Below are 56,616 nucleotides of genomic sequence, written 5' to 3'. Positions count from 1 at the left end.
ATCGATGATGTCGAGGTTTCGATCGAGGGTGGATTCCTGCACGTCAAGGTTGGGGAGTCGGCCGAGGTGCAGGTTGTTTCGGCGCCCGCGGTGGCTCTGGTCACTCACCGCCCAGAAGCCTGAGGGTCGTCAACCCAAGCCCGGCCCGGTTTACCGGACCGGGCTCCCGTCATATCGATATACCCTGACCCGGTACTCGCTTGACAATGTACCCTAGGGGGGTATGGTAGAGCCCAGTTCGACGGGACGGCCCGCCGAATGATCCGAACGGAGCCTCCTGATGAACGCAGCAAGCAAGTTCACCGGCTTCACCCTCGGTCTCGCGGCGGTCTTCGGGATCGCACTGGCCGTCGGTGCGGCGCTCGGCCCGCAACCCTCCGAGTCCGCACACGACTCGAAGGGACATGAGGCCATGGGTGAAGAGTTGCCCGCGGGGCTCATGGCCAGCGAAAACGGCTACACCCTGCGCTTGGACACCCCGCAGACCACCGCTGCGCCGAATGTCGCGCTACGGTTTCGCATCCTGTATCGCGACGGCGCATCCGTCACCAGCTACGTCCGCAGCCACGACAAGGATCTGCACCTCATCGTGGTCCGCCGCGATATGGCCGCCTTCCAGCACGTGCATCCGGTGCTCGACCAGGCCGGAACCTGGAGCGTTCCGCTGGACCTCACCCGGGCCGGTGATTACCGCGTTTTCGCCGACTTCACACCCGATGGCGGTAAGAACCTGACGCTGGGTGCCGATCTGCGGGTCGCGGGCAACTACGACGCGCAGGCACTGCCCGCGCCATCGACAACCGCGCAGGTCGGTGCGTACACCGTTGCGCTGAACGGCACGGTCACGCCGGGCCAGGCTTCGAAGGTCGTGCTCTCGGTCAGCCGCGATGGCAAACCGGTCACCGATCTGCAGCCCTACCTCGGCGCCTACGGTCACCTCGTGGCACTGCGCGCCGCCGACCTCGCTTACCTACACGTCCATCCGGAGGGCAGCCCCGGCGATGGTGTGACCCCAGCCGGACCAGGCATTACCTTCTACGTCGACGCCCCGAGCGCGGGCGATTACCGACTCTTCCTCGATTTCCAGCACGAAGGCGTGGTTCGCACCGCCGAATTCACCCTATCGGCCGCCGGTTCCGCACCCGTCCCAGCGGCGGAACCTGCCGGACACGGCCACTGATCACTACCCCGAGTCGCAGAGAACGGAGCACACGATGACCACCGCGACACAACCATCAGCCGGACAGGTCGAATTGGTGATCGGTGGCATGACCTGCGCATCCTGCGCCAATCGCATCGAGAAGAAGCTGAACAAGCTCGACGGCGTCACCGCGACGGTCAACTATGCGACGGAGAAGGCGCGGGTCGATTTCAGCGGTGATATCTCACCGGAGCAGCTGATCGCCACCGTCGAACAGGCCGGTTACACCGCCACGCTGCCGAAGATCGAGGCACCCGCGGAAACCGCCGCCGATGACGATCCGACGGCGGCATTGCGAACCCGATTGCTGGTCTCGCTGGTGCTGACGGTTCCGGTCATCGCGCTGGCCATGGCGCCCGCCCTGCAGTTCGACAACTGGCAGTGGCTTTCGCTGACGCTGGCCGCGCCGGTCGTGGTGTGGGGGGCACTGCCCTTCCACCGGGCCGCGTTGGCCAACCTGCGCCACGGCACCGCGACCATGGACACCCTGGTATCGATGGGCACGCTCGCGGCATTCGGCTGGTCGCTGTACGCGCTGTTCTGGGGCACGGCCGGTATGCCGGGCATGAAGCATCCGTTCGAGTTGACCATTGCGCGAATGGACGGCACCGGCAGCATCTACCTGGAAGCCGCGGCGGGCGTCACGACCTTCATCCTGGCTGGACGCTATTTCGAGGCCCGCTCCAAGCGGCGGGCCGGGGCGGCGCTGCGGGCGCTGCTCGAGCTCGGCGCGAAGGAAGTCTCGGTACTGCGCGCTGGCGTTGAACAGCGGATTCCGGTCGAGCAGTTGCGGGTTGGCGATACCTTCGTGGTGCGGCCCGGCGAGAAGATCGCGACCGACGGTGTGGTCGTCGAGGGTTCCTCGGCCGTCGACGCCTCGATGCTCACCGGCGAATCGGTGCCGGTGGAGGTCGGTCCCGAGGATGCGGTGGTCGGCGCGACGGTCAACGTCGGCGGTCGGATCGTAGTGCGTGCCAATCGAATCGGTGCTGATACCCAGCTGGCTCAGATGGCGAAACTGGTCGAGGACGCGCAGACCGGTAAGGCGCAAGCACAGCGTTTGGCCGACCGAATCTCCGGGATCTTCGTGCCGATCGTGATCGCACTGTCGGTCGCGACGCTCGGATTCTGGTTGGGCAGCGGCGGCTCGGTCGCCGCGGCCTTCACCGCCGCGGTCGCGGTGCTCATCATCGCCTGCCCATGCGCCCTCGGGCTGGCCACGCCGACCGCACTGCTGGTCGGCACCGGCCGCGGTGCGCAGCTCGGCATTCTGATCAAGGGACCGGAAGTGCTGGAGTCGACCCGGCGGGTGGATACCGTGGTGCTCGATAAGACCGGCACCGTCACCACCGGCAAGATGACACTGCTCGATGTCATTGCGGCCGAGGGCGAGGACACCGCCGAGGTGCTGGCACTGGCCGGTGCGCTGGAAGATTCATCGGAACACCCGATCGCCCAGGCAATCGCCAAGGGGGCCCGGGATAAGGTCGCCACGCTGCGGCAGGTCGAGGATTTCGCGAATATCGAGGGCCTGGGCGTGCAGGGGGTGGTGGACGGCCACGCGGTAATCGTCGGGCGGGCAAGGCTGCTCGCGGACTGGTCACAGCGGCTGGACGCCGAGCTCGAGCGGGCCATGCGGACAGCGGAAAACGATGGCAAGACCGCCGTCGCGGTGGGTTGGGACGGTAAAGCCCGCGGCGTGCTCGTCGTCGCGGATGCGGTGAAACCCACTTCTGCCGAAGCGATCTCGCAGCTGAAGGCGCTCGGACTCACTCCGATCATGCTGACCGGGGATAACACCGCCGCCGCGAAAGCCATTGCGGCACAAGTTGGTATCGATGAGGTGATCGCGGAAGTGCTGCCCGCCGACAAGGTCGACACCGTCAAGCGGCTGCAGGCCGAAGGCAAGGTGGTGGCGATGGTCGGCGACGGCGTCAACGATGCCGCGGCGCTGGCCCAAGCCGACCTCGGTCTGGCGATGGGCACCGGCACCGATGTCGCCATCGAGGCCAGCGACCTCACCCTGGTCCGCGGTGACCTGCGGGCGGCCGCCGATGCGATCCGGCTGTCCCGCAGGACCCTCGGCACCATCAAGGGCAATCTGTTCTGGGCCTTCGCCTATAACGTCGCGGCGATTCCGTTGGCTATGGCCGGACTGCTGAACCCGATGCTCGCAGGCGCCGCCATGGCGTTCTCCTCGGTCTTCGTGGTCAGCAACAGCCTGCGCCTGCGCGGCTTCCGCTCCACCGCGCAATAGGAATCGGGCGGGGCGGCGTCCGTGCCGTCCCGCCCGGTCCCTCGGCTTACTGCAGAATGCCGCTATTACCCACACCCATCGCGGCACTTCCGGTAGCCCATGCGGCGGCAGCACTTCCGGTCGCGGCCAAGAGGGAGAGCAGAATCATCGGTTCGACCTTTCGTAGAGCAACGTTCAGCAAACGAAAGCTACTGCCACCCAAAGGCGCCCACAATCAGCTGCGCGATACTCTCGGCAACCTCTCGCGACATTGCCAGTCAATTCCCAGCAAGAAATTTCGCGTTTATACGCGACGAAGGCCATCCACCCCACGAACTGAATCACCGACTCGGACACCACTACGACTGCGCGAACCGCGCTGCGTCGGCACCGGTGAGTTTGTCCCATGCGTGCTGGCGACCGGTTGTGATCAGGAGCAGGGCGGCGACCGGGCCGGTGATGGGAGATCCGACGCCGGCGGACCAGTCGGTGTCGGTTGCGACGAGGCGATAGCCGTTGAACTTCTTGCGGGCGTGGAATGGTGCGTCCATTGTCCAGATTCGGTTGATTGCCACTCGTGCGACGGCTACCGGCATGTCATGGGTGATGCCGAGTGGGACGGCTATGTCTTGGCCGTGCACCAGGAGGTCCATCAGGCGGTCGGCCGGTGTCGTGCCGATCGCCGTGATCCGTGCGTCGATGCTGTCGCGCAACTCGCCGAGCAGTTGCTGGGTCGTGAGGCGCTCTGCGTGGCGAATGGCGGTATCGCGAATCGCCCGGTCCAGGCTGCCGCGGGCGCGGATCACATTGATCAGGATCCAACCAATGGAGGCGCGGGCCGACAGCACCACATGTGCGACGACATCGCGCACGCGCCAGCCATCGCACAGTGAAGTCTGGTCCCAGTCGGCTTCCGACAGCGGCTCCAATAGCTGGACCAGACCGGCTCGCTCGGCGGCGACAGCCCACCAGATCTGGTCGGCACTCATCATCGTGTCCTGGGCCATCGCGTATCTCCTTGTCCCGGTTGGTGTTCCAGTAGGGTAGGAACTCCACCGAGGTGGAGGTTCCAGCGAATGTGACCGAGAACACACACCGTGACGGCCTCGTGAGTATCGGAGAGCTGTCGCGAGTCACCCGCGTACCAGTCCGCACACTCCGCTTCTACTGCGACAACGGCGTTCTGGAATCGCGGCGCAGCGGCGGCGGGCATCGGCTGTTCGATCCGGCGACCGCGGTCGATCAGGTGCTGCTGGTGCGTCGGCTACGCATGTTCGGCCTGGGCTTGTCGGCGATCATCGAAGTTCTCGCCGCAACCCTGACAATTGACGATGCGATCGCCGCGGAACGCGCAGCACTCGACACCGAACTCGGCCTGCTGTCCTGGCGGCGGGCATCGCTGCGCGCCGTCGAGGAAGCGCCACCCGCCGAACGCGCCCGACGATTGGAGCTGCTTGCGTCCGTGCAAGATCGGTACCGCGCACACGACACTCTGGTGACGTTCTGGCGGACACTACTCGCCCCGATCCCACCGGCACTGTTCGACGGATTCGTCGCGATGAACATCCCGCACCTACCCGAGAATCCGACCCCGCAGCACATGGTCGCCTTCGCCGAACTCATCACCCACGTCGCCGATCCCGCGTGCACCGCCGCGATGTCACGGCAACTCTGGCGGACGAATCCGAGCCGAATCCAGGACAAACTCGCACTGGTCACCGGGGTCGCCGAAGCGTGCTCGGCCGTTGACTCGCTCACCCGCCCGCACCCTGGCCCCGAGCTCGATCGGTTCATCGACGCGCACGCCACCGCGCGTCGCGACCGGGATACCCCACACCTGCGACATCGACTCCTCGACAACGCATCCGACAATGACCCGCGCATCCATCGCTACTGGAGACTCAGCACCGAGATAATCGGAACCACCACCGCGGGAACCGCTCTCGACTGGCTGTATCAGGCACTCGCCCAGTGGGCCGACGATGTCCACCAGCGGTAGCTGTTCGAGCTGCGGCGATAGCCACTCGGCGACTGCTTCAGCGGTCAGTGAGCACTCGAGTTCGGCCATTGAATCCGCGCGGTCACGCCTAACTGATTGCACAATGAGATCAGTCTAGGTAAATTCCCAACCGATTGCACATTGCAATCAGGAGGGATGCCAATGACACAACTGGTCCGAGTTCAGAACTTCAATGTCTCCAGCGATGGATACGGCGCAGGCGAGGGGCAGAGCCGCGAGCGCCCATTCGGCCACGCCGATCCGACCGCGCTCTTCTCCTGGGCGGGCGCCACCGCCCACTGGCCCAACCGAACCGATCCCGGCGGCACCTACGGTCTCGACGACTATTGCACCCGCGACTTCACCAACAACATCGGCGCGGAGATCATGGGGCGCAATAAATTCGGTCCACAGCGTGGACCATGGGAGAACTACGACTGGCAAGGCTGGTGGGGCGACGAACCCCCGTTCCGTACACCTGTTTTCGTCCTCACCCACCATGTGCGCCCCTCGATCACTCTCGGCGATACCACCTTCCACTTCCTCGACGCGTCTCCGAAAGAGGCACTGGAGCAGGCATTCGACGCGGCCGATGGCAAGGATGTGCGCATCGGCGGCGGTGTTGCCACGGTCCGGGAGTTCCTCGCCGCCGATCTCATCGACAACATGCACATCGCCGTCGCCTCAACCGAACTCGGCCGCGGCGAACGATTGTGGACCAGCCCCGACGAACTCACCGACCGTTTTCATCTCGAGCACATCCCGAGCCCCAGCGGTGTGGTGCATCACTTCTTCTGGCGAAGGTGATGCCACTCTCGGCCGCAACGCTCAGCGACCCCCAGGACTGGGGGCTTCCCGCCGCATCCAGCGTCCGATTCGATCTACGGTAGTAACGATTGCCCGTTTGGTGGATCAGCCAAACAGGTTCGAACGTTGCGCGGATGCGATATTCAGGAGTGACGCGGTATGCGATTCAGAGATCTCGTTGCGGCGGCCGCCGCTGTGACGGTCGTCGGCACGGGAGTGAGCCTGATGGCGCCTGCCGCCTCGGCCGCACCGATCAACAGCGCGGCCAAGGCACCGGACGGTTCCTACATCGAGAAAGTAGAGACCCGCGGCGACCGCAAACTGCAGCTCGAGATTCACTCCACGGCCATGGATCGAACCTTCCCGGTCCTGGTTGATCTGCCCGCGGACAACTCGGTCCCGCGCCCGACGCTGTATCTGGTCAACGGAGGAGGCGGTGGCGTCGACGGTAACGCTTCCTGGGATCAGAAGACCGACGCCAAGGAATTCCTCGGCGACAAGAACATCAATGTCGTCGAGCTGATCGGCGGCCGGTGGAGCTACTTCGCCGACTGGCGCGCGACCGATCCGGTGCTCGGCGTCAACAAATGGCAGACCTTCTACACCGAGGAGCTGCCGCCGATCATCGACGCGGCACTGGGCACCAACGGCAAGAACTCGATCGCGGGCTACTCGATGGCAGGGACATCGGTGCTGATGCTGGCCATTACCAAGCCCGGCCTGTTCCAAAATGTCGCCGCCTACAGCGGCTGTGCGCAGACCAGCGATCCGGTCGGCCAGAAGTTCGTGCAGACCACGGTCGAAACCTGGGGCGGCGGTAACCCGGACAATATGTGGGGACCCGCCGACAACCCGCTGTGGCAAGCCAACGATCCGGTCCTGCACGCCGACAAACTGCGCGGCACGAACCTGTGGGTCGCAGCAGGCGGCGGTCTCCCCGGCGAGCACGACGCTCCAGGCAACCCGTTCATCATGGGTGATGACAAGTACAACCCGATCAGCGTGGCCAACCACGTCGTCGTCGGTGGCATCATCGAGGCCGCGATGAGCGCGTGCTCGCACAACCTCCAGAACCGGTTGAACGAGTTGGGAATTCCGGCGACCTTCGACCTGCCCCCGACCGGCACCCACACCTGGGGCTACTGGCAGGACGACCTCAAGAATTCCTGGCCGGTGCTGTCCAAAGACCTCTACTGACCCAACCGCATTTCGGGCCCCGACCTGTGCCAGCCACGGGCCGGGGCCCGTCGCTATCGACACCGCACTACAGCGGCCGCTCGAAACGCCGGTATCGACGCGTCGCGGGCGGTCGGCTCGCAGCTACCCGATTGGCACGGTCACGCCCGCAGACGACGGCGCACCATGTAGGACCAGCTGGCTCGCGGCGTCGTTCTTCTTGTCGTTTTTCTTTCCGTTCTTGTCCTTTCCAGGGAGATCGAAGGCCAACCGGATCGTGCTGGTACTGCCGGGAGCGATCTGGTCGACGGCGTTGCTCAGTTCGGTAGTCGCGGTCGCGTCGGGGGCAAGGGTGCGGCCCGCAGCGGTGATCAGGCGCTGATCGGCGATGCGGAAGACTTGGCCGTGTTGGGAGACATTGGTGACCGTCAGCGTCACGATGGTGTAGGAACCGCCTGGGGGCGCCGACCCGGTGCGGCTCGCGTTGGATACCACCCCGGTGATGGTGAAAGCGAAGTTCCCGTCGCGCACCGCACCGGCCGGGACCGGGAATTGTCCACCGGTCGAGGGCGGCAGCGAATTGGTCGAGGCAACAGCGGACGTCGTGGGGGCTGGAACGGAGTCGGAGCCGAAGACGCCGCTCAGCAGCCACAGGGCCGCCGCGGCGACGAGTGCCAGCCCGGCCGCGATCGGTAACCACCGGCGCGCCAGCGGCTTTCGCCGAGGAACCTCGGCCGTAGATGAGACTGCCCGGGCCTCGTGCGTTCGCGGCGCCTGCCGATGCTCGGCCAAGGTCGGGGGCGGGCCGACGGCGGTCATGACGCGGGTCGGGTGACCGTCCGATGTCACAGTGGCCGGCGGGGGTGGGAGCGCCGATGCGGACCCATCCACGGCCGCACTCGCCGCGGCGGCGAATTCCCCCGCGCTGGCGTAGCGTGCCCCCGGTTCTTTGGCCATACCACGGGCTATAACAGCATCCAGTGCTGGCGGGACACCTTCGACCGCCCGCGACGCACGCGGAGGCTCGGCCATCAAATGCGCATGCATCTGCTGTGCCGGATCGCCGTCACCATATGGCAGTTTCCCGGTGAGGGTTTCATACAGCACACAGGCCAGCGAATAGACATCCGAGCGGACATCGGCCGTACCGGTGAACCGCTCCGGCGCCATATAGCCCAACGTCCCCACCACCAAGCCGGTGGCCGTGAGAGCGCTGCCGTCGGCGGCGCGGGCGATACCGAAGTCGATCAGATACACGAAACCGCTGGTGTCTTCGAGGATATTGCCCGGCTTGACATCCCGATGAACAAGCCCGGCCGCATGTGCGGCATCCAGCGCCTGCGCGGCCTGGGCAATGACCTCGACCGCCCGAGCAGGCACCAGCGCACCCGACCGCAGCCGCGTGGCCAGATCGATGCCCTCGATGTAGACCATCTCCAAAAACAGATGACCATCGACCTCACCGAAGGCACGGATCGGCACGATGTGCGGGTTGCGCACCTGGGCGCCCAGCCGGGCCTCCCGCTCGAAACGGCGTCGATAGGCAGGATCGGCGGAATACGCGGCGGACAACACCTTCAACGCGACAATGCCGCCGGTGCGGTCGCGCGCCAACCACACCTCACCCATACCGCCACGACCCACCAAGCGTTCGAGGCGGTAGTTCCCGAACGAGCCGCCAGCGCTCTGCACCGACACACCCTGACCGTAGCGCTGCGTAGCGCTGCCCCGGCGACCGGGGAGACCCGGTGCACTCGTGGCCTCAGGGTGGGGATCCGCCGGATCCTCACCCTGAGCCGCTCGGCCGACGGTTTTACCAGGCAGTCCAAGTGACCGGCAGTTCGTGGACACCATAGATATTCATGTCGGTCCTGAGTTTCACCTCGTCGGCGGGAATCGCGAGGGCCAGGGTCGGGAAGCGACGCAGCAGTCCCGCGAAACCGGCACGCATTTCGATGCGGGCCAGTTGCTGGCCGAGGCACTGGTGCACGCCGTGGCCGAAGGACACGAGACCGCGAGGCTTACGGTGCACGTCCAGGGTGTCGGGATTGTCGAAGCGCTGGGGGTCGCGATTGGCGGCCAGCAGCGAGACGACGACGGTCGATCCCTTGCCGATTGTTTCGCCACCGAGTTCGATGTCGTCGGTGGCGTAGCGATAGAAGATGTCGGCGACGGACAGGTAGCGCATGAGTTCCTCGACGGCGTCAGGGACCAGATCCGGGTCGGCGCGCAGTTCAGCCAGCTGCTCCGGATGCTCCAGGAGCGCGAAGGTGCCGAGCGCCAACATGTTCGCGGTGGTCTCGTGGCCGGCGAGCAGCAGCAGGAAGGCGATGCCCACCAGTTCCTCGATGCTGAGGTCGTCGTCGCGGGCCAGATCGGACAGTAGGTCGTCGCCGGGTTCGCCGCGCTTGCCCGTGACCAGTTCGGCAAGGTAGGTGTTCATCGCGCCGAACGCGGCCATCTTCTCCTCCAGCGTCTGGTCCTTGACCAAGAACTGGGCGGAGTTGACCTGGAAAGTCGCCCGGTCCGCGTAGGGCACACCCAGCAGTTCACAGATCACCAGCGAGGGCACCGGCAGAGCGAAGGCCTTGACCAGGTCGACCGGCGGGGTCAGCCGCGCCATCTCGTCCAGTTGCCGCTCGGTGATGTCGACAATGTGCTCTTCGAGCTGCTTCATCCGTTTGACGGTGAAGGCGCCGGTGAGCTCGCGCCGCAGGCGGGTGTGGTCCGGCGGATCCATGGCGATGAACAAGCCCGGTATCTGCGGGGACGGTTCGGTGGCGGCGGGCATGCCCGGGGTTTCGTATGGCACGTGGACGATGCCGATGTCCTGGCGGGAACTGAACCGGGTGTCGGCCATGAGCTTGCGGACCGCGTCGTAACCGGTGACGAGCCAGCCCTCGTGCCCGTCGGGGAAGAGCATGGGGCTGACCGGGCGAGCCTCGCGCAGCCGGGTGATTTCGCGGGGCGGGGCGAAGGGGCCCGCATTGCGTTCCATGGGGAGGCCGTGCGGGACGGGAACCGTTTGAGTCATGGGGTTTTCCTGATCAGGTAATAGGGATGAGTTGGCAGGGTCTAGTCGCCGGAGACGATGGTGATCGCGCCGGACGGGCAGATCTGGGCGGCCTCGCGGACGGCCGACTCCCACTCGGGCGCGGGTGTGGTGTCCAGTGGCACCACTCGGCCGTCCTCGTCGTTCTGGTCGAATACTCTGGGCGCGGTCAGTACGCACATGCCGGCGCCGATGCAGCGTTCCCGGTCCACCCTGAGTTCCATCAGTTACCCCTTCTTCGAAATGACCGGGCCGCTGCTGAGCGTGTACGCGCGCAGCTCGATGCCGTCGAGGATCGTCTTGTCGCCGTATGCCTTCCGCAGCCCGGAAGCGGAAATCGCTGAACTATTCACGTGAACACTGTCGCCAGGCCGCCTGATATCGAGCTGACACCGGCCTGACACGGTGTTGGACCTGGTCACACCGAACATCGCGCGACCGTTCGCCGTGATGACGGTCGCGCGCTCGTGTGATGGCGGTGCGACGCGCTTGGCGCTGGCTGTGCGAGGCGCGATGCCCGTGGATGGTGTGCCATTTGATGCGGGCGCACCGTGGGGCCATGGGCGCACCACCCTCCGGCTGTTCACCGCGCTGAGATCATCTCGGGCAGGGAATTGCTGTCACCGAGGCGACCGGGAAGTTCACACGCGAGCTGGCGTGCACTGGCCGCGACTCCACCTTCGACCGCAGGAAAGCCGACCGATCCCGGCGCACGACGCCGATGTGGCATCGTGGCGCCGGTCGAGTCTCGACAGAGCCGGGTGCATTACGCCGCGATGGCGTGCCGAATGATGATGTTGCCGTAGGAGTTACGCGCGTAGACCTGCACGGTGTCCGCATTGTGCGCATGCCGGTCGACCGGTTGCATCTGGTTCTGCACGGTGCCGTGCTTGGCATTGGTCTCCACCAGGACGGCGCTGCTCGGGCTGATACCTACCTCCAATTCGCCCATGGACGTCTCCAGCCGCACCACGCCGCGCGACGCTTCACCGATGCGGATATTGCCCTTGGCGGCTTTCGCGGTCACCGAATCGCGCGGACGCTCGATGATGATGTCGCCGGCGGCGATCTCGAGGTCGCACTGTCCGAGTTCACCGGTGCCCAGCAATCGGCCGACACCGGCGGTGCCCTCGAGCCGGGAGCCGGTGGGCACCTCGATGATCACCTCGATCGTCGGGTTGCCGCCGAATGGAGTGTAGGTGCGCCAGTCTTTCGGCGTCTTGACGGTCAGGGTGCCATCACTGAAATCGACCTGGGTTTGTTCGGCGGCGCGCACGTCGCCCTTTTTGGACGCATCGGCCGGTCGGACCTCGACGACGGTGTCGGTACGGTCGGCGGCGATGACCGTGACATTGCCGGACAGCACGTCGACGGTGACGGCGATCGGTTCGGGGGTCTGGAATACGTACATGGCTGTTCTCCTTCAGCGTGTGAATCGGTTGGTGTGTGAACTGCTGCTGTGCTGTTCACGAGCACTACTTTCGCCAGCACGGCTGATACCGAACTGACGCCGACCTGACACGTCCGCTGACACGGTATTCGGCCTGTTCAGGGCAGTAAAATGCTCGATCGGCAATGTGTTCCGCAGGTGCGCTACCGCTGATCGCCCGCCGTAGAACCGGTGGAAATTCGTTGGCGCCTACTCTGGCGGTCGCAGCGGCGGCAATCCGAGGTCGAGGGGCCGACTTGCGGCCCACGGCAGAATGGTCCGAGTGCAGATCGGGATGCTTGGACCGCTCGAGATTCGGGTAGATGACGGGGGATTGCTAGAGGTACCAGGTGCTCGGTTGCGCGCACTGTTGATCGCCCTCGCGCTCGAACCCGGTCGTGCGGTCCCCAAAGCCAAACTGGTCGACTGGATTTGGGGTGAGCAGCCGCCGTCCGACGCGGCGAATGCCTTACAAGCACTGGTTTCCCGACTGCGACGCGTGCTGCCGGAAGGGACGCTCGACGTGCAGGCGGGCGGATACCGGCTGACGGTGCAGCCCGACGCTGTCGATGCCGTGCGCTTCGAACAGCTTCTCGACCAAGCCCGCGGCGGTGACGTCGCGCACCAGGCCGAGCTGCTGCGGGAGGCCCTCGACCTGTGGCGCGGTGCGCTGATGCAGGACGTCGGTGTGCCGGACAGTGCGGCCGTCGACGCGGTGATCACCCGGCTCGAGGGGCTGCGTCTGGCCGCCATGGAGGATCTGTACGAAGCGGAGATCCGCCTCGGCCGGGGTGCGGAGCTGGTCAGCGAGCTGACCGAGCTGGTGGCCCGGCATCCGGTGCGGGAACGGCTCATCGCCGCACTGATGCGTGCGCTCGCCGCCGCAGGTCGTGGCGCGGAGGCACTGATCGTGTACCAGCGGGCACGGGAAGTCCTCGCCGACGAGCTGGGCGTGGATCCCGCACCGGAGCTGTCCGCACTGCACATCGCACTGCTGCGCGGCGAAGGGGGAGCCCGGGAAAACGAGCGCAATACGAACCTGCGGGCCGAGTTGACCAGCTTCGTCGGCAAGGACGGCGATATTGCCGCGGTGCGCGAACTCATCGCGGCACATCGGCTCACCACCCTGACCGGGCCCGGTGGCTCAGGAAAAACCCGGCTGGCCCTGGAAACCGCGCGGACCCTGCTCGACGACTTGCCGGACGGGGCCTGGCTGGTAGAACTGGCGTCCGTCGGTGCGAGCGGTGATGTGGCGCAATCGGCGCTCGCCGCGCTCGGGCTCCGGGATGCGCTGCTCGGCGCCGCACCGAATGCGGACCCTATGGACCGGCTCGTCGCGGCGCTCCGCGAGCGCGAGACGTTGTTGATCCTGGACAACTGTGAACACGTGATCGACGCCGCGGCGGCATTCGCCCACCGGCTGCTCGGCGAGTGTCAGCGGCTGCGGATCCTCGCGACGAGCCGAGAACAGCTCGGCATCACGGGCGAGGCGTTATGGCAGGTCGTTCCCCTGACGTTGCCCGCCGAGAACGCGGATCCCAGCGAAATCCAGTCCTGCGCCGCCGTTCAGCTGTTGCGGGACCGGGCCGGCGTGGCACACAAGGATCTCGCGGCCGATGCCCGCACACTGTCGACCATGGCGCGCGTCTGCCGAGCGCTCGACGGCATACCGCTGGCGATCGAACTGGCCGCGGCCAGACTGCGCACCATGTCCCTCGAGCAACTCGCCAACCGCCTCGACGATCGGTTCCGCCTGCTGACCGGTGGCAGCCGTACCGCAATCCCGCAGCACCGGACGTTGCGGGCAGTGGTCGACTGGAGCTGGGAGCTGCTCACCGACGCCGAACGAATGGTGCTGCGCAGGCTCGCGGTGTTCTCCGGCGGCGCGAGTTTGGAGGCGGCTGAGCAGGTCTGCGCGGATACGGGGGGCGGTCCCGAAGGGCAAGGGAATGGGAAAAACCCAGTGGTCGAGCGGTGGGAGGTGCTGGAGCTGCTGACCGCACTGACCGAGAAATCACTGCTGCTGTCCGTGGCGGACAGTGCTCCTCCCGCCGGCTCGCCCGGTGGGCCGCGCTATCGGATGCTCGACACGATCAAGCAGTACGCCCGGGACCGGCTCGTGGCGTCGGGGGAAGCGGATCTTATACGCCGAGAGCATCTTTCGTACTTCACCGAACTAGCCGCGACTGCGGAGCCGCACCTGCGCCGCGCCGACCAGTTGGAGTGGCTCGCCACGCTCGAGGCCGAGCACGACAATATCGCCGTCGCGATGCGCGGCGCGCTCGCGGCCGGGGACGCGGCGGGGGCGATGCGGCTCGCGGCGGCAGCGGGCTGGTACTGGTGGCTCAGCGGGCACAAGGCCGAGGGCATGGAGCTGATCACCGCCGCCGCCGACCTGCCCGGCGAGGTGGATGATGAGACCCTGGCCATCGTGTACGGGCTGATCGTGCACTTCATGTCCTCGGGCCCCAATGACGAGCGCCAAGTCGACGAATGGATCCACAAGGCATACCGGTTCAGCCAGCGCAGTCGGTCCCGCTATCCCCTGCTGGCGTTCACCGCCGCACTGGAACACATGTTGCAGGGGCCGGACCAGTATCTGTCCGCGTTCGAACCGCTGCTCACCGACGAAGACCCCTGGGTGCGCGCACTGGCCCGGCTACTCCTTGGCAGGATGCGGATCGTGCTCGGCCAGGACGGGCGGGAGGCGGACGAGTATCTCGAGACCGCGCTCGCCGAATTCCGGGCCATCGGCGAGCGCTGGGGGATTTCGTTCGCGCTGACCGAGCTGGCGGACCGAATCGCCGTGCGCGGCGAATTCGCCACTGCCTGCGGGTACTTCGATCAGGCGATCGCGGTGGTCACCGAGGTGGGCACGATCGACGATGTCGTCCGAATGCGCTCGCGGCAGGCGCAGCTGTACTGGCTACTGGGTGATGCGCAGGCCAGCGCGGCGGCCATGGCCGAGGCGCAGCGGTGCGCGGATCAGTCCGGATGGCCGAACACTCTGGCTGTTTTGGCCCTGGAGAAGGCGGAGCTGGCCCGTTGGAACGGCGACACCGAGCAGACACACCGGCAGATCGGCGTCGCGACAACCGCACTGGGCAGCGATGCGGAGCAGGCACAGATCAGGGCGGTGACACACAACCAGCTCGGCTACCTCGCAGACGGTCTCGACGAAGCCCGCGAAGAATACGCGGCGGCCTTCCAGGCGGCGTCCGAGGCGGGATATGCGCCCCTGCTCGCCCAGGTGCTCGTCGGAATCGCGGACCTGGCGCTGCGGACCGACCAAATCGAGCAGGCCGTACGGCTGCTCGCGGCGAGTGCCGGAGTACGCGGACTGCCCGATCGTTCCCAACCGGATGTGGCCCGCATCGAGCAGACAGCACGACGTCGCCTCGGTGCAGCGCGCTTCACCGAGGCGACGAACGAAGGGGCTCAGGCGGACTGGCGTGAACTGGTGGCAACTACGCTCGCTTGCTGAACGTGGCACGTGACCACACGTATCCGACGAGGGCGAACCCGGCACACCAGGCCAGCGCCGCGGCGGTGTAGCCCCCCGAGGGATGGCCGGTGAGAAACCCACGCAGTGATTCGATGATCGGCGTGAAGGGCTGATACTGCGCGAACTGCCGCACGCCCTGTCCCATCTTGTCGGCGGGCACGACCGCGCTGCTCACAAAGGGCAGCATGATCAGCGGCACCACGCCCATGCCCGCCGACTCCGGAGTTTTCGCGGCCATTCCGAGCGCCACCGTCAGCCAGGAGGCCGCGAAGGATGTCGCCGCCATGATGCCGATCGCGCCGAGCCAGTCGAGTGCGGTCGCGGGCGGCCGGAACCCCAGCCCGAAGGCCACACCGATAACGGCCGCGATGGCTACCGCATTGGTCAGTATGGTGGCCACGACGTGACCGGTCAGTACGGCGCTACGGGATACATCCATAACCTTGAACCGGTTGATGATGCCCTTCGCCATATCGGAGCTCACCGATACCGCGGTACCCGACAACCCGTAGCTGATGGCCAGCAGGATCATGCCCGGCGTCGCGTAGTCGATGTAGTGTTCGCCGACATCGAAGGCGCTGCCGAACACGTACACGAAGATCAACATCATCACGACCGGCATCAGCGCCGCGTTGAATACCGTGACCGGAGTTCGGGCGATGTGTTTGAAGTTGCGCCGCAGCATGATCGACGAATCGGCCAGCGGTGCGGAAATGGTGCTCATTGTGCGTTGGCCTCCGTGGTTGCGTGACCGGTCAGGGAAAGGAAAACGTCATCGAGATCAGGGGTGTGGACGGAGACTTCCTCGGCGTCGATCGAGATTTCGGCGAGCCGGTCCAGCAGGTGGCGCAATGATTTCGTCCCACCGTCGCCCGGCACCCGCAAAGTCAGCGCCTCGTCGTCGCGGGTGGATCCGGGCAGGATCCGCGCCGCCGCATCCAGTTCCGTGACAGTGGTGAACCGAAGCCGGATGTGGCTGCCGGGCACCTGGCGCTTGAGGTCGTCGGGCGTGCCCTCGGCGACTATGCGGCCCTGGTCGAGCACCGCGATCCGATCGGCCAACTGATCGGCTTCCTCGAGATACTGGGTGGTGAGGAAGATCGTCACGCCATCGGACGTCAGATCCCGCACGATTTCCCACATCGTGCGACGACTACGCGGATCCAGTCCCGTGGTCGGCTCGTCGAGGAAAACGATTTCCGGCCTGGTGACCAGCGTCATCGCCAGGTCGAGCTTGCGGCGCATACCCCCGGAATAGGTCGCCGCCCGCTTGCGCGCCGACTCGAGCAGATCGAACCGTTCCAGCAACTCGGTAATCACCCGCTTGCCTTCCGCCCCCCGCAGGCGGTGGATATCCGCCATCAACTGGAGGTTCTCCTCCCCCGTCAACAGGTCATCCACCGCCGCGAACTGACCGGTGACCCCGATCGCCGCGCGCACCGCCTTGGTCTCGGACGCGATATCGTGCCCGGCAACACGCGCCGTGCCGCTATCGGCCTTCAACAGCGTGGTCAGCACATTCACCGTCGTCGTCTTACCGGCCCCATTCGGACCGAGCAGAGAAAAAATCGTCCCGGCACCGATATCCAAATCAATGCCATCGAGGACGACTTTGTCCCCGTATGCCTTTCGCAGCCCAGTCGCCGCAATCGCTGAAGTTGTCATGGCGACTACTGTCATCGGCGGGCCTGATACCGACCTGACACCGAGCTGACATGGCGTTTGCCCTGGTCACAGCGATTGGCCCGCGGAGATGGTGCGGTGTGGTGTGGCTTGCCTGCCGTCCTGCGGCTCCACCCGCTGGCCACGATGGTGGCCAAGCCATCAGCCCGGGCGGCGTGGACTCTCGAAGTGTCGAATGTTCCTGCGGCGGCGATGGTTCCGAAGTGACGGACAATCGACCCGACGGCTCCGAATCGGGCCGCTGCAAGAGCGCAGCCAACTGGGCGGGGCCCCACACATCGCAGAGACGCTGACGATGGTCGAAGCTGACGCTCGCGGCCAGGCAGTGCGTGCTTTCCGTCTGGGCGGCGTGGGCTCTCACAGTGTCGAATGTCCCTGCGGCGGCGATGGTTCCGAAGTGACGGACAATCGACCGGACGGCTCCGAATCGGGCCGCTGCAAGAGCGCAGCCAATTGGCGCGGCTCCACACATCGCACATACGCTGACGATGGTCGAAGCTGACGCTCGCGGCCAGGCAGCGCGTGCTTTCCGCGGATTCCTTTCCGTTCATCGCAATTCAGTCCGACGGCAGCGCAGCATCCGGCATGAGCGCGTGTCGCGGTGAACCTCCGATGGGTCGCAAGCCGCGCGCTAATCAACCTCTGTCGCGGTGAACTTCCGATCGGCCGCAAGCCACGCGCTGATCAATCTGTGTCACGGTCAACCTCCGATCGGCCGCAAGCCACGCGCTGATCAGCGTGTTTCGGATACTGCGGCGAAAGGGGTTGACCCTGACCCTGCGTCAGGGTTGGAGCCTTGTCGCATGACGAATGACATCACTTCCTCGACTCGGCTCGCTCCGCCGATCGGCGGATTCCAAGAAATCGACGGCCGCCGGGTTTTCGTACATCGGTCGGGCCGCGGCGGACCGGCCGTCGTGTTCCTGCCCGGTGCGAGCGCGGTCGGCCTGGACTATTTCGGCGTCCAGCAACAAGTTTCGCAATTCACCACGGCCGTGGTCTACGACCGTGGCGGCACCGGCTACAGCGATCCCCTGCCGCTGCCGCGCACCGCGGCCGCGGTGGCAACGGAACTACGTGAATTGCTGCGCGCCGAAAACATCAGCGCTCCCTATGTTCTCGCGGCACACTCCCTCGGCGGCTTCTACGCGCATCGGTTCACACAGTTGTACCCGCGGGACGTGGCAGGACTGGTCTGGATGGACGCGCTGCACCGCGACTGGGACGACTTCATGCCGCCCACAGCCAGTCTGGCCGCGGCCGAGCAGATGGCAGCCGATCCGGAGCAACTCCGACAGATGGGCCCGGCGCTGCGCGAGCTGCGCGCCGAGCTGCTCGCGGACTACCCCGAGCACATACGGCAACCGCTGATCGATGCCAAGGCGAGCGACGAATGGATGCGGATCGGCATCGCCGAACGTGCCGCCTTGACCGATCTCGCCACCGAACTGCGAGCGGGACCGAACATCCCCGATGTCCCGGTGGTCGCACTCACCGTCGTGGGCAACGACCCCGCCCAGCAGGCGCTGACCTCGCAGGAAATGAACGACGCCAAGACGAGAATGGATGCGGCCCTGGTGCGCGCGGTCTCGCACGGGGAACAACGCATCCTCTCCGACACCCTCCACCACCGGCTCTGCTTCGACCGCCCCGACGCCGTGATCCAGGCAATCCGCGACGTCGTCGACTGGGCTGCGCTCACCCACCCCGCCAGCGTGCCATCGCCCTGAACTCGGCACGACCATGCCCAACAACGGACGAGAATGGCCCCGGCCCTGCCGCGCAGTCTCGCACGGGGAACAACGCAACCTCTCCAACACCCTCCACACCGGCCCTGCTTCGACCACGCCGTGGTCGAGGCAATCCGCGACGTCGTCGGCCGGGCTTTCACCCACCCCGCCAGCGTGCCATCGCCCTAGACTCGGCACGACCATGCCCGACGACGACAGGACAACGGTGCTGACCATCGGCCGGCTCGCGGCGACCGCAGGGGTGACCGTGCGCGCCGTGCGCCACTACCACCATGTCGGCCTGCTACCCGAGCCCGAGCGCGATGCCTCCGGCTACCGCCGCTACAGCGCGCAAGCCGCGGTGGATCTGATCCGGATCAGGACCCTCGCCGACGCCGGTGTTCCGCTGGCCCGCATCGACGCACTGCTGCACGCCCAGCCGACCGAATTCGCCGCGGCCATCACCGACATCGACGCCGAATTGCAGCGCAAGATCGACCAGCTCACCGAATACCGCAGCCGCATCGCCGATCTGGCAAGCGGTGAAAGCCTTGTCCTGCCCCCTGAGGTGGTCGCTATCCTGAACCGGATGCGCAGTCTCGGCGTCAGCGAACGCAGAGTACGAGCCGAGCGCGACTCGTGGATCCTGCTGCAAGCACTGGACCCGCAGGCCATGCCACAGCGGATCCGGGACAAGACCGCAGACCTCGACGACCCCGAGACGACCCGCCTGTATCTCGCCTGCGATCAAGCAGTCGACTGGCTCCCGCACGATCCACGCCTGGACCGCCTCATCGACGACCTGGACGCATGGGAGATCCGACACGAACGAGACAGCGGTCGACAGGAGAGCTTGCAGCTGATCTCTTCCCGGATCTCCGAAGCGTCCCTGGCATGGCAACGCATCATCACCGCGCTCACCCACCGCGCCGAGCGCCGCCGAACCACCGAGCACCGCGGCTGAACCCGGCACTGAGGTCAGCTCCGACAGCTGGTGCACGCACTCTGTGTCCGCAGCGGAAATCTCTCAGCTTTTCTTTTAACCTCTGCCTGTCGCAGCCGAAGTGATCGGCTGCGACAGGCAGAAGTTGTTTAGGCGAGAATTGTTGGTGCCGTGGAGATTTCGTTCTCGTTCGGCAGCGTGTCGGCGTGACTCTGGGCGGCCACCGCATCATCATCGTCGGGTTCTGTCCAAAGAGCCTGAAAAGAGACGCGGTGGCCGTGGGTGCCAGTGTGCCTCAAGCGATGAGTTCGGTCGAGTCAACGCGCTCGTTCGATCTGGATTGTCTTGCGGTGTTTCGTAATTCGTTCTATGACTGCCTCGAGCGGCGGTCCGACGCACTGTTCGAGCTGACCGAGGCGGTGCTGTGCAGCGATGGTCCCGTGCATACCTTGGTCGGATTGTCGTTGGCCGCCGAGCACCGCCGCGGACATGGCGCGCTATATGACGGTCTGGGTAGTGGCCGTATCGACTTCGCAAGGCTGCGGCGATCCGTGGCTGGGCTGCCGGTGCCGCGTGACGGCGACGGCCGGATCTTGCTGGCCGTCGATGTCAGTCCGTGGCTGCGCCCGGACGCCGCGACCAGTCCCGATCGGGCGTTCTGCCACGTCTACGGACGCGGAAAAGGCCAAGCGCAAATGATTCCTGGGTGGCCCTACTCGTTCGTGGCGGCGCTCGAGCCCGGCCGCACATCATGGACCGCGATGCTTGACGCGGTGCGCATCGATCCCGACGACGACCTGACCACGGTGACCTCCACACAAATTCGTGAGGTTGTCGACAGACTCCGTCTGGCCGGGCAGCACCAGCCCCACGACCCGGCGATCCTGATCGTATTCGACGCCGGCTACGACATCACCCGCCTGGCATATTTGCTGGTTGACCTGCCCGTGGAACTGGTCGGCAGAATCCGCAGCGACCGGGTCCTGGCGTTGCCTGCCGCGGCCCGTCCAGCGGCCAGGACCGGACGTCCAGCCAAACACGGACCCGAATTCGTGCTCGCCGACGCCACCACCTACCCCAAACCGCAAGTGTCGACCCACACCGACACCGACCGTTACGGCTTGGCCGAAGCCAGCGCCTGGCACCGACTGCACCCCATGCTCAAGCATCGCGGCAACTGGGCCGACCACGCCGGCCCGCTGCCGACGATCGAGGGCACCCTGCTGCGGCTGCGGGTGCAGTACCTGCCCGGCGACCGCAACCCGAAACCGGTCTGGCTGTGGTGTTCCAACCCTGACGCCACCGCTACAGAGGTGGACCGATACTGGCGAACGTTCCTGCGCCGCTTCGACATTGAGCACACGTTCAGATTCTTCAAACAAACCCTCGGCTGGACCCGCCCCCATCTGCGCGATCCCCACGCCGCCGACCGCTGGACCTGGCTGGTAATCGCTGCCCACACCCAACTACGGCTGGCCCGCAACCTCACCCACGACCTGCGTCGCCCCTGGGAGAAACCAGCCTCCCGACCCGACCGGCTCACCCCCGCACGAGTCCGCCGAGGGTTTCGGAACCTCCGCCCGACAACAGCCCTACCCGCCAGAGCACCGAAACCCTCCCGCCCCGGCCCGGGACGCCCACCCGGCTCCAAAAACAAGCAACCCGCCCCACACCAACCAGTAGGCAAAAACGCCACAACCCCCACCAGCACAGCTGGTGGGGGTTAAAAGACAAGCTCAGTGAGCGTCCGAGAACTTGGGCAGGTCTGGTCTCAAAGCGTCGATTAGCAGTCGGCATTCCTGGCGTAGGCATCATCGAATAGGTCCCAGCCGTTGCGGTGGCCGCCCGTGCGCGTCTCGGCCATCCAGCCCGCCTCGACAGCCGCTTCGACAAACGCCCGGACCACGCCGGGCATGTTCAGATTCAGCGAAAGGTCACCGATCCAGATATCACCGGCAGCGGAAAACCCGCCGTCTGGGACGTGGCGTTCCCCGTCGGGACGGAAGACCAGTGTCAGTCCTGCCACCGACCCGATTTGCCGCAACCGCAGGACTTCCTCTCAGCCGTCTACATGTTGGTGGTAGGTCTTCCACAAGTACTGCCGCTCACCCACCGTAAGCACTCGGCGGCGGCGTTCTTTCGTCACGGCGCGATGCTAATGCGGATCCATGGATCCGGCTGTCGGTTGTCGAGGGGCCAATCGCCGTGACATGGTCATGATCGTGGCGATGTAGACCATGACTTGGTGGTGCTCGGGTCGGATTTCGTAGTCGCGGACGCAGCGGCGGTGTTTGCTGATCCAGGCGAATGTGCGGCGACCCAGCGGCGTGGCAGCACGACGAAGCCGGGATCGCAGCGTTCACGATCGCGACGGTCAAGTTCAACACCTGCTGAGACCAGCGCACCAACCGGCCGGAGTAGCCGGCATCGCCCAGGTCAGCGTGATTCTGGAGAACTTGGCGCGCACGGCCGCCAGCAATGGTTGTGCGCCGTCGCGGTCCTGGGTACTGGCGGCGGTCACGACCACCAGCCTCAAATCGGCTCGATAACGCTCTTGCGAAGATGCCCGTAGACCACCGAAGTGCGTACGTCCGCGAGTTCCTGCCGCACGGTCAGCTTGTCCAGGACCACCGCGTGCAGATGGTCGGTGTCGCGAACCGCCACATGGAGCAGGAAGTCCTCGTTCCCGGTGAGCACGAAGACTCCGATCACCTCGGGCATCCGCGCCACGAAGGCCTGGAACTGCTCGATGATCGCCCGCGTCGGCGGCCGTACCCGTACGGCGATGATCGCCTGCAGGCCCCGGCCGATCGAGGGTAGGTCCACCTCGGCATGGAATCCGAGCAGCACACCGCGCTCACGAAGCGAGCGCACCCGTTCCAGGCACGTGGAGGGCGCGATACCCAACTCCTGTGCCAGGTCCCGGTTGGTGCGCCGACCGTCCTGCTGCAGAAGCCGCAGCAACGCCGAATCTAGTTCATCCATATTCCGCCTCATAAGCAAGCAACCGAATTTGGTTCGGCCAGCGTCCCATAGGCCCGGACTAATTGCTAGCTTGCTCGCAGTATTCCGTTCATGATGCGCTTCTCCGCGATGCGGGCGGCGGCGATGAAGTAAGGGGTTTCAGTGGTGGACGAGCGCAGGACCAAGGTCTTGGCGATCAGTTCCGTCGTGACGGCCGCGCTGTTGTGGAGCAGTTCGTACGCGGTGACCAAGCAGGTGCTGGCCGACGTCGGGCCATTGACCATCGGAGCCATCCGCTTCACCTTCGCCGCCATGCTGCTCGGGATCATGGTGCGCATGCGCCGCAACCCGGTCGCGCGGCCGGATGCCCGTCAGCGGCGAATGATCTACCTGAGCGGCGTGCTCGGCATCACGGTCTACTTCGTGCTGGAGAACATCGGCGTCGAACTATCGACCGCCTCCGACGCCTCACTCATCGTGGCCACCTACCCGCTGATGACGATGCTGGTGGAACTCGTGGTCTTGCGGGCCAGGCTGCCGCTGCTGCGAGTCGGCGGCGTGCTGCTCGCCGCGGCGGGAGCCTTCCTGGTCGTGCGCAACGGCGCGGAAGTCGGAGGCAGCGCACGCTGGTTCGGCGATGTCCTGCTGCTGCTCGGCGGGCTGGTGTGGGCCGGATACAACGTGCTGGGCAAGTACGCGGGCCGCGACCAGGACGCGGTGAATCTCACCTACTACCAGACCATGGCAGGAGCCACCGGCTTCCTGCTCGCCTCGCTCCTGGAAATCCGGGACTGGCGGGTACCGGACACCACGGCCTCCGCGCTGCTCGCCTACCTGGCCGTGGCATGTTCTATCGGCGGCTTCCTGCTCTACAACTACGGTCTGCGCCGAATGACCTCGAGCGTCGCGGTCAACATCCTCAACCTGGTACCTGTGTTCGGCGTGCTCGGTGCCGTGGCGGTCAACGGCGAGACGATCCGACTCGGCCAGATCCTGGGCGGCGTGATCATCATCGCCGGTGTGACAGTCGGTTTGATCGAGCGTCGAACAGTGCTGGACAAAGCCACGATTCCCGAACCGACGCCGATCGGCGAGTGCGCGTAAAGGAGTCCGAGAAGAGCCGATGACGGGGATCCAAATAACGCTGCGGCACTTCACAATAACGGCAGTCGGTCGGCCACGGCCGCGAGAGGATCGAGCGATATTCGATCAGTTCGATAAGGACCGCCGCCGGTCCCGCACCCGAAGGAACTGCACCTGGTTTCGGCGTCCGGTTCTCCGACAACCTGGAAGGCACCGAATTCGAGCGCTGGATCCGAGACCCGAAAAGGGGCCAGTGGTTCGATAAAGACGGTCGACCAGTCTTCGGCCGGTCGGCTGGACTCCGCACACGTTCGGGGCTGCCCCAGGGGTGGTGCCCGAGGTGGCGGCGACCGCGACGGACCGAAGCAAAGCAGAGTTGGACGACGGGAACGGTCCGGTATCCGCCGCCCGACTCCATTACGCTGATGCCGAACGCGCGGGAATGATGTGGAAATGCGGGTGACTGGGTTGTCGGATCTGCTGCTTGGTGTCGACATGGGTACGGGCAGCACCAAGGGGGTGCTGACAACCAGCGACGGCAAGATCCTCGCGATGGCGGTCCGAAAACACGGCATGAGCCTTCCTCGGCCGGGCTGGGCAGAGGTAGACGCAGAGACCATCTGGTGGAGCGATCTGGTCGAAGTATGCCGCGAACTCGTTCCCCATATCGCAGAGCATCGTCTAGCCGGCATATGCGTCAGTGGCGTCGGTCCGTGCCTGCTGCTGTGCGACCAGGATTTGCGCCCGGTCCGGTCGGCGATTCTCTACGGAATCGACATGCGGGCTACGGCGGAGATAACTGAACTCACTGACCGACTCGGTGCCGACGAAGTGCTGCGGCGTTGCGGTAAAGCGCTGTCGACGCAAGCAGTGGGACCGAAAATGCTGTGGGTGGCGGGGAACGAGCCCGATGTGTGGCGACGGGCCACCCGGTGGTACAACTCCAGCTCATATGCCGTCGCAAAACTGACCGGGGCCTACGTGCTCGACCACCATACGGCCAGCCAGAGTGACCCGCTGTACGACCTGCGCGGGCAGGATTGGGCGAAGGATTGGATCGGCGATATCGTCGGGCATCTCGAGATGCCGCAGATCGTTTGGCCACATGAGGTTGTGGGCGCAATAACGTCAGCGGCCGCACAGGAGACGGGCCTACCCGCCGGCACTCCCGTCTGCGCGGGTACCGTCGACGCCTGGAGTGAGGCTTTCAGTGCCGGGGTGCGGCGCCCCGGGGACGTGATGCTGATGTACGGCTCGACGATGTTCTTCGTCCAGGTTCTTCCTACCCTCCAAACCCACCCGCTGCTATGGACAACCGCTGGCATCGAGCCGGGGCAGTTCACGCTCGCCGCGGGAATGTCGACCTCGGGGTCGCTCACGTCATGGGTTCAGCAGTTGACCGGGGACGTGCCGTTCGAGCAGCTCATCGCCGAGGCTGCGGCAGTGCCGCCTGGATCCGACGGCCTGGTACTCCTGCCGTACTTCGCTGGTGAGCGCACGCCGATTTTCGACCCGAGAGCGCGTGGCGTCGTCGCCGGACTCAGTCTGCGGCACGGGCGGGGCCACCTCTTCCGTGCTGCCTACGAGGGCATCGCCTACGGCATCCGGCAGATCATCGAGTTTCTCGACAGCGAGCAGACTCCGATCGAACGACTCGTGGCTGTCGGCGGCGGGACGCAGGGCGGCTTGTGGACTCAGATCGTGAGCGACGTCGTCGGCCGGCCCCAGGTGGTACCGACCCAAACCGTGGGCGCGAGCTACGGCGACGCGCTGCTCGCCGCGATCGGAACCGGCCTGGTTCCACCGGAGACCGACTGGGCGACCGTCGGTCAACTCATCGAACCCAACCCCCGCACCCGGACACTTTACGACGAACTGTTCGGCGTCTACGACAGCCTGTACGGAGCGACGAAGCCGCTCGTGCACACGCTGTCCTCCATCCAGGAGTCCCCCTTCACCGAGTGACTGACGGATGTTCGCTCGACATGCAAGTCCGGCCGCAATTGGCCCTGTTTACATCTCCCGACGATGTTGGACGCTGGCGCGGACCTCATGCCTGTCCGTGCGAGACGCGGGATCGGCGCGCCAATGAATCGATGAGTACCGCCAGGGCAAGAACAGCACCGGTGATCATGAACCGCGGGGCCGACGACAGATTCAGCAATGTCAATCCGTTCGAGATGGACTGGATCACAAGGATTCCCAGCAGGGCTGAATACGCCGATCCTCGACCACCGAACAGGCTCGTACCGCCTATGACGGCAGCGGCGATGGCGTTGAGATTGACGTCGCCGGTGCCAGCACTCTGGCTGGCCGAGGCCAGCCGGGCCGCCATAAAGATACCTCCGAGCGCCGCGAGCGTGCCGGTGAGGACGAACGCAGACGTATAGACCCGGTTGACGTTGATACCGGCCCGGCGCGCGGCCTCCACGCCGCCGCCGACCGCGAACATGTGCCTTCCCCAGCGGGTCCGGGTCAGGCCATAGTTTGCCACCACGACCGCGATGACGAACACCATGAACATCCACGGCACTCCATTGTCCTGGTTGAGATACCAGGTGGCCGCGAGGAGGACGACCAGGAGCGCACCGCTCTTGATCAGCCGGGATTGCGCAGACGGCCGGGATAGATTGGCCCGTGCCCGTTCTCGGATGTTCGCCAGACCGGCGACGAGCACGCCGACCGCGGCGACGACGCAGATTACATAAGCCACAGCGGGTGGGAGGAACTGCTGCTGGCCGAAGGTCACCAGCTGCGAACCGTACGGCAGGTTGATCGACCCGTGGCTGCCGAGCAACTGAAGCTGAAGTCCGAGGAAGGCGAGCAGGCCGGCCAGAGTCACAACGAAGCTCGGCATACCGAATCGGGTATAGACCAGGGAATAGAGCAGCCCGATCAGCGCACCGCTGAGCAGAGCCGCGAGGACGGCGACCGGCATGGGCCAGCCCTTGTTGACCCACAGGACCCCGAGGAACGCCGCCGAGAGACCACTCAGGGAACCCACCGACAGGTCGATCTCCCCGAGAATCAGGACCAGCACGATGCCCAGGGAGATCATGCCGACGGCCGCACTGTCGTACAGCAGGTTGACCAGGTTCGTCGAGGTGAGGAAGACCGGGTTCAGGGTCTGGAAAACAACGGCGATGCCGACCAGACCGACGAGGACGGGGAGCGGTCCCAGATCACCGGAGCGCACGCGGCGACCGAATCCGGTGATCATACCGCCGACGCTGCCCACACCGACGGTTACTCGGCTGTCCTGGCGATCGAGTTCAGTGCGCTCGGACGCCTCGGACTTCGTGGACGTTTCCGTCTGACTCATGACAGCTCCTCTGCGGTGTTCGCAACAGCCGCGTCGACCTCGACCGCGCGCCGGGCCGATCGACGAGCGACGACGTTGTCCGTGGCGCCCGTGATTGCCGCGACAAGCTCGTGGTTGCTCACATCCGGACCGAAGGTTCCGTTGTTGCGGCCGAGCCGCAGCACCACGATCCTGTCCGCGACCGCGCGAACGTCCTCCATGTTGTGACTGATCATGATGACGCCGAGCCCCTTGGCGCGCACCCGCTCGATCAGGTTGAGGACTTCCGCGGTTTGCGCCACCCCCAGCGCGGCAGTCGGCTCGTCGAGCATGATGAGCCGGGGGTTGACCAGCAGCGACCGGGCGATAGCGACAGTTTGGCGCTGACCACCTGACAGCGACGCGATGGGGACGCGAACGCTCGGGATGCGAGCCGATAGCTCCCCGAGGAGCTCCCAGGACCGGGTCTCCATCTCGACCTCGCTGAGCCGCGCCCTACCGAGCTCTCGACCGAGAAACAGGTTGGCGACGACGTCGAGATTCTCACAGAGCGCGAGATCCTGGAAAACGGTAGCGATGCCGAGTTCGAGTGCCGCGTTCGGCGAGGGAATGGTGACGGGCTTCCCGTCGAAGAAGAGCTCACCGACATCGGGCTGATGGACACCGGACAGGACCTTGACCAGGGTGGACTTACCAGCCCCGTTATCGCCGACGAGGGCGACCACCTCGCCGGCGTTGACTTCCATGTCGATGTCGGTCAGCGCGGAGACCGCGCCGAAAGTCTTGCCGATACTGCGAAGGCTGAGCACCGGCGTCGTGGACGATGTTGCCGTGGCTGTCATAAGAAACTCTATCGATGACGTGAAGGCGGTTTCAGGAGATCCCCAGTGCCGTGCATCCGCTGGCATAGGCACCGGTACACAGCTCCGCTGCGGTGTTGATCTTGGCGTCGACGATGTCGGCCTTCAGATTGTCCCGTGTGACGACCTTCGGCACGAAGAGCATGGTCGGGGCCTTGAAGATGGTTGTCAGGTTGCCGCCACCGACGGCCTCGACCTGCTTGCCCTCGACGAGATCGACGACGACTTCAGCTGCCGCGCTGGCAACTATCTCGCTCGGCTTGGAGATCGTGTTGTACTGGTCCCCCGAGATCACGAGCTGGAGCCCGGCGTTGGTCGCGTCGTTACCGGTAACCGGCGGGATAGGTTTGACGTTCGCGGCCTTCAACGCGGCAATGGCACCACCGGCCGTCCCGTCGTTGGCCGCGACGATCCCACCGATCTGCCCGCCGAATCGGGAGACCTGGCCTGCGACCCACTGCTGAGCAGCGGTCGGCTCCCAGTCAGGGGTGTCGTACTCGGCGAGCGTCGCGTACCCGCCGCTGGCGAGGCCTTCGTGGATGCCCTTCTTGATCAGACCTGCTGCCGCGTCGGTCGGTGAGCCATTGACCTCGAGGATCCCCTTGTCGGTTGGGACGCCGGTGTCCTTCATGTGCTTGACGAGCGATTCGGCGATCGCCTTGCCGATGGCCTCGTTATCGAAGGACACGTAGTAATCGACCTTCGCGTCCGGGATAGGCCGATCGTAGGCAACGACCTTGATTCCCCTGGCCTGAGCACGTGACACCATCGAGGCCGCGGCGGTGGAGTCGACCGGATCGATCACGATGGCCTTGACGCCCTGCGAGATGGCGGCGTCGAACTGCTGCTGCTGCTTCGCCGCATCAGCGTTGGCGTTGTTGTAGAGCACCGTACAGCTCGCGCACAACTTGCTGAGCGCAGCCTTGAAGCCCGGCGCATCGTGCTGCTCATACCGGGTCGATGCCTGGTCCGGCATGAGGAAGGCGACCTTCGCGCCATCGATACCGCCGGTAGCGGTTTTGGCGTTCTTACCCGAGCTACACGCCGCGAGCGGCAGGGTGAGGGCAATAGCGAGGACAATGGCGGCCCGGGTCGTCTTGGTAACGTTCATAACGATGTCTTCCGATCTGATGTGATGTCCGGGTGGCAGGGGGCGACCATGGTTCGGCCAGTCGCGAGCCGATCGTTTCTGTCAGCGTGAGCCGACTGATCAGGGAATGAGTGAGACCTTGATCGACTCCTTGCCCGACGCGACGAGGTCGAGTCCACGCGCGAACTCCGCAATCGGCAGCTGGTGGGTGCAGATGTCGTCGAGCGGGAGCTTGCCGCCCTCGATGAGCCGGATAGCAGCAGGCCAGCAGTTCGGTCCTAGATGGGCGCCACGCACGTCGAGTTCCTTGTCATCGCTGATGATCGTCCAATCGACGGTTACCGCCTCCTTGAAGACGCTGTATTCGATGAAGCGACCGAGCTTGCGCAGCAGGTTGAGGCCCTGGATCACCGCCGACGGGTGCCCGGTCGCCTCGAGGTAGACATCGGCGCCATAACCACCGGTAAGTTCTCGAACGCGGGCAACGGGATCTTGCTTGCTGATGTCTATCGTCATCGTGGCCCCGGCGCGCGCCGCAAGCTCCAACTTGCGCGGCTCCATGTCCAGAGCGATGACCTGGGCCGGAGACTTCGCCGCCGCACCCGCGACCATGCCGAGGCCGATGGGCCCGCACCCGGCGACGACAACTACATCGGAGAACGTGATGTCGGCCCGTTCGACGGCGTGGAGTGCGCAAGACAGCGGCTCCGCGAAGGCCGCGTGCGCGGGGGGAATGTCAGCGCTGATCCGATGGACCAGAGAACCCTGCGTGATGACCATGTACTCCTGCATGCCGCCATGGGTTGCGCGCTTGAAGCCGTAGATGTCGTGCACCTGACACATGTGGTAGTTGCCCTCGGCACAGTAGCGGCAGTTCCAGCACGGAACGATCTGCTCGACGACGATGCGATCGTCGACGTCGACGCCCCAGCGCTCGCGAGCGGCATCGTCGAGCTCCACGACCCGCCCGGTGATCTCATGCCCCGGGACGACCTCCGTCTCCGCCCATGCCGCCCGGTTTTCGTCACCCCAGAACTTCGATGCGCCGTGGTAGCACTTCAGGTCGCTCGCGCAAATGCCGACGGCCTCAACGCGTATGAGCGCCTCTCCTGGTCTCCGCGACGGGACCGGTAGCTTCTCCAGCCGGTAATCAGCGGGACCGTGACACACGACTGCCTGCATCGTGTCACCAGCGCGAACGGCTGACCGGGTGCGTTGTCGATCAGTCACCAGCGACTCCTTCTGCCATGCCGCCTCCCGAGGGAGGCGTGTTCTATGTCACTATAGACATCAGTGAAAAAATGTACAGCACGAATGTTCAGACGCGATCGAATACTCTGAACATCTGCACAACGAATCGCGCGGAAGGAGGATGCCGATGACAGACCGAGCAGCCGGGAGTATTGATGCGGGCGCCCGCCGCCGGTTTCCTCCCGGGCTGGTGTATCAGGCGGCGCGGCTGTACTACCTGGACAATGCGACTCAGGCCGAGATCGCACACCAAATCGGCACCAGCCGTGCGACCGTGAGTCGTCTCCTCGCCGAGGCGCGTGAGACCGGCATCGTCGAGGTCACGGTCCGCAACCCGCAGAAGCGGGCGCTGACCGACCTCGAGCATGATCTCCGCCAGGCGCTCGGACTAACCGCGGCATACGTGACACCGGAGTCCCCAGGCGTCGAGCTGGGGACGCTGCTCGCTCCCCGCGTCGCCGACGCTCTCACCGAATCGCAACTGCGGCCCGGAGACACGCTTCTAGTGTCAACCGGCGCAACGGTATTCGCAGTCGCACGTCACGATCTCCCACCGCTGCCCGGCGTCGTCCTGTGCCCGACAGTCGGTGGTATCGAAGAGCCGGAAGCGCACTACCAGTCGAACGAGATCACTCGGGCGCTGGCGCTGCGGGTCGGCGGAGTCCCCGTCATGCTGTACACCCCCGCCATGCCGACACCGAACCTGCACGAAGCGTTGATGAGCGATCCACAGATCCAGCGGGTCCAGCAACTGTGGCGGTCTGCGCGCGCCGCACTACTCGGGATCGGTGCTCCACCGCTGCACCGCTCGTCGCTGCCGAGCGTCATCTCAGCGCGGGCGGAAACGCTCGAGCACGCCGTCGGTGACATCTGCGCCCGCCCCTACGGACCCGACGGAGCGCCGATCGAGTCCAGTGGGTTCGAGCGCCTCATCGCCATCCCGCTAGAGGACCTCCCGCGCATTCCGCACACAATCGGCGTGGCCATCGGCCAAGACAAGGTGGATTCAATCCTCGTGGCGGCTCGCGCCGGCTACGTGAACACCCTCGTGACCGACAGCCCCACGGCGGAGAGTCTCCTGAGAGCGGCTGCGGTCAGATAGACCACCGGCACAGCACCCCCAGCACCCGGTTCCGTGTGTTCCGGGTCCGCGTCAGCACGCCCTCCAGGCGTGGAATGTCCTCGGGACCGTAGCGGCCGGTGCCACCGAGCGGATCCGGTCGGGCGCTCGCCGCGATAGGACCTCGGCCAGCATGCCGTCGACCGACTGAATGAGTCGGCGCGAGCGGAGAGGTACCTGCCGCTGGCTCGACGCCGCCGCAACCCGACACCTGGCCTCCCTGCATGACCATCTACCGCAACATCCGCGTCGGCCCGCGCACCACCGCCACCTGACCCGCTGGCACACGAGTGCGGGAATTCCTGCAGTGCAGTCGACTTCGAAAATCGACAGGTGGTCGATGCACCAAGTCGGCGTCCGGACTGGACTCAATCACTCTGCGGTCGGCGAGTTTCGCCTAGGGGCTTGACCTTGCCCCGGGGGCAAGGTTCGAGCATGGTGGCATGAACGAGATAGCCCAGGAACTTTCAGAATTCGTTGCGGCCTCGGCCGAGAAGTTGGGCGTACCGGGTGTCGCCGTCGGGGTGTTGGCCGGTGGTCGAGAAGACTTCGCGTGCCACGGGGTGACGAGCGTGGACAATCCGCTTCCGGTGGACCGGGACACCATGTTCGTGGTCGGATCTGTGAGTAAGACCTTCACCGCTACCGCGTTGATGCGGCTGGTCGCCGAGGGCCGGGTGGAGCTGGAGGCGCCGGTGCGGCGGTATGTCCCCGAATTCGCCCCCACCGATGCGGGCGCGGACGAGATCACGGTGATGCGGCTGCTCAACCATACGGCCGGGCTGGAATGGAAACTCAGCGTCGACACCGGCGAAGGAGACGACGCGTTGGCGCGACACGCGGCGAAACTGGCCGAGTCGCCCCTGATCTCGGAACCGGGCGCGCGGGCGTCCTACAGCCAGGCGGGGTTCAACCTGGCCGGCCGGATCATCGAGAACGTCACCGGATCGACCTTCGAGCGGGCCGTCGCGTCACTGTTGTTCGAACCGCTCGGGCTGGCACACAGCTGCTACGCGGTCAACGACGCCATGACCCGGCGGTTCGCGGTGGGCCACAACGTCGATGCGGACGGTGTGCTCACTGTGGCCCGGCAGTGGAAGGACAACCGTTCCAACAACCCCGGCGGCGGTGTGGCGACGTCGGTGAGCGATCTGCTGCGCTGGGCGCGATTCCATGTCGGCGACGGCCGGACCGAGGACGGCGAGCGCATTCTGCCGACCGAACTGCTGCACCGGATGCGGGAACACACCGTAGAACTGCGCGGCAGCACCTTGGGTGACGCATTCGGTATCTGCTGGTTCCTGCGCGAGGTGGACGGTGTCGCGACGATCGGACATGGTGGATCGGGCAATGGCCAGTTCGCCGACCTGCTCATCGTGCCGGAACGGAACTTCGCGGTCGCCGTGACGTCGAACGCGGGCCCCGACGCCGGCCTCGCGTTCAACCGGACCCTGATGAACTGGGTGCTCGAACACTACCTCGGCGTGGTCGAACCCGACCCGGAACCGCTGCCCTACGACGCGGAGCGGGCGGCGGAAATCGCTGGTAGCTATGAGAACGAGATGATGCGGCTCACGCTCGACGCCGACGGAGCTGTGTTGACGATCGGATGTGCCATCAAACCGGAGGTCCGGGCCGCGGCGGACACCGAAATGCCGCCCGACCTGCCACCGGCTGTCCTCGGTCTGCTGCCTGGCGACGCGGACGAGTACATCGTCACCGAGGGCGGTCTGCAAGGACAACGTGGGTTCTTCACCCGTGATGAATCCGGCGCGGTGGCAGGAATCGATCTCGCGGGCCGGTTGTTCACCCGCGTGTGATGATGTGCCACGCGCCTGGGCGCATCGACGAAGGGAGACGTGCATGATCACAATCGGCCAGCTCGCGCGGTATGCGGGCGTGACGATCAAGGCCGTGCGCGTCTACCACGAGCGCGACCTACTCCCCGAGCCGCCGCGCGACTCCTCCGGCTACCGCCGTTACCGTGCCGAAGACGCCATCGATCTGGTCAAGATCAAGACACTGGCGCAGGCCGGCGTGCCCTTGGCACGTATCAAGGAATTGCTCACCGCGAACTCCGACGAGTTCACCGCGGCGATCGCCGAGATCGACCGCACGCTCGCCGAACGCGCCGAGGAGATCCACCGCACCCGTGAGCGGATCGCCGAATTGGGTTCCGGCGACCGACTGTTCGTGTCCACCGAAGTCGCCGAGTACCTCGATCGCCTGCAACAACTCGGGGTCAGCGACCGGGCCGTCCGGATGGAGCGCGACCTCTGGATTTTGCTGCAATCGGTCGCCCCGAAACAGGCGGCCGGCTGGATCGCCGACAAGCTCGACGCCATCGACGACACGGAATTCGCAGCCATCTACCTCGACTACGACGCAGCATTCGACTGGTCGCCCGACGACCCGCGCCTGGCGAGTTTGGCCGACCGCACCCGACGGTGGCTGACCGGCAGACGCACCGGAGCAGGCCGGACAACCCCGCCGCTGGATCCGAAGCTGATCCGCCTGGTGAACGAATCCGTCGGAATCACCTCGCCCGCCTGGGAACGGCTAGCGCAAATCACCCAGAATTCCACTACCGTGTAACGCAGCGTCAGATCCGCCCGGATATCTCTCGATCCCCGATCCGAATTTGCGCCCGATCTTGTTCACCGCTCTTCTGCTACAGGACCATCGTCATCGCCACCCGACAGCACGAAAGCCAGGCGATCGACCCGTTACCCAGGGCCGCGAGCGTGGTGTGAGCTTGAAGCCTCTAGAGCCGGTGGGTTCCCTGAGAAGCTGTTGTGACCGTGACATACGCACCTGACCAGGCTGACTCAACGCTACTGCCTGGTGTTTTCGTGGGGCGGATGACGGATTCGAACATGTTCCGGCGCTTTACTATTCGCCTGGTCAATAGGCTGATCTAGTCCAAATATTTTGCCGCAACAGCCCTTTCAGAACCTCGAGCATGAACTCGACGCTTTCGAATTCTGCACACCCGAACAAGCCGGACAACGCCTACGCCCCTACATCTGGGTCCGTGTCGATGCATACCCGCGAAACCAGCCGGGTCGCGTACCCCCACGACGGCAAGAAGCCCTGACCACGTCGTGGGCCACTTTCACCGTTACGCCGGCGGTGACCCGGAAACGGTCGCCAGGTAACTCTCGATTTGTCACCTATCCGTGCAGCAGTGCCGACATTGCAGATATTGATGCGACTCTGACGACACCGGGTACGGGTTCCGCGCGGTCCGGTCTACCACTCGCCGCGAGCTCTCCCGAACCGTCGCGCCCGCAGGTGCGTCAACTTCTGCGCGTCGCATCCACTACACAGGCATCCACGGCTCGCACCCGCTCGTCTCCGGGCGAAATACTCAGCGGCGACGACGAGGCTTTCGGGAATTGTGAGTTGCTGCGTGCGCCACCGGTGGAGGCGTAGACGACGTGGTCGCGCAGGATCCACACGTCCGAACGCTCTTCCATCTGTCCGGATGCGTCGAGGGTCGTCGCACCGAAGAACGTGAGACGACCGTCAATGATCACCGTGGCATTGGTGAGCCGGTAGCCATCCATGGTGAGGCCCGCTTGCACCTGCGCGACGACATTATCCGGTGCTGGCGCGCATCGCGGATCCGACAGAGACACCGGCGCGGCGGCCGGTGTGGTTGCCGGCGCGGTAGGGGCTGAACTGCCCGTTGTACTCGCTGCAGTCGATTCCGAGTCTTCCGCACCCAGACCGAGCGCCTTCGAGATGAGCACGACGACGACTATCAGTGCGAACACACTGACAACACTGGTGATCAGAGCGTGCACCACAGCATTGGCTTGCCCGCGTATGCCAAGGCGTTCGTCTGGTTCGATGGACATGGGAATCCCTTTGTGCGATTGACGGATTGACCGCGCCGCGAGCACCTGTTGACCCTGTGCACGAGGCACAGGGATCAGCCTTTTCACGGCACGCCATGGCAACGTTAGCGCCATGGAACCCGAGCAGCTCGCTGATCTCACTCATGAGAATCGTTCCATGGCGCGACCAGCAACGAAGTGTTACAACAAATTTGGCCGCCAGTCGGCTGCCAGTGGAAGGGTTATTCGTGCCGCGTTTGTGGCCCGAGCATCTGCGCAGCGGTTGGGTGGCGAGCTTTGGTGGTCCGGAATCTGGTGCGGCAGTGAGTTATCGGCGATCGGCGGATTCTCAGCGAGCGAGAAGCCTGACCCCCGGTCCACCTGGTACGCCGACACCTGCCAGATTTCGGTCTCGACTGATCCGCAGCCGCCGGTGCCGCTCGAGAACCGAGACCTCCACATGCTCGAACGAAAGATCAACATCATCGATGTCCGCGTCGACGGCGGCTGCTCTACAACCAGCTTCCCGGGTAGCCGTGATCTGATTTCCACAAGCGCGGCGTCGACATTTCGCTGGACAACACGTCCGCGAACTCAGCTCAGATGTGGGTCGAGACTCCCTACGCCCCGTTAGGATCCATTGAGCGACGAGCTACATCGATGCCGCCCTGACCGACACTGGCTGCGGTACTTGCACGCTGTCAGGTCCAGTGATCGTGCCCCCAAAACGATCGGCGAGTTGGAGCTGGCCGCTGGCGATCGAAGAGCCAGCGCTGGAGATGACGTTTTCGGTGCAGCCGCTGCCCGGTGACGAGTGGACCAGCCTATTCCGTCAGTGCAGCGGGGGCGTTCCTTCTTGAAGTCAACGACGCCCACGCTGTTCCGACCGAATCGGAACGCCTCCGGCGGTCCTCGATGGAGTTCCGCCACGGTGGGCGGCGATTCGGGCTGAGACCGCTCAGAATCAGAGCACCACTCCGTCTGCATTCATATGAAGCTCACCGTTCAGACGTTCCTGACCCTCGACGGCGTGATGCAAGCCCCTGGCGGACCCGAGGAAGATCCCACCGACGCCTTCACCCACGGCGGCTGGCAGGCCCCCTTCCCGGACCAAGCCGTCGGCGAGTTCGTCACCGAACTCAACAGCCACGCCAGCGCGTTCCTGTTCGGTCGCAGGACATTCGACATCTTCCGCGGCTACTGGCCCGATCAGACCGACCCCGACAACCCCATCGCCACGGCGATCAACTCCCTGCCCAAGTACGTCGTATCCAACTCGCTCAGCGAAACCGATGCCACGTGGCGCGGCGAACACCCCGACACCGCTCGCCTGCTGACCGGCGACATCGTCGCGGCGGTACAGACTTTGAAGAACGAACCCGGCGACGAGCTGCAGATCTGGGGAAGCGGCAAACTGCTCCAGACCCTGTTGCAGTACGAACTCGTCGACCGCTTCCGCCTGATGACATTTCCGTTGGTACTCGGCTCCGGTCGCCGCTTGTTCAACGACGGCATCCTCCCAGCGACGATGCGCCCAGTCGAGCTCACCGTGACCGATCTCGGCATCGTCCTGGGCACCTACGAACCAGCCGGCCCGGTCCGCCACGGCCAGATGTAACCGGCTGGGAATGCCGTCACATCACGGCTGGCCATCACCGTGGCGATCACGGCGACGCGCGCCGGTCTGATGTCGTCGGTGATTCCCCCTCGGTTAGCCGGTTGCTCGACAACCCCGAGCACCCGTCCTCGATCGACGTCATTCGCGCTGTATCCAAGCCTTGAAGCTCGACGCACACGATGTGGCGCACGGGTCCGGAATCGCGCTCGAACTCGACGAGGCATCCACCCCGCCAACCCGAAGCAGCTCCGCCGGGCACGAGCAACGCAAACACGTCACCGAACGCATCCGCGCACCTGCGGCGATGAACCCACATCTACTGCCGCCGTTGAAGATTCAGACACACAGTTGTCAACGGCAGCTGAATTCACGCGCCGTCGACAACAGTCGCCATCCACGTAGATCGCCTACCCCTTGGCTATCATCAGAGCCAATGCATGTCGAGTTGATGCTTGATTCCTTGGATGGGCTGTCCGTGGGCGACGCTTTGGGCCAGCAGTTCCCGATCATGCGCCGATCCCTCACAGACCTTCGGGCAGATAATCTTCCTGCCGGACCATGGGGGTGGACCGACGACACCGAAATGGCCTGCTCTGTAGTTACCGAACTGTCCAGTCGCGGCGAGATCGACCAGGATCGGCTGGCTACCGCTTTCGCGCGACGCTTCGACCCGGCCCGTGACTACGGCTTCGCCACGGTCGCCACCTTGCGTCGAGTCCGCGACGGCGTGCATTGGCGCACAGCGGCCGCAGCCGCGTTCGGTGACGAAGGCTCCTGCGGCAACGGCGCGGCCATGCGGGTCGCCCCGTTGGGTGCCTTCTATGCCAGCGACCCGGAAAAGGTTGTCGCCGAAGCGGTCCGGTCGGCGCAGGTGACCCATCTACATCCCGAAGGGATCACCGGCGCCGTCGCGGTCGCACTCGCCGCAGCCCACGCCGCCCAAGCCCGCCTGAACGGGACACGGCCCACACCAACCGAATTCATTACCGGCGTCCTGGACCACCTCGACGACAGTGACACCACCCGACGGATCCGCCGCGCCCGCACCCTACTCGCAGCCCCCGCCACCGAGGCCGCGAACGAACTCGGCAACGGATCTCTGGTCACCGCACAGAACACCGTGCCGTTCACGATGTGGGTCGCAGCCACATACCTGCACGACTACCCGACCGCAATCACCATATGCATTGCCGCAGACGGAGATATCGACACCACCAGCGCCATCGTCGGCGGAATCGTCGCCGCCTACACCGGCAACCACACAGGACCGATCGTTGGGATACCCCAAACATGGCTTACCGCACGAGAAGCGCTGCCCCACTGGTGCAACACCATCGCTCCAACACGCGGACGCAACAATTCTGTATTCGACCGCGCACGACGATGGCTGACCGGCGCATCATCGCGATAACCACGATCGACCGGCTAGCATCCACCGCCTGTCATCGCGTTCGCGCCCAGGCCCCCCGGGATCGGCCTCGGCATGCGCGGCCCGGAAACCCTTCAGCCCCCTTCAGTGGCTGGTCTCCATCGTCCTCGGCAATCTCTCGCAAACGCACGGCCAGTTCGCGTAACTTGCTGGTTGCCCGGGAATCACGAAACCAGGTGTCGAACTGGTCGGTGAGGTGAGTCAGGGACATCCCGGTCTGCTGCCATACGAGCTCCGGCTCCATCGCGGCGAATCATCTGTTCTGTTTCTTCGACTTGATCGGCTTCTTCTTTGTCTTCGGCTTGTCGTGGTCTGGCTCCCACTCATAGCCCGCCAGGTTCTGCTCGCAGTGCCAGTTTTCGACCAAAACATCGCCTTGGTCTCGTTCACACCAACGTTCCGTCTTGCCACACGCAGTGAGACCGAACCCAGTAGCTACTGCCATTGCCACCGTGATCACGGTGGCGCGGAATCGGTTGTTACGCATTGGGTTTCTCCGATCTCGGTAATTGAGCTCAGCCGCCAGTACTCGTCGATGATCTCGGCGACCGACCGCACGTGCGTCGGTGAAGAAATCGCGGTCACCCTCACCCGAGGACACAGCAACTTCGACCGGGGTGGCCCGAACCCGAGCCTCCACCGAATCCATGAGCCACAGCAACGAAGGCGGCTGAGTCGAGTATCTGCTGGTCAGCATCAAAGTCGGAACGCATATGAAATCCATTGATAGATCGCCGGTTTGGGCACCATCATCGCCAGTGGGCCTTGCAGGAACCTTAACGATTGATGAGTGAGCACCGCACGTCCAGTTCCCTTGGGATACCGAACCAACCGACGACGCCCACATCCGCAGGGAGAATGCGTTCCGTTCAGCGGTCGCTATCCTGCCCATCACACCGTCAGCCGGTACCTGGTAACCACCACCGCTGTCCAGTCAATGGATATGCCCGGCGTTCAGCGGCCAAGGGTTCGGGGCGCCTGCTGCTAGTCCGCGGCCAGCATTCGCTCGAGTTCATCCCATCCTTCGGTGGACTGGTGACGGACTTGCACAGCGCGCGCGTTCTCGACAGCGAGGCAACTGATCCGCAGTGCCAGTGGAATCTTGGCGGTGGAACTTTCGGCAGACGACAATTCGGTACACAACCGTGCTACCGCCTCGTCACGAACCACCCGCTTCGCCGCGATCTCGTCCTCGTCCCGGGTTGCCGCCAGATCGGCCTGCATCATCGCGATCTCATCGTCGCGAGCGCAACAGATTCCGCCCACCCCAATACGAACTGGCCGTTGTCGGGCTCGTCGTCCGTCTTCACCACACCCCCCAGTTTTTCAGTCTGGCCACCGACGACTCCTGGCGATCGGACGATTTCGACCGAACGAACCGTCACCGCTGCGGTACCTGCCCACGCGGTGCCGACACAGTCACCGTCGTACTGGATCCGCTGGGCGGTCACGTGGAACGGCCCCGCCCATGCAGCCGGATTCCGCGGCAACCAGGACATGGTCGAGCTCGGTGCCGGCATTCGGACTAGGCGGTGTCTCCCAATAGATTTCGCGGCGCTTGCGCGGCCGACCGATTCACTGGATCGTCTCGTCGGCAAAACGTTGCAGGTAGCTGGCGAATTGGCTGCGGTCGTGTTCGTTCCACGCCGCGGTGAGCTGGTCGAAGCAGCGGCGTTGCCAGTCGTGGGATGCGGTCAGCAGCTCGTGTCCGCTGTCGGTGAGTTGAACGACGACGCGGCGACGGTCGTGTGTGGAGTCGCCGCGGGCAAGGTATCCGGCCGCGACGGCGTCACGCACCATGCGGCTGGCGCCGGAGTGGTCGAGACCGAGTTGCTCGGCAACATCGGTGACTGCCGCTTCCTGACCTGTCCGTTGCACGGCGGCGACGGCTTCTATGACCTGAATGTGCTGCACCCGCCGCAGCTCTGCATCCGGTTCCCGGGTTATTCGTGTGAGGGCCTGGTTGCTCCAGCGGCGTGACCAGAAACGGACCAGCCGAAACAGGGCCGGGCCACCGTCGACCGTGTTGCCGACCGCGGCGGTGTCGGCCGTGGCCGAGGTGCTTCGAGTGTCACGCGTGCCCATCCTCGACATTGTATGCGATACGCACCTATATTTGTATGCGTATCGCATGTAAATGACCTTCGCGGTCCACGACACAGGAGGCAGTGATGTCCATCGTTCTCAATCACACGATCGTTCCGACGACCGACAAGCACACTGCGGCAACGTTTTTCGCCGAACTGATGGGTCTAATGGTATCCGCTCCAACCGGGCCGTTCGTGCCTGTGCGAGTCAACGACGATCTGACGTTCGACTTCGACGACCGCGGGCGGGTCGAGCCTGGCCATTACGCCTTCCTCGTTGATGACGACACCTTCGATGCCGTGCTGGGGAGGCTGGCGAAATGGCCTGCCGTAGAGTACGGCTCCGGCCCGGTGCACGGGTGGGACCGGCAGATCAACCACCTGGCCGGCGGTCGCGGGGTCTACGTTCGCGAGCCCGACGGCCACAGCTACGAGCTGTTCACCGCCGTTCCCTGAGCCACACAGTCGAAGACGGGATTTCTGCGGGTGGCATCGAGAAGTTGACGGAAGGTTCGGCGTGGGTGGCACGATCGCTCGCCGGTGTCAGGTTCTGACGGACCAGCAGTGGGAGTTGCTGGAACAGCTGTTGCCGAGGTCGAGGGCGTCCGCAGGCCCCGATCCGACGAGGACGAACTACGGCATCACGACGCCACGCGCGGCGGTCGCAACGCAGCGGCGGAACGAGTCGAATCCCGCGACGAATCGCCTACTCCCGAAGAGGAATCGCGGATCGATCACCACGACCTACTCATGCGAAACGACCTGAGCCACATCGAGATTGTCGAGCAGGTTACAGATTTATCCCTAATCGAGCTGAACCGGGACGACGAACGATACGAATTGCGCGAGACCGCCAAGGTCCCGCTCAACTCACCTCGGGGACGAACTCGCCACGATCACCGAACGTGCTAAGTGTTGCTGGGGGCTTCCCTCGGGGTGGACGACCACCTTGTGCATGGCGTGGGATCGACAAGATCGCACGGGCTGGTGATCCCACTCATCGCATAGATCCCCGGCGCCGGTTCCCGGCGGGATGTCATCGTGGCCGCAGCCGCACTGGACAGGGCCGGGGCGGCGAACCCGCTGCCTGTGTCGCCGACGACGACACCGACTACCACACCGAGACCCAGCACCACCGTCAGCCCGAGAACACCGCAACGATCAGACCCGTTCTGCCGCCGCCGGTCGGCGGCGGGTACGACGGTGGCAGCCGTACCCGTACCCGGTAACGGGCTGACCGGGGGCGGCCACCCGCACAGGCGTGTCCCTGCCCGAGTCTGCAATACCCAGCCGCCAACTGGCGGATCGGGTTGTTGCACTGCAGGATCGGCGCCCTCCGGCGTCGACCGATCGTCAGGTCCGCGCTCGGAATCGGTCATCCTCATAGCCCCTCCGGTTCCGCAACGGGCTCCCCGCCGACCTCAACTCGGACCCGATCGTATTCCGGCCACCATCCGCACCGTTCCGTTCGAGTCGCCGGTCTCTACTTCTCCCGCAGACCGTCCAGCGTCCTACGGACCTGCGACCTGGCGATCGAATCGAGTTCCTCGCGCCGCACCGCGGGTGAACCCTGCTCACGCGTGAGGGAGATCTTCACCCGCACCGAGACATTGCCATCCTGCACACAGACCACATAGGCCATGTTCGCGACGAGGTTTCCCCTGACTTCGGAGTACCAGTAGCCCTGATTGCCGATTCCGGTGACCTCACCGGAAGCCGACTCCGCTTCGGGTGTGGCGACATCGGCGTGCTTCCAATGGTCGTAGAAGGGCGGCGCCGCACCGTTGGTGAATTCGGCCTCGACGCTCATGCCGGCCTTGTTCATGGAGAACTCGCCGGCGGTCGCGCTGGTGTATCCGGCATCGCACTTCAGGCTGCCGCTCTCGTAGGCGGTTGGCCGCGTTTCCTTGTGCTCGGGAGCACCTTTCGGCGTGGGCGACCACTTGGTCAACGGCGTGGGATCGACGAGGTCGCATGCGTTGGTGATCGCATTCATCGAATAGGTGCCCGTTTTCCCAGTAGCCGAGGCACCGGCGGGCTCAATGCTACGGTCGCCACCGCCGACGACGATGCCGATCGCCACACCGAGCCCCAGCGCCACCAGCAGCCCGAGAACACCGGCGATGATCAGAGCCGTTCTGCGGCTGCCGGTCGATGGTTGCGGATACGACAGTGTCGGCCCATATCCCTGGCCAGGTGGCCCGTAAGGCGTGCCCCAGCCGCCTGTCGGCGGATCCGGTTGCCGCACAGCGGGATCGACGCCACCCAGCATAGGAGGCCGACCACCAGGTCCGCGCTCGGAATCGATCATCCCTGTAGCCCTTCGATTCCGCAACGGGCTCCCCCGTCGCCCCGCAACTCACAGCCGATCGTATTCCGGCCACCATCGTCACGGGCAGCAGCGATCGGTGTCGCTCCCGGCACGTCGGCTCCCTGGACAGAGGCTTTCGTGGATGGCGCATCTGGTCGGCATCCACCGCTGACAGGTACCGCCCAGATCGTCTCTAGACCGACGCGATCGGCCATCGAGGGCGAGTGTTCGGCAGTGTCGAGGGAGCGAGGCTGGCTGGCCATGCGGAACTGAACGAGCAAGTTCCGACAGGACTTGTTGAACACCAGTCGTTCGACACGTTCGTTTGACCCTGCTCCGACGCGCCCGTCCTGTGACTCGCAGCGGTAAGTGGCGGTTTCTCAGCTTGCTATGTGGCGGCCGATGATGGTGGAGCGTGGGCGGTTTCGACGACGCGTGGAGTTCGTTGATTCAGCATCTGGGGGCATTCCAAGGCCGCCGTAGTGGTAAATTCGTGAGTGGTCCGCCGCGCCTACTTCTGATGTGGGTTGCGAAACCATCGGCGGCCCGAATCAGGATTCCTGGTCGCCAAGCATGCGACCACCCCCGGCGCCGATTCCTTCCGGCGAACCGTTTCCCAACCACCATCAGCAGATCGGTCTGTCTGGCGTGTGCCGGACCGGCCGAGGAAGGGCCAGCCTGCAATGACCACTTCGATCCGCACCACCGGCACTGAACGAGAACTGCTCGAGACCATGCTTGACCAGGCACGCGCCGACCTCATCAGCACGGTGCGCGGCCTGTCCGAAACCGACGCCAGGAGTCGGCTCGTACCCTCGCTGACAACCCCCATAGCTCTGATCAAACACGCCGCGTTCGCCGAGCGAATGTGGTTCCAGCGCACGCTCGGACGGCTCACCGACGACGACTGCGACGGTCCGCTGTGGGCACACGGAGGGTTCGAGGTGGGCGATGACGAGACCGTGACCGAGATGATCGCGGAGTTCGAACGCGCAAGCGCCCGAGCCAGGTCTATCGCAGTGCGGATCCCCCTGGACGAGACCCGCGAGCATCCACGCACAGGAGTCGTCGTCAGCCTTCGCTGGATCTATATGTTCATGATCGCCGAGTTCGCCCGGCACGCCGGCCACGGAGATATCCTGCGCGAACAGATTGAGGCCCGATGACGGGCATCCCGATAACCCGGCCAGTGTGCGATCGTCTGAATCTCCGCGTTGGTAGGTGTTCGAAGAACGTTCGCGAGACACTCGCGGGCGCAGACCGTCCGTTGTGACCGCAAGTGGTGACATAAACAACCACCCCAGGGTTACTCACTCTACTGATCTGGTGTTTTCGTGGTGCGGATGACGGGATTCGAACCCCGCTGGGGCGCTTCACAAAAGCCCTGGTCAATCGCCTGAGCTAACCCAAATGCTGGGCCTCAACAGACTTTTCAGAACTCTTCAGTACGTTGCGAGACACCAAGCTACCACCTGCCTGGTGACGTAGTCACCAGCCCTCAGTGGGTGACGGGATGTCTCCCGCACCGGACCACGGGACTGGCTTGGTCGCTGCATCATTGAACCTGATGTGCCACACAGTGTTCGGGTGTGACGGTCACCGACCGGCAGTGGCATGACCATGACTATCCTCGCCGGGATGTTGGACACACCTGGACGGGAATGTCGATGACTGTGGCGGGACGTTGGCGCATCGTGGCGATGGACTTATGGGATCCCGAAGCCATCGATCTTGTCGAGCCTGGATTCATGGAGTTCCACTCTGGTGGGACGGGTGAGTTCGGATTCATCGCCGTGCGCGGGCGGATGGATTGCTGTACCGGGATCCGTGACGGTCGTGAGTGCGTGGAGTTCAGTTGGGAAGGTGATGACGAGGGGGAGCCGGTCAACGGTCGCGGCTGGGCGGTCCTGACCGAATCCGCCACGCTACGCGGACACCTGTTCTTCCATCTCGGTGATGACTCCGCTTTCACCGCAGAGCCGTTCGAGGTGACGTCGTGAGTGAATACCAGTACTACGAGTTCGTCGCCCTCGACCGCCCACTGGACGACCGTCAGCAGGCGGAGGTGCGAGCCTTGTCCACGCGGGCGCGCATCACCGCGACGAGCTTCGTCAACGAATACCACTGGGGCAGCTTCCAGGGTGATATACGCCGGATGGTCGAGCGCTACTACGACGCGCATCTGTATCTGGCGAATTGGGGGACTCGCCAGCTGATGTTCCGACTGCCGCGCACACTGCTCGGCCCCGAGGTGGCAGAACAGTACTGTCTCGGCGACTGTGTCACCGCCGAAACATCCGGCAGGAACATCATTCTCGGCTTCTCGAGTGAGGACGAGTCCGGTGACTGGGTGGAGGACGCGGAGACTTCGTTGTCGGCCATCGTCGGAGTACGCGCCGATCTTGCCGCCGGAGATCTGCGACCACTGTATTTGGCTTGGTTGGCGGGGTACGGGACATGGGAACGCGACGAATGGGTTTTCGATCGCGATCACGACGATGAACTCGAGCCGCCGGTGCCGCCGGGACTGCGCACACTCACCGCCGCTCAGCGGGCGATGGCCGACTTCCTGCAGCTGGACCGCGATCTGCTGCACGTCGCGGCGTCGGCGAGCCCCGATCTCGACGCGGTGGCCGATGATCCACGTGCGCTCGCCGCATGGATCGCCGATCTCGATGCGGCAGAGAAAGATCGGCTGTTGCTGCGCGTCGCCGATGACGACGCGGCGAGTGTTCATATGGAACTTCTGCGCCGATTCCGCCAGCCCACGACGGCCGCACCCGACCAGGCGCCACGGCGTACCGTCGCTGACCTGCTCGACGGTACGGCCCGACACCGGAGCGAGCGGGAACGCCGTGAGGCAGCTGTCCGGGCCGAACAGCACGCTCGGCTCGAGGCCCGGCGGGCACGTCAACGCGAACGGCGGTTGAACGAGCTCGCCCGCGACCAGGACGGTGCCTGGCAACGAATTGAAGTAATGGTCGCGACCAAGAAGTCCGGCCAGTACGACGCCGCGATCGAGCTGCTCACCGACCTGCGCGATCTCGCCGAACGGGACGGCCACACCGATGTCTTCGCGCGGCAGGCGAGAGCATTGCGTGAACGGCACACCAGCAAGCCGGCCTTCATCAGACGTCTGGTCACCGTCGATATCGAGGCGAGTCGGGGCTGATGGGCGGTGCGTGATCGACTTCGGTGCCGCGGACGGGTAAACGGCATTGAAGCGACACGGGCGGCGACTCGCCATGGGCAGAGCGCGACCTCGCCGGAGTGCGGTCGCAACTGCGGTTCGGGAGGTTTGACTCGATCGGGGTCGATGATGCGGTGCGATGGGAAATTTGCGCGATGAACGCTTCCCGCCACCGCGAGACGCTACGACCGTGAGAAGCCCTACCATCGCGAAATGATCCTACGGTGCACGAAGAAACTCTTGACTGTCATCGGCACCCAGCGGCTCACCAAGCCGACGCCCGAGGCCGATCCCGATGACTGGTACGCCAACCTGCTGTGGTTCAACCGCCGCAAATGTCTCCTGCTCACCCACTCCGCGACCTTGTTCACCGTCTTCGAAGCGGACGTCACCGCAGCCGACCTACGCGCCACTGGCACCCTCACGACTCGCCTTATCCAGCGGGAACTCCGCGACGAGCAACTACCCCTGGACACATTCGCCGACACCGGGGCACGCGAACTCGTCCTGGCCACAACGGCGGATCGTCAGGTGCTCGGGTGCATGAACGACTTGGCCTTTACTTGCCAACACGTCATCGACGGCTCCGGCGGCCTCGACCATACCGACCGCATGTACCTCAACCGGAGCCTTCGCCGCGTCATCTCGAGTGCCCGCGACTATCGGCCGCCGATCGAACTCGTTGCCAAGGGATGGACAGCGAGATGAATCTTGTTACTCAACATCGAAATCGAAGCCGGCCGCGATATGTGCTCGTCGGCGGGGACAAGTGCGGACGCACACGTCGAGACGCCGGACGCGAGGGGCTTCGCGCCATTGGTACCCACCCCGAATCAGAGCAACGTGACGCGGATGTCCGGTTTGGTCTGTTCGGCGGCTTTGGCGAGCCGGGCATCGAAGGTTATGAGCGGAGCGTCGTGTAGGACAGCGACCGTCAGGTAGGCCGCGTCGTATACCGAGACGTTGTGGCGCATCGCCCAGACCGTATGCAACAGAGAGACATCGGTTCCTACGTAGACGATCTGCATAGCGGCGAGCGCTCGGAACGCGGCGTCGGCGTCGTTGGCAGTCAAGTGATTGCCGAGCACAGCTTTGCGGAGGGTGCGCAGCACATCCAATGGCATGTGCGGGGGAGCGATCCAGTCATCGTCGGCGAGCATCGCCGCTCGCGCGGTGTTGCCCTGAGTCGCAGGGCTCGACAAGGCCATAACCATGACGTTCGCGTCGACGACGATCACTCGTCGTCCTCGCGGCCGCCACGAATCTCCTCGACCACATCCTCAGCGCCCATACCGAGGCTGCGGTGTCCCGTCAAACTCTCGAGCAGATGCTTGTTCCGCTCGGCACGCAACTCGCGTTCCAGCAGGGCCCGTAGATACACCTGAGTGGACTGACCGCGGGCTGCGGCGCGTGCGGCGATCGCGTCCCGCACTTCCTCGGGCACGTCCTTGATTTGAATCGCAACGACCATACCTACAGGCTACATGCGCATGTCATGCGCATGTATCGATAGGTCGCCCCTTTGCCGACACCGGATCATGTACCGCCGTCCATCTACGTCGGTGGATCGACGCCGGATTCAGTCGAGGCATCGCTGGGGCGAACAGTCTTACCGAGGTTTGTTGGCGACCAAGCACGGCTCGGTTCGGATGGCTGACCGGTCCAGCCGTGCGTCGGCCACGATGTCGGCGTGGAAGTGCTCTTTCGCGGCCGCGTTCATGCTGAGTGCCGGATGCTCTGAAGAGACTTGCCCGACCCATCGTTCAATATCCAGAAGGACCAACCATTGCGGTTGGGGCTGACGGTCGGCTTGTAGTGCGCTACCACGGCCCCAGCCGCTCCGGTCGGCGTCTTGAAGCTCCGTCCGGCGAGCGGACCCGATGTGATGTCGATCCGGGTGGTGATCTGCTGTAGGTTGGCTTTTCCGCAACCTCACGCGGTGGGCGGAATGAGCAACCCATCCCGTAACCACCCTCAGCGGTAGAAACGATGGCACGGCACACTGGATGGCCGTGGAACGCTTCCCCGGCGAGCTCGAGTACCTCCGTGCCGACAACGCCCGCCTGCGGCGGTTGCTCGACCTCACCGAAAACCAGGCGCGCGCAGCCGATCCGGACCAGACCGCAGTATCGACCCCGGTCGACATGCGTTCGGCTCCGGAAGCCAAGGTCCGGTTCTACCTCGACTTGTTCCGTTGCCGCCCCGATATTTACGCGATTCGCTGGGAGAACCGCCAGGACGGTCGATCGGGCTGGATGCCCGCGATCCGAGGCCGATGGCGCACCGGTATGTCACGATCGGAGGCGTCGTACCTGCCGCTCACCGACGAGGTCGTCGCCGCCCATCTGCGCGGGACGCACCATATCGGCTTGTATCCGCTGGGCGACGACGACACCTGCTGGTGGGTCGCCGCGGACTTCGACAAAGACACCGCGATGCTCGACGCCTTGGCATACCTCAAAGCAGCCCGCACCAAGGACATCCCCGCAGCGCTCGAGGTGTCGCAATCCGGCCGAGGTGCGCATGTGTGGATCTTTTTCGCACAGGCCACCGCCGCTGCCCTGGCTCGACGGATCGCCACCGGTCTGCTCGCCGAGGCGATCCAGCTGCGCGGCAGCATGAATCTGTCCAGCTATGACCGACTGTTCCCGTCGCAGGACACGCACACCGGCCGCGGCATGGGCAATCTCATCGCCGCACCATTAAATGGAACCCGACGCCAGCACGGCACCACCTTGTTCCTGGATCCGGCCACTCTCGAACCTTTCGAGGACCAGTGGGCCTACCTGTCGAGCATCCCGCGACTGTCACCGAAACAAGTTGCCGCACTTGCCAACACGGTGCCCGAACCAAAAGTCGGACACGCTGTTCGGCGCCTGCAGCTGCCGACCTCTTCGCGGATCATGCCACGCCCGGCAGCCGTGGTGCGCACAACGTTCGCAGCCAGGCTCCAACTGACGGCTGCTGATCTGGGCCCCGCCATGATTTCGGCGGTCAAGCACGCCGCGTCCATCCCGAACCCCGAGTTCTACACCCGCCAGCGCGCCCGCCGAAGTACCTGGGACACACCACGATTCCTGCGCAGCTACGACGAAACCCTCGACGGCGACCTCGTCCTGCCCCGCGGACTATTGCCCTTACTCACCACACTGGTCGAATCCGCCAACAGCACACTGCGCATCGAAGACAACCGAATCGAAGGTGACCCACAGTCGTTCCATTGCTCGGCGGAATTGCGGCCCGAACAGCGAGCCGCCGTAGGCGACATCGAGGTCGACGACATGTGTCTAATTGTCGCACCGCCCGGTACCGGCAAAACCGTCATCGCCTGCGCCGCAATCGCTTCCCGCGCCACCACCACATTGATCCTCGTCGACCGCAAAGCCCTGGCCGACCAATGGCGGACCCGGATCGCTGACCATCTCGGATTCAAGTGTGGACAAATCGGCGGCGGCCGATCCAAGACCACCGGCGTCATCGACATCGCCTTGCTCCCCACCCTGGCACGCCGCACCAACGTAGCCGAACTCACCAACGGCTACGGATTCGTCATCGTCGACGAATGCCACCACATCGCCGCATCCGCCTTCACCGAAGTCCTCAACCAAATACACGCCCGATACTGGCTCGGACTCACGGCTACCCCCTACCGGCGCGACCAACTCGACGACCTGATCTACCACCAACTCGGCTCACGCACCCACACCATCGACGGTCCCGCGGCAGGACAACTACCGACCAAGGATGAAACGCCCGCACCGCACCCCGTACTCGAGATTCATCCGACACAATTCGCCTACAACGGGGCCGCCGATCCGTCCCAACCGGGCGGAATGGCCGAGATCTATCGGGCGCTGGTCACCGACGAAGACCGCCTACAGCAGATCATCACCGACGTACTGACCGCGCACCACGCCGGCGCACAAATACTGGTACTCACCACTTGGGTCAACCACCTCGAAGCGATCACCGACCGCCTCACCGACGCAGGCTGCAACGACGTCATCGTGCTCCGCGGCGGCATGAAAGCCCGCGACCGCCAAGCAATTAAGGAAACGATCCGCACCCGTCAAGCCGATGAATCACCGCTGCTACTCGTGGGCACCGGCTCATTCATCGGCGAAGGCTTCGACTGCCCCGCCCTCGACACCCTCTTCCTCGCATCCCCTATCTCATTCAAAGGACGCCTCGTCCAATACGTCGGGCGCATCACCCGACCACATCCCAACAAGACCACCGCCACCGTCCACGACTACCACGACGTCCGTACCCCAGTGCTCGCATCATCACTACACAAACGCGCACCCGGCTACGTCACCCTCGGATTCCCAGACCCACGCAAACCCCACAACTGGAAAACGGTCACAACGCCGCCGAACACCGCGCCGCCGACAACAACTACATGAGTCATACACACCGGCAATGGAATTAGCTGAATGGCAGCAGTGAGATCTCTCAGCCGGCCGAGGTCAGTTCATACAGCGACACGAGCAAGTCACGGTCACGATTGAAGCCGCGTTCGGTGATCAAACGGACGGCGCTCTCAGCCTGCGCGATGTCGTCCTGGGAGGCCGCCGCCAAGAGGCCGTGCAGATCCGCGAGATCCTGTGGGCGCGAAACATCGTCTCGGGCCAACAGTTTGAGCGCGATGAGGTGGCCAGTGGTCGCAACCGGCAGCGTCAACCCCGGCACGATCTCCAGGTTCTCCGCGGCCTGCACGATCTCGGACTCAATTCCCGAACTGGCGAACAGGATGTCGACCAGGACCGACACGCCATCGATGGCGCGCTTCAGCCGGACGGTAGCCAGCCTGCCGTTATCGTGCTCCACCGAGGCATAGAACCCGTAGCCCTCGGCGATGAGTAGACGAACCAATTCCTCAGCGCCGCGGTCATCTGCAACCGCCACCGCTACGTCAATGTCATGAGTAAACCGCGGCGCCGACCGTGCCGACACCGCAAAGCCACCCACCAGCGCCCAGGCATAACCATGCCGACGAAGATCCGACGCCGCACGACGCAGCGCAGCCTCGAGTTGGTTCATGCGAACCGAGACGACGCATGGCCAGCCGCATCACCGAGTGGCGCGCCAGGACGGGAAAGCAGCCAGTCCTGAACGGCCTCGTCCACCTCCGCCTCGGTGGCCTCCGGTCGCATCCGACGTATACGGGCACGCTGCATACGCACACCGAACTCATACATCTCCAACGCGAGACGCAGCCGCTGGCCCGGCGATTCCTCTGCCACGATGCCCAGCCTACCGTCCGAAACAGCTCAAGCCCCGGATCCCTGAAGACCTCCTCGCCGCCGCCTCGACCGATCAGACCAGGTGCAGTCCAGGTCGAACGACACGCATGGTTCTGACCACCGTTCACCATGCATGGTTCATGCGATACCACGCCGACAAGAAGTCACGGGACCCAGCCAACATAAGAATCCGACAAAAGCCCATGATCAGCTCGCCTGGAGTGCCAGACAGCAGTTTTGCATCAGCACGGATTACGAGACTCCAGACAGACCCAATCGCGCTGACACACCAGGAAACCGCAAGCTAAAACGGAGGCAGCGATCACGTCCGACAGAAAGTCTTTACGGCGCAAACAGATCGAGCTAAAGTGTAGGCGAAGTGCGCTTCTGAGCTCTCGTTACAGTAAGAGCGGATGACGGGATTCGAAACCCGCTGGGACGCTTCACAAAAGCCCTGGTCAATCGCCTGAGCTAGCCAAAATGCTGGGCCGCAACAGACCTTTCAGAACTATTCAGTACGTTGTGGGGCACCAAGCTACCACCTGCCTGGTGACATAGTCACCACCCCTTTTGCCCGCTGCGATCTTCAGGGTGAGGGAATCGCACACGGTCGGTCACCACATCGCTACGCGCCCGCGCCTTTCACCGCGAAACCGCCTGGCCCACAGCAGATCTCGTTCTAACCATCCTCCGGAGTCCGGACACCAAACGCGCCCTGTTTCCGATTCGGGAGGCGGGGCGCGTTGTCTACCGTACAGACCGATTAGCTGCGCTCGTGGCGATCAGTGAGGAGATCTGGTCCATCTCGTCAAGGGGGGTGTCGACGTTTTCAGGGTGCTAGAGATCGGCGTCGATGGTGACCCGAGATCGCACTCATCGAGGCGATTGGCGATCCCTGGCCCGGGATCTACCCGATTTCGACGCCTATCCGCTATCTGGTGTCTGCCGACTCGCCGACTGAGGCGCGATGATTTCCCGGAATCTGCTGCTGTTAAACATTTCCCCTGTCAGGATGATCGAGCACGCGACGACTCCTGTCGGGGGAGAGCCGCCCATGAGCCCAATCCGGGTCGCGTCACCACACGTCGCAGGGGAATACATTGAGCTACCAACAGCCGCCGCGTCCTCCGTATGGTCAACCGCCGCGTCCTCCGATGCCGCCGAAAAAGAAGTCGACGCCGGCATGGGTGTGGATCGCCGCGGTTATCGGTGGGTTGCTGGTGTTGGGCCTCATCGGAAGCGCCCTCGGCGGTACGTCGAAGGACGCCGCTGGAACCACCACTACCCAACGAGCTGCACAAGTCGCATCCGTCGCACCGGCCGTGACTGCGTTTGCCGCGACCACAACCACAGTGGCACCGGCGAGCGACCTCACTATTCCGAACGTGGTTGGCAAGAACGGCGCGGTCGCGGCCGACGAACTGAAGAAAGCCGGGTTCACCAATGTCACCTACGGGTCGGCGACACCCGGCGTTGAAATGGTGTTGATGCCGTCGAACTGGACAGTGAAAGCAGTAGAGCCCGGCGCGGGTACCGTCGTCGCGTCGAACTCGGCGGTCGTGTTGACGATGACGAAGAACAACCGGTGACCGGCCCATCGTGATCGACCGTGAAATGCGGAACCCGTTGTCGCAAAAAGCTTCCACTGCCAGGATTGTCGAGCACGCGACGACTTCTGTCAGGGAAGAGCAGCCCACCGCGCCGATCAGGTCGCGGCACTCATTAGCAGGGGAAACATTGAGACATCAACTCATCGCGGCCGTCGTGACATTCGCCGGTGCTGTTCTGGCGTTCGCTCTCACTATCGGCCTCGCATCACCCGCCTCGGCCACACCGCAGGCACCGGCATCAGAACCGGTTGCTGTCGCGGTCGAACCGAATGCCCCCACACCGGCCGAGCCAATCGGGATTTGCATGATGCCGGGCGACACAATCGAACTGCGTGCCGGGATCGGCGCTGTGCTCGGCGCGCTAGCCGGACTCCCGATATTCATTATCGGCGCGATACCCGGCGCTCTGATCGGCGCCGGATTCGGCGCGCTGTCCCACATCATCGCGTCGTGGTCGATGCAGCAGATGGGCGGTTGCAATCCGTGATACCGGCGCGAGTCTGAAATGCCAAGACGCCCCGACCTGTTCGGGGCGTCTTGACGTTCGGGTTGGCTGCCTATATTTCGTAGGCCTCGATCGAGTCGATGGCAGGTCACCTGTAGTCGGCGTTGAAGATCGGGGAGTTGCCCTCGACCACGACACCCCATCGACGATTCGTCGCACCGCTCGACACGATATTGCTAGCGTCGGTCCACGTCAGGAGTGACGCGCCGTTGCGGTACAGGGTGAAAACATTGCCCACCCTGCGGAATTCGAATCAGATTCGTTGTCGCGATGTTGGTAGCCGTCATGACCTGTTGTGTCTGACCGGTCTGCCCGGTCGAGACTCCCGACGTCGGCGGTGCGGAGATCGCGCGGACGGTGCCGGTGGTGACGACCGCTAGCCACATGACTCCAGCACCCGAAAGTGTCTGCGATGGCGAGCACTAGGGCGGTGCAATGGTCGGTCGCGGTCTTGCCGACCGATGCGATGAGCTGCGCCTTCACGGCGTAGTTGTCGGTGGCGAACTTGCCGCCCCACCCTGCCACGACACCCCAGTTGCCCACACGCCCATCACCATCGACATCGTCTTCATCTGGGCGCGGTTGGTGGCGATCTTGGCCTGGCTGTTGCGGTCGACGCGCCAATCGGTGCTGCTCATCCGCGCAGTTGCGGCGACGAACCGACATCCACGGCCGCCGTGAAAGTTTCAGACCACCGGAGTTGTCGTCCTATCCGGCGACTAGCTTCTTCACAAGCGACCCCCGATGCATGGTTCGGATGAAAGGTCTCTGATGGAACCGAACGTGCGTGGTCCGCGTCTAACCTACTGAGACCAACACCGACCGACGACTGAGAGCATGTGCATGGCTGAAGGTTCATCAACCACCGGGTCGCCGTTTACGATTGTGCCCGACCATGTTTCGGATGCCGGACAGTATGTGCAGCGGACCGCGCAAACTCTCGTCAACGGTGTGCGCTCGGCCGACGCAGACGTGCAGGGGCTGATGACGAGTTGGAAAGGCACTGCGGCCACCGCCTATTCGATGGGCTGGGAGGAGACCCGCGACGGCGCCTTGCAGGTGCTCGAGGCCCTCAACACCATGGCTGAGCTGCTCGGTGTGGTAGGTGTCGAATACACCGGCACCGACACCACCAACGCCACCGGGCTGCGGCAGTCCTCACTGGATCTGCCGTAACTGATTCCGCGTAACCGAACAGGACTGTGGCACATGAGGTATCAGGTCGATCTCGACCACCTGGACGACGTGACCGCCGCCATCGGCGGACTGAACGATTTCCTGCGGGAATCCCTACGCGAGATCGATGAACGCATGGCCGTGATGCAACAGAGCTGGAACGGCCACGCCGCCGACAAGCAAGCCGAAGCGCATCGGGAATGGGCTGCTGCGGCGCAGGAGGTTCGGGCGGGAATCGAGGCCATGCAGGCCGCAGCCCGCACCGCGCACACCGCCTACAACGACGCGGTAACCGAGAACCTGCGCACTCTGGGGCGCGCGTGACCACAACCGTTCTCGATGTCGACACCAGCGTCTACTACGACGCCGGTAACAAGCTCGTCTCTCTGGCCGCCGACTGGTTCGCCTCAGTTGATTCGTTCTGGCCGACCCTCGACGAGTGCCACGCCATGACTGGGTCGTACGACGAGGCCAAGAAATGGGCCGAGACCTACGACACACGCGCCGAAGAGCTATTGGGCATGTCCAATGCCCTCGCCGAAGCGGTGCACGCCTACGGGTGCGTGTTGCTGGAAATCAGCTACAACCACGCCGTTGCCGAATACAACGCGACCGTCGGCACCGACACCCCGGTACCGGATAAACCGGCCATCCCCGGCCCCGTGGCATATCTCTGCCGGGTGCCGCTGCCGAGCGCCGGAGGACCCGGCCAGGGCCTGATCGATGGCGGTGTGAAACTGGCCGAAGCCATCGGGATCACCATCCCCGACGGCAATGTCGATCTACTCGCGCGCGCCGCCGACACCTGGACCAAGATTGCCGACGCCGAACCGGTGGCAAAAATGGCGGGCGAGTTGGAACGGGTCGCCTGGTCGTTCGAGGCGATTGTCAGCCCCGAATACGAACACATCGATGAAGATCTGCGCGCCCTGCGTGACGCCGCTCTGACCACCACCGCCGCGTTCTATGAACTGTCCGCCAGCGCGAAAGACCACCACGACGGTCTGGTCGAGCTGCGCGAAAACATGAAAAAGGTCCTCGAGGATCTGGGCGAAGAGCTGCTCAAAGAACTGCTCATCACCGTGGCAATCGCCATCGCGGCAAGCGTGGTGACCTTCGGTATCGGTGCAGCCGTGGCCAGCGCGCGTGTCGTGGCCATTGCCGCCCGATTCGCGCGCCCGATTCGCGCCCTCATCGATGCATTCAAGGCCAACCGGGCCATCGCAAAAGGGGTGAAATCCGAACAAACCCTTGCCAAACATGCCAAAGAACTGAAACGCATCAAGGATTTGAAGACCAAGGCGACGCCGAAGGTAGAGCCGAAGGTGGAGCCGAAAACGGCACCGACACAGTTCACCGGTGAGATGTCCAACGAGGAACGATGGATGCTGACCCGCGGCCCCAGTCGGGACCTGATTCGCGGGCTGCGTGAAGGAAAACTCACCGCCGATCAGCAGGCGGAAGCTCTCCGGATCAACGCCGCGTTGGACAAGCTACCCCCGTACCAAGGCACGGTGACCCGCCATATTGATCTGACGCCCGGGGAACTCGCCCGTTTCCAGCCCGAACAAGCGGGACCGGTGAACGGGTTCATGAACAGTTCCAGCCGCGGCGGTAACGAACTCATGACCAACACCACGAACACCGAATTCCAGATATTGAGCAAGAGTGGGCGGCAAGTCCACGACTACGGCGGGACTCTTGACGAAGTCATGTTTAAAACGGGAACCGAATTCTTCTGCGAGAGCAAAGTAACCGATCCGCAAACGGGTCGCACCATTATCACGCTGACCGAACGATAGGAGACACACCCGTGCCGGAACCGGACTCGGAAAAAGTCGGCCGCTTCACCTTCTACAGCCGCGAGGAATCGGAAGCGCGAGGCTTGATCCCTTCTGATGAAGAACGGGCGCACAATCGCGAGATACTCGCTGCATTCAACGAGAAACGCCGCAATGCCCCACCTGAACCCGCACGGTCCCCCTCACTCGGCCTGGGGGAACGCTGGGGGGTCGACAGCCTGATCGGCACCGAATTCGAGGGCTGGACCCGCGACGCGAACGGCCAGTGGTACGACAAGGACGGCCACCCCACCAGCCACGACCGCGACGCCAACCCCGGCAACTGAACCGAAATCAGCCCCGAGCACAGAACGGCGGGCCATTCGGCCCG

The 56,616-nt window shown here is 64.5% G+C and carries 55 protein-coding genes (1 of these 55 running past the window's edge); 29 read left to right on the top strand and 26 right to left on the bottom strand.

Annotated features, from left to right (window positions below):
- From ACQP2U_RS01060 to ACQP2U_RS01050, 3 genes are all read left to right on the top strand, one after another.
- Positions 1-123, top strand: the 3' portion of a protein-coding gene (locus tag ACQP2U_RS01060) for a carboxymuconolactone decarboxylase family protein (RefSeq protein ID WP_433712945.1). It extends 633 nt beyond the left edge of the window; the window shows 123 of its 756 coding nt (coding positions 634-756); the start codon falls outside the window, past its left edge; its stop codon occupies positions 121-123.
- 157 nt (positions 124-280) lie between these two features.
- The gene (locus ACQP2U_RS01055) at positions 281-1,180 is read left to right on the top strand and encodes a hypothetical protein (protein ID WP_433712944.1); all 900 of its coding nucleotides are present in this window, start codon (positions 281-283) and stop codon (positions 1,178-1,180) included.
- 34 nt (positions 1,181-1,214) lie between these two features.
- On the top strand, positions 1,215-3,458 hold the full coding sequence (locus tag ACQP2U_RS01050; RefSeq protein ID WP_433712942.1) for a heavy metal translocating P-type ATPase: 2,244 nt from the start codon (positions 1,215-1,217) through the stop codon (positions 3,456-3,458).
- Positions 3,459-3,796: 338 nt separating this feature from the next.
- On the opposite strand, the gene ACQP2U_RS01045 is transcribed toward ACQP2U_RS01050, so the two are convergent.
- Entirely contained in the window at positions 3,797-4,444 is a 648-nt protein-coding gene (locus ACQP2U_RS01045) for a maleylpyruvate isomerase family mycothiol-dependent enzyme (RefSeq protein ID WP_433712941.1), read from the bottom strand.
- Between the two features lie 71 nt (positions 4,445-4,515).
- Between ACQP2U_RS01045 and ACQP2U_RS01040 the strand changes: the two genes are divergently transcribed.
- The 3 genes from ACQP2U_RS01040 to ACQP2U_RS01030 all read left to right on the top strand — a co-directional run bounded on the left by ACQP2U_RS01040 (position 4,516) and on the right by ACQP2U_RS01030 (position 7,440).
- Positions 4,516-5,436: a MerR family transcriptional regulator gene (locus ACQP2U_RS01040; protein WP_433712940.1), complete on the top strand. Its 921-nt coding sequence runs from the start codon at positions 4,516-4,518 to the stop codon at positions 5,434-5,436.
- Positions 5,437-5,598: 162 nt separating this feature from the next.
- On the top strand, positions 5,599-6,243 hold the full coding sequence (locus tag ACQP2U_RS01035; protein WP_433712939.1) for a dihydrofolate reductase family protein: 645 nt from the start codon (positions 5,599-5,601) through the stop codon (positions 6,241-6,243).
- A 159-nt stretch (positions 6,244-6,402) separates the two neighbouring features.
- Positions 6,403-7,440: an alpha/beta hydrolase gene (locus ACQP2U_RS01030; protein ID WP_433712938.1), complete on the top strand. Its 1,038-nt coding sequence runs from the start codon at positions 6,403-6,405 to the stop codon at positions 7,438-7,440.
- A gap of 123 nt (positions 7,441-7,563) precedes the next feature.
- On the opposite strand, the gene ACQP2U_RS01025 is transcribed toward ACQP2U_RS01030, so the two are convergent.
- From ACQP2U_RS01025 to ACQP2U_RS01005, 5 genes are all read right to left on the bottom strand, one after another.
- On the bottom strand, positions 7,564-9,117 hold the full coding sequence (locus ACQP2U_RS01025) for a serine/threonine-protein kinase (protein ID WP_433712937.1): 1,554 nt from the start codon (positions 9,115-9,117) through the stop codon (positions 7,564-7,566).
- Positions 9,118-9,232: 115 nt separating this feature from the next.
- Positions 9,233-10,453 (bottom strand): cytochrome P450, encoded by a 1,221-nt coding sequence (locus ACQP2U_RS01020; protein WP_433712936.1) that lies wholly within the window; start codon positions 10,451-10,453, stop codon positions 9,233-9,235.
- A gap of 41 nt (positions 10,454-10,494) precedes the next feature.
- Positions 10,495-10,695, bottom strand: coding sequence for a ferredoxin (locus ACQP2U_RS01015; protein WP_433712935.1), 201 nt, complete (start codon positions 10,693-10,695; stop codon positions 10,495-10,497).
- 3 nt (positions 10,696-10,698) lie between these two features.
- Entirely contained in the window at positions 10,699-10,824 is a 126-nt protein-coding gene (locus ACQP2U_RS01010) for a hypothetical protein (RefSeq protein ID WP_433712934.1), read from the bottom strand.
- Between the two features lie 413 nt (positions 10,825-11,237).
- Positions 11,238-11,882, bottom strand: coding sequence for a DUF4097 family beta strand repeat-containing protein (locus ACQP2U_RS01005; RefSeq protein ID WP_433712933.1), 645 nt, complete (start codon positions 11,880-11,882; stop codon positions 11,238-11,240).
- 376 nt (positions 11,883-12,258) lie between these two features.
- On the opposite strand from ACQP2U_RS01005, the gene ACQP2U_RS01000 reads away from it, so the two are divergent.
- Positions 12,259-15,384 carry a BTAD domain-containing putative transcriptional regulator gene (locus tag ACQP2U_RS01000; protein WP_433712932.1) on the top strand — a complete coding sequence of 1,042 codons (3,126 nt, stop codon included), beginning with the start codon at positions 12,259-12,261 and terminating at the stop codon, positions 15,382-15,384.
- Here the strand turns inward: ACQP2U_RS01000 and ACQP2U_RS00995 are convergent.
- Positions 15,368-16,129 (bottom strand): ABC transporter permease, encoded by a 762-nt coding sequence (locus ACQP2U_RS00995; RefSeq protein ID WP_433712931.1) that lies wholly within the window; start codon positions 16,127-16,129, stop codon positions 15,368-15,370. The genes ACQP2U_RS01000 and ACQP2U_RS00995 overlap by 17 nt on opposite strands.
- Positions 16,126-17,070 (bottom strand): ATP-binding cassette domain-containing protein, encoded by a 945-nt coding sequence (locus tag ACQP2U_RS00990; RefSeq protein WP_433712930.1) that lies wholly within the window; start codon positions 17,068-17,070, stop codon positions 16,126-16,128. Before ACQP2U_RS00990 ends, ACQP2U_RS00995 begins: the two co-directional genes overlap by 4 nt.
- 821 nt (positions 17,071-17,891) lie before the next feature.
- On the opposite strand from ACQP2U_RS00990, the gene ACQP2U_RS00985 reads away from it, so the two are divergent.
- The 3 genes from ACQP2U_RS00985 (at position 17,892) to ACQP2U_RS00975 (ending at position 21,488) form a co-directional block, all read left to right on the top strand.
- Positions 17,892-18,818, top strand: a complete 927-nt coding sequence (locus ACQP2U_RS00985; protein WP_433712929.1) for an alpha/beta fold hydrolase — start codon at positions 17,892-17,894, stop codon at positions 18,816-18,818.
- 202 nt (positions 18,819-19,020) lie between these two features.
- A complete protein-coding gene (locus tag ACQP2U_RS00980) occupies positions 19,021-19,782 on the top strand; it encodes a MerR family transcriptional regulator (protein ID WP_433712927.1) in 762 nt (253 codons plus the stop codon).
- A gap of 281 nt (positions 19,783-20,063) precedes the next feature.
- Positions 20,064-21,488 (top strand): NF041680 family putative transposase, encoded by a 1,425-nt coding sequence (locus ACQP2U_RS00975; RefSeq protein ID WP_433712418.1) that lies wholly within the window; start codon positions 20,064-20,066, stop codon positions 21,486-21,488.
- Between the two features lie 56 nt (positions 21,489-21,544).
- Here the strand turns inward: ACQP2U_RS00975 and ACQP2U_RS00970 are convergent, their stop codons facing one another.
- The 3 genes from ACQP2U_RS00970 to ACQP2U_RS00960 all read right to left on the bottom strand — a co-directional run bounded on the left by ACQP2U_RS00970 (position 21,545) and on the right by ACQP2U_RS00960 (position 22,746).
- The gene (locus ACQP2U_RS00970; RefSeq protein WP_433712926.1) at positions 21,545-21,787 is read right to left on the bottom strand and encodes a hypothetical protein; all 243 of its coding nucleotides are present in this window, start codon (positions 21,785-21,787) and stop codon (positions 21,545-21,547) included.
- 354 nt (positions 21,788-22,141) lie between these two features.
- Entirely contained in the window at positions 22,142-22,282 is a 141-nt protein-coding gene (locus tag ACQP2U_RS00965) for a hypothetical protein (protein ID WP_433712924.1), read from the bottom strand.
- 11 nt (positions 22,283-22,293) lie between these two features.
- Positions 22,294-22,746: an Lrp/AsnC family transcriptional regulator gene (locus ACQP2U_RS00960; protein WP_397036493.1), complete on the bottom strand. Its 453-nt coding sequence runs from the start codon at positions 22,744-22,746 to the stop codon at positions 22,294-22,296.
- 144 nt (positions 22,747-22,890) lie between these two features.
- On the opposite strand from ACQP2U_RS00960, the gene ACQP2U_RS00955 reads away from it, so the two are divergent.
- Positions 22,891-23,829, top strand: a complete 939-nt coding sequence (locus ACQP2U_RS00955; protein ID WP_433712923.1) for a DMT family transporter — start codon at positions 22,891-22,893, stop codon at positions 23,827-23,829.
- Positions 23,830-24,261: 432 nt separating this feature from the next.
- Positions 24,262-25,773, top strand: coding sequence for an FGGY-family carbohydrate kinase (locus ACQP2U_RS00950; RefSeq protein ID WP_433712921.1), 1,512 nt, complete (start codon positions 24,262-24,264; stop codon positions 25,771-25,773).
- An 85-nt stretch (positions 25,774-25,858) separates the two neighbouring features.
- On the opposite strand, the gene ACQP2U_RS00945 is transcribed toward ACQP2U_RS00950, so the two are convergent.
- The 4 genes from ACQP2U_RS00945 to ACQP2U_RS00930 form a co-directional block, all read right to left on the bottom strand.
- Entirely contained in the window at positions 25,859-27,130 is a 1,272-nt protein-coding gene (locus ACQP2U_RS00945; RefSeq protein ID WP_433712920.1) for a sugar ABC transporter permease, read from the bottom strand.
- Entirely contained in the window at positions 27,127-27,951 is an 825-nt protein-coding gene (locus tag ACQP2U_RS00940; protein WP_433712919.1) for an ATP-binding cassette domain-containing protein, read from the bottom strand. The genes ACQP2U_RS00945 and ACQP2U_RS00940 overlap by 4 nt, the downstream gene beginning before the upstream one ends.
- A gap of 31 nt (positions 27,952-27,982) precedes the next feature.
- On the bottom strand, positions 27,983-29,080 hold the full coding sequence (locus tag ACQP2U_RS00935; protein WP_433712918.1) for an ABC transporter substrate-binding protein: 1,098 nt from the start codon (positions 29,078-29,080) through the stop codon (positions 27,983-27,985).
- A gap of 99 nt (positions 29,081-29,179) precedes the next feature.
- Positions 29,180-30,241, bottom strand: a complete 1,062-nt coding sequence (locus ACQP2U_RS00930) for a zinc-binding dehydrogenase (protein ID WP_433716795.1) — start codon at positions 30,239-30,241, stop codon at positions 29,180-29,182.
- 196 nt (positions 30,242-30,437) lie between these two features.
- Between ACQP2U_RS00930 and ACQP2U_RS00925 the strand changes: the two genes are divergently transcribed.
- The 3 genes from ACQP2U_RS00925 (at position 30,438) to ACQP2U_RS00915 (ending at position 34,025) form a co-directional block, all read left to right on the top strand.
- A complete protein-coding gene (locus ACQP2U_RS00925; protein ID WP_433712917.1) occupies positions 30,438-31,412 on the top strand; it encodes a sugar-binding transcriptional regulator in 975 nt (324 codons plus the stop codon).
- 461 nt (positions 31,413-31,873) lie between these two features.
- Positions 31,874-33,250, top strand: coding sequence for a serine hydrolase domain-containing protein (locus ACQP2U_RS00920; protein WP_433712916.1), 1,377 nt, complete (start codon positions 31,874-31,876; stop codon positions 33,248-33,250).
- A gap of 43 nt (positions 33,251-33,293) precedes the next feature.
- Positions 33,294-34,025, top strand: coding sequence for a MerR family transcriptional regulator (locus ACQP2U_RS00915; RefSeq protein ID WP_433712915.1), 732 nt, complete (start codon positions 33,294-33,296; stop codon positions 34,023-34,025).
- A gap of 704 nt (positions 34,026-34,729) precedes the next feature.
- Here ACQP2U_RS00915 and ACQP2U_RS00910 read toward each other — a convergent pair.
- Complete coding sequence (locus ACQP2U_RS00910) at positions 34,730-35,338, bottom strand: hypothetical protein (protein WP_433712914.1); 609 nt, start codon at positions 35,336-35,338, stop codon at positions 34,730-34,732.
- 925 nt (positions 35,339-36,263) lie between these two features.
- On the opposite strand from ACQP2U_RS00910, the gene ACQP2U_RS00905 reads away from it, so the two are divergent.
- Together ACQP2U_RS00905 and ACQP2U_RS00900 are read left to right on the top strand one after the other, a co-directional pair.
- Positions 36,264-36,890 (top strand): dihydrofolate reductase family protein, encoded by a 627-nt coding sequence (locus ACQP2U_RS00905; protein ID WP_433712913.1) that lies wholly within the window; start codon positions 36,264-36,266, stop codon positions 36,888-36,890.
- A gap of 433 nt (positions 36,891-37,323) precedes the next feature.
- Complete coding sequence (locus ACQP2U_RS00900; protein ID WP_433712912.1) at positions 37,324-38,301, top strand: ADP-ribosylglycohydrolase family protein; 978 nt, start codon at positions 37,324-37,326, stop codon at positions 38,299-38,301.
- Between the two features lie 271 nt (positions 38,302-38,572).
- On the opposite strand, the gene ACQP2U_RS00895 is transcribed toward ACQP2U_RS00900, so the two are convergent.
- The 3 genes from ACQP2U_RS00895 to ACQP2U_RS00885 all read right to left on the bottom strand — a co-directional run bounded on the left by ACQP2U_RS00895 (position 38,573) and on the right by ACQP2U_RS00885 (position 40,404).
- Complete coding sequence (locus ACQP2U_RS00895; protein ID WP_433712911.1) at positions 38,573-39,019, bottom strand: hypothetical protein; 447 nt, start codon at positions 39,017-39,019, stop codon at positions 38,573-38,575.
- A 284-nt stretch (positions 39,020-39,303) separates the two neighbouring features.
- Positions 39,304-39,546, bottom strand: a complete 243-nt coding sequence (locus ACQP2U_RS00890; RefSeq protein ID WP_433712910.1) for a hypothetical protein — start codon at positions 39,544-39,546, stop codon at positions 39,304-39,306.
- A 348-nt stretch (positions 39,547-39,894) separates the two neighbouring features.
- On the bottom strand, positions 39,895-40,404 hold the full coding sequence (locus ACQP2U_RS00885) for a MarR family winged helix-turn-helix transcriptional regulator (protein ID WP_433712909.1): 510 nt from the start codon (positions 40,402-40,404) through the stop codon (positions 39,895-39,897).
- Positions 40,405-40,490: 86 nt separating this feature from the next.
- On the opposite strand from ACQP2U_RS00885, the gene ACQP2U_RS00880 reads away from it, so the two are divergent.
- On the top strand, positions 40,491-40,862 hold the full coding sequence (locus ACQP2U_RS00880) for a VOC family protein (protein ID WP_433712908.1): 372 nt from the start codon (positions 40,491-40,493) through the stop codon (positions 40,860-40,862).
- A 1,027-nt stretch (positions 40,863-41,889) separates the two neighbouring features.
- Here the strand turns inward: ACQP2U_RS00880 and ACQP2U_RS00875 are convergent.
- Positions 41,890-42,717 carry a hypothetical protein gene (locus tag ACQP2U_RS00875; RefSeq protein ID WP_433712907.1) on the bottom strand — a complete coding sequence of 276 codons (828 nt, stop codon included), beginning with the start codon at positions 42,715-42,717 and terminating at the stop codon, positions 41,890-41,892.
- A gap of 683 nt (positions 42,718-43,400) precedes the next feature.
- On the opposite strand from ACQP2U_RS00875, the gene ACQP2U_RS00870 reads away from it, so the two are divergent.
- The 4 genes from ACQP2U_RS00870 (at position 43,401) to ACQP2U_RS00855 (ending at position 46,615) form a co-directional block, all read left to right on the top strand.
- Positions 43,401-43,883, top strand: coding sequence for a DinB family protein (locus ACQP2U_RS00870; RefSeq protein WP_433712906.1), 483 nt, complete (start codon positions 43,401-43,403; stop codon positions 43,881-43,883).
- A gap of 501 nt (positions 43,884-44,384) precedes the next feature.
- On the top strand, positions 44,385-44,717 hold the full coding sequence (locus ACQP2U_RS00865; RefSeq protein ID WP_433712905.1) for a hypothetical protein: 333 nt from the start codon (positions 44,385-44,387) through the stop codon (positions 44,715-44,717).
- The gene (locus tag ACQP2U_RS00860) at positions 44,714-45,889 is read left to right on the top strand and encodes a hypothetical protein (RefSeq protein ID WP_433712903.1); all 1,176 of its coding nucleotides are present in this window, start codon (positions 44,714-44,716) and stop codon (positions 45,887-45,889) included. The genes ACQP2U_RS00865 and ACQP2U_RS00860 overlap by 4 nt, the downstream gene beginning before the upstream one ends.
- A 231-nt stretch (positions 45,890-46,120) precedes the next feature.
- Positions 46,121-46,615: a DUF6933 domain-containing protein gene (locus tag ACQP2U_RS00855; RefSeq protein WP_433712902.1), complete on the top strand. Its 495-nt coding sequence runs from the start codon at positions 46,121-46,123 to the stop codon at positions 46,613-46,615.
- Positions 46,616-46,740: 125 nt separating this feature from the next.
- Here ACQP2U_RS00855 and ACQP2U_RS00850 read toward each other — a convergent pair whose 3' ends face one another.
- Both ACQP2U_RS00850 and ACQP2U_RS00845 read right to left on the bottom strand, forming a co-directional pair.
- Entirely contained in the window at positions 46,741-47,145 is a 405-nt protein-coding gene (locus tag ACQP2U_RS00850) for a type II toxin-antitoxin system VapC family toxin (RefSeq protein ID WP_433712901.1), read from the bottom strand.
- A complete protein-coding gene (locus ACQP2U_RS00845; protein WP_397043418.1) occupies positions 47,142-47,378 on the bottom strand; it encodes a FitA-like ribbon-helix-helix domain-containing protein in 237 nt (78 codons plus the stop codon). The genes ACQP2U_RS00850 and ACQP2U_RS00845 overlap by 4 nt, the downstream gene beginning before the upstream one ends.
- Positions 47,379-47,919: 541 nt before the next feature.
- Here ACQP2U_RS00845 and ACQP2U_RS00840 point away from each other — a divergent pair.
- Entirely contained in the window at positions 47,920-50,313 is a 2,394-nt protein-coding gene (locus ACQP2U_RS00840) for a TOTE conflict system archaeo-eukaryotic primase domain-containing protein (protein WP_433712900.1), read from the top strand.
- 49 nt (positions 50,314-50,362) lie between these two features.
- Here the strand turns inward: ACQP2U_RS00840 and ACQP2U_RS00835 are convergent, their stop codons facing one another.
- Together ACQP2U_RS00835 and ACQP2U_RS00830 are read right to left on the bottom strand one after the other, a co-directional pair.
- Positions 50,363-50,950, bottom strand: coding sequence for a nucleotidyl transferase AbiEii/AbiGii toxin family protein (locus ACQP2U_RS00835; RefSeq protein ID WP_433712899.1), 588 nt, complete (start codon positions 50,948-50,950; stop codon positions 50,363-50,365).
- Positions 50,947-51,153: a hypothetical protein gene (locus ACQP2U_RS00830; protein WP_433712898.1), complete on the bottom strand. Its 207-nt coding sequence runs from the start codon at positions 51,151-51,153 to the stop codon at positions 50,947-50,949. Before ACQP2U_RS00830 ends, ACQP2U_RS00835 begins: the two co-directional genes overlap by 4 nt.
- A gap of 1,154 nt (positions 51,154-52,307) precedes the next feature.
- On the opposite strand from ACQP2U_RS00830, the gene ACQP2U_RS00825 reads away from it, so the two are divergent.
- Positions 52,308-52,742: a PASTA domain-containing protein gene (locus ACQP2U_RS00825; protein WP_433712897.1), complete on the top strand. Its 435-nt coding sequence runs from the start codon at positions 52,308-52,310 to the stop codon at positions 52,740-52,742.
- 325 nt (positions 52,743-53,067) lie between these two features.
- Positions 53,068-53,250: a hypothetical protein gene (locus tag ACQP2U_RS00820; protein WP_397036526.1), complete on the top strand. Its 183-nt coding sequence runs from the start codon at positions 53,068-53,070 to the stop codon at positions 53,248-53,250.
- A gap of 106 nt (positions 53,251-53,356) precedes the next feature.
- Here the strand turns inward: ACQP2U_RS00820 and ACQP2U_RS00815 are convergent, their stop codons facing one another.
- Complete coding sequence (locus ACQP2U_RS00815) at positions 53,357-53,506, bottom strand: DUF7257 domain-containing protein (RefSeq protein ID WP_433712896.1); 150 nt, start codon at positions 53,504-53,506, stop codon at positions 53,357-53,359.
- Positions 53,507-53,747: 241 nt separating this feature from the next.
- Complete coding sequence (locus ACQP2U_RS00810; RefSeq protein ID WP_433712895.1) at positions 53,748-53,906, bottom strand: hypothetical protein; 159 nt, start codon at positions 53,904-53,906, stop codon at positions 53,748-53,750.
- Between the two features lie 247 nt (positions 53,907-54,153).
- Between ACQP2U_RS00810 and ACQP2U_RS00805 the strand changes: the two genes are divergently transcribed.
- The 4 genes from ACQP2U_RS00805 to ACQP2U_RS00790 are packed head-to-tail and all read left to right on the top strand — an operon-like array spanning position 54,154 to position 56,572.
- Positions 54,154-54,444, top strand: a complete 291-nt coding sequence (locus ACQP2U_RS00805; RefSeq protein WP_433712894.1) for a WXG100 family type VII secretion target — start codon at positions 54,154-54,156, stop codon at positions 54,442-54,444.
- Positions 54,445-54,477: 33 nt separating this feature from the next.
- A complete protein-coding gene (locus ACQP2U_RS00800) occupies positions 54,478-54,768 on the top strand; it encodes a WXG100 family type VII secretion target (RefSeq protein WP_433712893.1) in 291 nt (96 codons plus the stop codon).
- A complete protein-coding gene (locus tag ACQP2U_RS00795; RefSeq protein WP_433712892.1) occupies positions 54,765-56,246 on the top strand; it encodes an ADP-ribosyltransferase in 1,482 nt (493 codons plus the stop codon). Before ACQP2U_RS00800 ends, ACQP2U_RS00795 begins: the two co-directional genes overlap by 4 nt.
- An 11-nt stretch (positions 56,247-56,257) precedes the next feature.
- Positions 56,258-56,572: a hypothetical protein gene (locus tag ACQP2U_RS00790; RefSeq protein WP_433712891.1), complete on the top strand. Its 315-nt coding sequence runs from the start codon at positions 56,258-56,260 to the stop codon at positions 56,570-56,572.
- Positions 56,573-56,616: the final 44 nt, after the last annotated feature.

Source organism: Nocardia sp. CA-084685, from assembly GCF_050955785.1.
GTDB lineage: Bacteria > Actinomycetota > Actinomycetes > Mycobacteriales > Mycobacteriaceae > Nocardia.
The sequence above is the reverse complement of the archived record's forward strand: the minus strand, read 5'-3'. Positions and strand labels throughout refer to the sequence as shown.

What these genes read in the sequence shown, in the direction of transcription:
- ACQP2U_RS00825 (WP_433712897.1), top strand. Translation starts at nt 52,308, where the DNA reads ATGCCGCCGAAAAAGAAGTCGACGCCGGCATGGGTGTGGATCGCCGCG.
- ACQP2U_RS01035 (WP_433712939.1), top strand. Translation starts at nt 5,599, where the DNA reads ATGACACAACTGGTCCGAGTTCAGAACTTCAATGTCTCCAGCGATGGA.
- ACQP2U_RS01015 (WP_433712935.1), bottom strand. Translation starts at nt 10,695, where the DNA reads ATGGAACTCAGGGTGGACCGGGAACGCTGCATCGGCGCCGGCATGTGC.
- ACQP2U_RS00950 (WP_433712921.1), top strand. Translation starts at nt 24,262, where the DNA reads ATGCGGGTGACTGGGTTGTCGGATCTGCTGCTTGGTGTCGACATGGGT.
- ACQP2U_RS00835 (WP_433712899.1), bottom strand. Translation starts at nt 50,950, where the DNA reads ATGAACCAACTCGAGGCTGCGCTGCGTCGTGCGGCGTCGGATCTTCGT.
- ACQP2U_RS01005 (WP_433712933.1), bottom strand. Translation starts at nt 11,882, where the DNA reads ATGTACGTATTCCAGACCCCCGAACCGATCGCCGTCACCGTCGACGTG.
- ACQP2U_RS00890 (WP_433712910.1), bottom strand. Translation starts at nt 39,546, where the DNA reads ATGATGCAGGCCGATCTGGCGGCAACCCGGGACGAGGACGAGATCGCG.
- ACQP2U_RS00880 (WP_433712908.1), top strand. Translation starts at nt 40,491, where the DNA reads ATGTCCATCGTTCTCAATCACACGATCGTTCCGACGACCGACAAGCAC.
- ACQP2U_RS01055 (WP_433712944.1), top strand. Translation starts at nt 281, where the DNA reads ATGAACGCAGCAAGCAAGTTCACCGGCTTCACCCTCGGTCTCGCGGCG.
- ACQP2U_RS00935 (WP_433712918.1), bottom strand. Translation starts at nt 29,080, where the DNA reads ATGAACGTTACCAAGACGACCCGGGCCGCCATTGTCCTCGCTATTGCC.
- ACQP2U_RS00915 (WP_433712915.1), top strand. Translation starts at nt 33,294, where the DNA reads ATGATCACAATCGGCCAGCTCGCGCGGTATGCGGGCGTGACGATCAAG.
- ACQP2U_RS00845 (WP_397043418.1), bottom strand. Translation starts at nt 47,378, where the DNA reads ATGGTCGTTGCGATTCAAATCAAGGACGTGCCCGAGGAAGTGCGGGAC.
- ACQP2U_RS00960 (WP_397036493.1), bottom strand. Translation starts at nt 22,746, where the DNA reads ATGGATGAACTAGATTCGGCGTTGCTGCGGCTTCTGCAGCAGGACGGT.
- ACQP2U_RS00945 (WP_433712920.1), bottom strand. Translation starts at nt 27,130, where the DNA reads ATGAGTCAGACGGAAACGTCCACGAAGTCCGAGGCGTCCGAGCGCACT.
- ACQP2U_RS00800 (WP_433712893.1), top strand. Translation starts at nt 54,478, where the DNA reads ATGAGGTATCAGGTCGATCTCGACCACCTGGACGACGTGACCGCCGCC.
- ACQP2U_RS00905 (WP_433712913.1), top strand. Translation starts at nt 36,264, where the DNA reads ATGAAGCTCACCGTTCAGACGTTCCTGACCCTCGACGGCGTGATGCAA.
- ACQP2U_RS00940 (WP_433712919.1), bottom strand. Translation starts at nt 27,951, where the DNA reads ATGACAGCCACGGCAACATCGTCCACGACGCCGGTGCTCAGCCTTCGC.
- ACQP2U_RS00885 (WP_433712909.1), bottom strand. Translation starts at nt 40,404, where the DNA reads ATGGGCACGCGTGACACTCGAAGCACCTCGGCCACGGCCGACACCGCC.
- ACQP2U_RS00900 (WP_433712912.1), top strand. Translation starts at nt 37,324, where the DNA reads ATGCATGTCGAGTTGATGCTTGATTCCTTGGATGGGCTGTCCGTGGGC.
- ACQP2U_RS01030 (WP_433712938.1), top strand. Translation starts at nt 6,403, where the DNA reads ATGCGATTCAGAGATCTCGTTGCGGCGGCCGCCGCTGTGACGGTCGTC.
- ACQP2U_RS00995 (WP_433712931.1), bottom strand. Translation starts at nt 16,129, where the DNA reads ATGAGCACCATTTCCGCACCGCTGGCCGATTCGTCGATCATGCTGCGG.
- ACQP2U_RS01020 (WP_433712936.1), bottom strand. Translation starts at nt 10,453, where the DNA reads ATGACTCAAACGGTTCCCGTCCCGCACGGCCTCCCCATGGAACGCAAT.
- ACQP2U_RS00920 (WP_433712916.1), top strand. Translation starts at nt 31,874, where the DNA reads ATGAACGAGATAGCCCAGGAACTTTCAGAATTCGTTGCGGCCTCGGCC.
- ACQP2U_RS00870 (WP_433712906.1), top strand. Translation starts at nt 43,401, where the DNA reads ATGACCACTTCGATCCGCACCACCGGCACTGAACGAGAACTGCTCGAG.
- ACQP2U_RS00985 (WP_433712929.1), top strand. Translation starts at nt 17,892, where the DNA reads ATGACGAATGACATCACTTCCTCGACTCGGCTCGCTCCGCCGATCGGC.
- ACQP2U_RS00980 (WP_433712927.1), top strand. Translation starts at nt 19,021, where the DNA reads ATGCCCGACGACGACAGGACAACGGTGCTGACCATCGGCCGGCTCGCG.
- ACQP2U_RS00855 (WP_433712902.1), top strand. Translation starts at nt 46,121, where the DNA reads ATGATCCTACGGTGCACGAAGAAACTCTTGACTGTCATCGGCACCCAG.
- ACQP2U_RS00875 (WP_433712907.1), bottom strand. Translation starts at nt 42,717, where the DNA reads ATGATCGATTCCGAGCGCGGACCTGGTGGTCGGCCTCCTATGCTGGGT.
- ACQP2U_RS00865 (WP_433712905.1), top strand. Translation starts at nt 44,385, where the DNA reads ATGACTGTGGCGGGACGTTGGCGCATCGTGGCGATGGACTTATGGGAT.
- ACQP2U_RS00820 (WP_397036526.1), top strand. Translation starts at nt 53,068, where the DNA reads ATGATGCCGGGCGACACAATCGAACTGCGTGCCGGGATCGGCGCTGTG.
- ACQP2U_RS00975 (WP_433712418.1), top strand. Translation starts at nt 20,064, where the DNA reads ATGAGTTCGGTCGAGTCAACGCGCTCGTTCGATCTGGATTGTCTTGCG.
- ACQP2U_RS01050 (WP_433712942.1), top strand. Translation starts at nt 1,215, where the DNA reads ATGACCACCGCGACACAACCATCAGCCGGACAGGTCGAATTGGTGATC.
- ACQP2U_RS00990 (WP_433712930.1), bottom strand. Translation starts at nt 17,070, where the DNA reads ATGACAACTTCAGCGATTGCGGCGACTGGGCTGCGAAAGGCATACGGG.
- ACQP2U_RS00930 (WP_433716795.1), bottom strand. Translation starts at nt 30,241, where the DNA reads ATGCAGGCAGTCGTGTGTCACGGTCCCGCTGATTACCGGCTGGAGAAG.
- ACQP2U_RS01045 (WP_433712941.1), bottom strand. Translation starts at nt 4,444, where the DNA reads ATGGCCCAGGACACGATGATGAGTGCCGACCAGATCTGGTGGGCTGTC.
- ACQP2U_RS00925 (WP_433712917.1), top strand. Translation starts at nt 30,438, where the DNA reads ATGACAGACCGAGCAGCCGGGAGTATTGATGCGGGCGCCCGCCGCCGG.
- ACQP2U_RS00810 (WP_433712895.1), bottom strand. Translation starts at nt 53,906, where the DNA reads ATGAGCAGCACCGATTGGCGCGTCGACCGCAACAGCCAGGCCAAGATC.